The following is a 57,067-nucleotide window of genomic DNA, read 5'->3' as shown; positions in this document are numbered from 1 at the left end:
GTCGCGCTTGCGGTTCCAGAACACGTCGGGCTCCTCGGACGAGCGGGTTGGCGGGCCCATCGTCCCCCGCCCGGGGCGCGTCAGGCAACTCATTTCGCCGCCGGCACCGCTCCGCGGGCGCATCCGGGACCGCTCCGCGGACGCGCCGGCGCCCGCCTCCGACGGCCGGCGCCCCCGCCACCGGCGCGCGCCGCGCCGTGAGAGCGCGCACGTCCCGCGGGCGCGGTTTGCGCCCGGGGCCGTCATGACCGTCAATGACCCCATGACTGACATCCTCCCGGCACTCCCCGACCCCGCCCCCGCCCCGGTCATCACCGTGATCGAGCCCGAGGCCTTCGCGCCGCTGGGGCGCCTGGGGCAGTGGCTCTTCGCCGAGGGCGCCTCGCTGCGCGTGGTGCGCCCCTGGGCGGGGGAGGCGATCCCGGGCCCCGCCGGCGCCGGCGACGGCCTGGTGGTCCTGGGCGGGGCCATGAGCGCGCACGACGACGCCCGCCACCCGTGGCTGGCCGACGTGCGCTCCCTGCTGCGCGGGGCCGTCGAGCAGCGCCTGCCCGCCGTCGCCATCTGCCTGGGCGCCCAGGTCGCGGCCGAGGCCCTGGGCGGCGCCACCGCCTGCCCCTCCCCGCACGGCGGCGAGGGCGGCGTCGTCGACCTGGAGCTGACGCGGGCCGCCCGCGAGGACCCGGTCTTCTCCGAGATCGTCGACGAGGCGGTGCGGGCGGCCGTGCGCGCCGGCGTGCCCACCCGGGGCGGGACGCGCCTGCCGGTCATCGTCTCCCACGACGACGTCGTCGTCCGCCTGCCCGAGGGGGCCGTCCTGCTCGCCTCCTCCGCCGGGGCCCCGGTCCAGGCCTGGCGGGCCGGCGGGCTCCTGGCCCTCCAGCACCACCCCGAGTCCACCCCGGCCCGCATCGAGTACTGGCGGGCGCGGTCCGCCGCCCGCGCCATGGGCGTCGTGCGCGGCGAGGAGGAGGCCGAGGCCCTGCCCGCCTCCGCCCTGCCCGCCGGGGCCGTGGCGGAGGGGCGGCGCGCGCGGGCCGAGGCGGAGCGGGCCGAACCGGTCATCCAGGCCTTCGGCCGCGCCCTGGCGCGCGTCCTGGTCCGCCGCGCCCGCGCCCGCCGGGCCGGCGCGGAGCTGCTCGCACGGTTCTGAGCGGGCGGAGCGGGCCGGGGCGCGCCAGGCCCGGTCAACGGCCCGGACGGGGCCGGCGCGCGCCGTCGGCATCGGACCGGGCAGGGCCGTCGTCGACCCCGCGGCTCCTCGGCCTACACCGCCTCGGCGTCGACGATGTCGTAGGCGTAGCCCTGCTCGGCCAGGAAGCGCTGGCGGTGCGCCGCGAACTCCTGGTCGACCGTGTCGCGGACCACGACCGTGTAGAAGTGCGCCTGGCGCCCGTCCTCCTTGGGCCGCACGATCCGGCCCAGGCGCTGGGCCTCCTCCTGCCGGGACCCGAAGGTCCCCGACACCTGAACGGCCACGCTCGCCCCGGGCAGGTCGATGGAGAAGTTCGCCACCTTGGAGACCACGAGGGTGCGGATCTCGCCGGAGCGGAAGGCGCCGTAGAGGCGCCGGCGCTCGCGCACCGTCGTCGCCCCCGTGATGAGCGGGGCGCCCAGGTGCTCGGCGATCTCGGTGAGCTGATCGACGTACTGGCCGATGACCAGCGCCGATTCGCCCTCGTGGCGGGCCAGCAGCCGGTCCACGATCCCGACCTTGGCCGGGGCGCAGGCGGCCAGGCGGTAGCGGTCGGGCGCCTCCGCCGTCGCGTAGGCCATCCGCTGCCCGGCGTCGAGGCTCAGGCGCACCTCCGTGCAGATCGCCGGGGCGATCCAGCCCTGGTTCTCCAGGTCCTTCCAGGGGGCGTCGTAGCGCTTGGGGCCGATGAGGGAGAAGACCTCGTCCTCCCGGCCGTCCTCGCGCACGAGGGTGGCGGTCAGGCCCAGGCGGCGGCGCGCCTGCAGGTCCGCGGTCATGCGGAAGACGGGGGCGGGCAGGAGGTGGACCTCGTCGTAGACGATGAGCCCCCAGTCGTGGGAGTCCAGCAGATCCAGGTGCGGGTGGACGCCCTTGCGCCTGGTGGTGAGCACCTGGTAGGTGGCGATGGTCACGGGACGGACCTCCTTGCGCGACCCCGAGTACTCGCCGATCTCGTCCGCGGTCAGGGTGGTGAAGCGCATGAGCTCCTCCTTCCACTGGCGGGCGGCGACGGCGTTGGCGACCAGGACGAGCGCCGTCGTCGAGCTCCTCGCCATGACCGCCGCCCCCACCAGGGTCTTGCCGGCCCCGCAGGGCAGGACGACGACGCCGGACCCGCCCGCCCAGAAGCCCTCCACCGCCTCGCGCTGGTAGGGGCGCAGCGCGAAGGCCCCGGGCCGGTGCGCCCGGGCCCCGGCCGGGTCCTCGCGCAGGGCGATGGGGTGGGCCTCGCCGTCGACGTAGCCGGCCAGGTCCTCCGCCGGCCAGCCCAGCTTGATGAGGACCTGCTTGAGGTGACCGCGCTCGGAGGGGTGGACGACGACGTCGGCGGCCGACAGGCGCGCGCCCAGCAGGCCCCTGGTGCGCCGGGAGCGCATGACCTCCTCCAGGACCGGCGCGTCCGCGGCGTGCAGGACCAGGCCGTGGGCCGGGTCGGCGACCAGCTGGAGGCGGCCGTAGCGGCCCATGGTCTCGGCGATCTCGGTGAGCAGCGCGTGGGGCACCGGGAAGCGCGAGTGGGTGATGAGGGTGTGGACCACGGTCTCGGCGTCCAGCCCGGCGGCCCGGGCGTTCCACAGGGCCAGCGGGGTGATCCGGTAGGTGTGGACGTGCTCCGGGGCCCGCTCCAGCTCGGCGAAGGGGGCGATGGCGCGGCGGGCCTCATCGGCGCCGGGGCGGGCGACCTCCAGGAGGACCGACTTGTCGGACTGGACGATGAGTGGGCCGTCGGGCGCGGGGGGCGGTGCGGGGGACCGGTGGGCGTCAGCTGGCATGGCCGCCAGTATCGCACCGCCCCTCCCCCGGAACGCCGGGACCGGCGGAGAAAGCCGCGCGGGACCGGCGCGGGTCCCCTTGCCAGGACCGCTCCGCCCGCCATAGGCTCGGCCGACGACGATACCGGGTCCCGTGATCGCCGACGATCACCGATCGATCCGCCCGCCCGCATCCTGGCAGGTCATCCATGCACATTCTCATCGCTCTCCTCCCCTCCCTCCTGTGGGGGACGATGGCGCTGCTCAACGCCGCCTTCCCCACGGACCCGCGCCGCCAGAACACCTTCGTCATCGCCGGCGGCGGCGCGGCGAGCCTGCTGACCTCCCCGCTGGCCGGGGCCGCCTGGTCGCCGCGCTCCCTGGTGTGGGGCTCGCTCAGCGGCCTGCTGTGGAGCATCGGCATCGTACTCGTCATCAAGGGTTTCCAGACCTGGGGCGCCTCCCGCACCATGCCGCTGACCACCGCCCTCCAGCTCGCCCTCAACGGGCTCATCGGCGTCGTGCTGCTCGGGGAGTGGCGGGCGCCGGGGGCGATGGGGCTGGGACTGGGCGCGATCGTGCTCGTCATCGCCGGCGGCGCGGCGGGCGCGTGGCAGGAGGGCGACGGCGCCGGCCCCGGCCCGGGAGCGCGCCGGATCGGCGCCCTGGCGACCGTCTGCTCGGCGGTGTTCCTGGCCGTCTACCCCGGCATGCTGCGCCTGGCGCGCGTCTCCTCGGCTGACGCGGTGGGCCCGATGGGCATCGGCCTGCTCGTCGGCGCCGTCGTCGCCTCCCGCGTGCTGCCGCGCAACGGCCCCCTGCGAGGAGGGGGCATGGTCCCGGCGCTGCTGTCCGGCGTCGTGTGGGCGCTGGGGAACATCGCCCTGCTGCGCTCGACGTCGATCGTGGGCGTGGCGGCCGGCTTCACCTTCAGCCAGCTGGGGTTCGTCATCGCCACCCTCGGGTCCATCTTCCTGCTCAAGGAGCCCAGGACCCGCAGGGAGATCGCCGTCGTCCTCGCCGGGATCGCGGCCGCGCTGGCCGGCGTCGTCCTCATGGGGATGGCCTCGGCCCGGTGAGCGATACCTCGCGTCGGGGGCGGTTCCGGCGCCCCGTCCCCGCTTCGCCCCGATAGCGCATCTCGCATGGTGGGACGGCGTCTCGCATGCCGTGACGCGCCCCGGCTCGCGAGATCGTCACTTGACCCGCGAGCACGTCACTCTGGCAGACGTGCTCGCGGGTCAAGTGACGTGCTCGGCGGTCACCCGACGATCTCGCGGACCACGGCGCCCGACGCCGCCGCGCCCCGGACGCCGAGACGTGCATTTTGCACTCGAGGCGGTCGCCGTCCGGCCCGGGGCGCCCCTCCCGGGGCCCGCGGCGGCGCCGTTTGTCCAAATCTGTTGCAAAGGCCCCCATCGCACCGGAGAGCCGGAGGAGAATCGTTGATATTCCGCGCTTCTTCTCGCGGACGATCCCGCCGCGAGGCGCCTTTGCAACAGATTTGGACAACTGCCCGGCCCGGACCGCCTCAGGAGCCCCACCCGTACCACCCCGCCAAGGGGCCCGCCCCGGGCACCCGGCCGCCGTGGCGAGCGCGCAGGCGGGAGGCGCGCGTTCGACTGGAAACCTGCGCGCTCGTGGATGTCGGCCTGCGCACCCGCGTCGACGCTCTGCCCTCCTTTGGAAACCTGCGCGCTCGTGGAGGCCGGGGGTTCGCCCGGCGTCCCTGTCGCGCCTCGTGATGCGCCAGTGGCCTCCGAAGACGACCCAGGACTCCCGAGTTATCCGCAGGACGTGCATTATCCGCCGGCCTCGCGCGACTCTTCCGCCGGTTCCGGTGAGGAGCGGCGGGGCAGGAGGAGCGGCGGGGCGCGAGGATCGGGTCAGGACTGGACGCCCTTGAGCGCCAGCACCCGCAGCGCCGACTCGTCCACCCGCGCCGCGAAGGCCGGATCGGTGCGGGCCCGGTCGACCAGCCCCTGGGCCATCTCCTCCACGACCCCCGGGTCCCCGGAAGCCAGGACGATGTCGCAGCCCGCCCGCACCGCGAGCACGGCCCGCTCGGCCGGGCCCCAGGTGCTCACCTGGGCGGCCGCGGAGACGTCGTCGGTGATGACGACCCCGGTGAAGCCGAGGTCCCCGCGCAGCATGTCCGTGACGACGACGGAGGAGAAGACCGCCGGGGAGCCGGCGTCGATGAGGGTGTAGACCGCGGAGGAGACCATGACGACGCGGGCGCCGTCGGCGATGAGACGGGAGAAGACCTCCACGGCGGCGTCGCCGGTGCGCGCGGTGACCGAGTCCGTCACGGAGGCCGAGGTGTCCGTGTTGCCGGCCACCCGGCCCAGGCCGGGGAAGTGCTTGAAGGTCGCCACGACGCCGGCGGACTCCATGCCGCGGGCGAAGGCGCCGGCCCGCTCGATCACGGTCTCCTTGTCGTTGCCGTACTGGCGCCCCCAGGCCCCGATGGGCTCGTTGGAGTCGGGGTCGGCGATGTCGACGAGGTCGGCCACGGGCGCGAGGTTCATGGTGACCCCCGCCTGCGCCAACTCGCCGCCCCAGCCCGCGGCCGCCGTCTCCAGGTCGGCCGCCGACTGCTCCGACTGCTTGAGCGCCGAGGGGATGGTGGAGAAGCCCTGGCCCCGGAGGACCTGCACATCCCCGCCCTCCTGGTCGGTGGACACCAGCAGCGGGGCGCCCCCGGTGGACTCGGGGCCGACGAGCCCGGTCAGGGAGTCCACGACGGCGCGCGTGGCCGCGGTGCCGCCCTGGGAGCGCCCCGACAGGAAGACGCCGCCCAGGTGCAGGGAGGTGATGGCCCTGCGCGCACTGGCCGGGGCCTCGGCGGCGTCGACGCCCATCATGAGGAGCTGGCCGACCCTCTGCTCCAGGCTCCAGCCGGCCAGGGGGCCCGTCGCCGGGGCCGTCGGGGCCGTCGGGGTCGTTGCGGCCGCCGAGGCCGGGGAGGACGACGTCGGGCCGGTCGCGGGCGGGGCGGCGGACGCGGCGCCCGCTTCGGCGGAGGGCGCGGAGTCGCCCGGGGCCGGACGACTCGAACTGCAGGCGGCCAGGCCGGTGACGAGGGCCCCGACGAGCAGCGGGCGCCGGGCCAGGGCGCGCCCGCGCAGGGGCTTCGGAGCGCTCATGAGACCGAGGCCTCCAGCTCCGGGAGCAGGCTGGGCCGGTCCGGACGGATCTGGTTGCGGTAGGGGGATGCGGTCAGGACGCGGCCCAGGGCGCCGCGGTCGTCGTTGCGCCTCGCCCACTCCATCTCGTCGGGATGGATGGGGGTCAGGGCGATGAGCCGGACCGCCTCGGGGTCGCCGAACATCTCGATGCGGTCCTCGCGCACGCCCGACGCCGCGCCCAGCAGCAGGCACAGCATCCCCTCGTCATCGGCCCAGTCCTCCAGCGCCTCGACGGGACGGGTGCGCAGGGTGAGGCAGTCGTAGAAGTCGAAGGTCGGCCGGTAGTTCTGACCCGCGAAGTGGGAGACGATCGACATGATCAGGGCGAGCTCCCAGCTCTGACGGATCTCCTCCATGCCGGCGCCGGCCAGGCGGGGGGAGTCGAGGTAGTACTCCAGCCCCTCCCCGGTGTCGCCGCCGTCCTCGTCCCAGCCGTCCGGGTCCCACGGCGAGGACATGCCGCTGGTGGCGATGATGGTGGAGTCGGGCAGGAAGACGGGGCAGAAGTTCTCGGCGTGGCCGGGCCAGGGGGAGAGCGCGCCGTTGGTCGGCCCGAAGAAGGCCGCGTCCGTGGTCGTCCCGAAGCGGCTCCAGTAGGCCTGGCGGCAGGCGTCCCCGTACTCCCAGGCCTCGGCGTTCTTGAATTGTGCGAGGTCGATGGTCATGCGTTCTCCTTGATCCGGTGACGGAATGGTAAACGGACGGCGGGCGGGGGCACTCGCAGACGGAACGTGAGTTACGGCGCGGGCGCTCGCGGGGCGCCGACGGCGCGGGCGGGCGGGGCGCGGACAGCGCCGGCCCCGCGCCTCACTCGGCGGCGATCGCCTCCAGGACGGGCAGGCGGGTCGCGCGCGCCGCCGGCCACAGCGCGGCCAGCACCCCGACGACGACGGACACGCCCAGCACGGCGCCGAGCCGGGCCCACGGGATGACGAGCTCGGTCAGGCCCCGGTCGGCCAGGAGGGCGCGCAGGGCCCCGGCCAGGAGCACGCCCGCGCCCGCGCCCAGGACGGTGCCGTAGACGGCGGTGAGGACCGACTCGCAGACGATCTGCCCGGCGAGCTGGGCCCGCCCCAGGCCCACGGCCCGCATGAGCCCGATCTCGCGGACCCGTTCGGACACGGACAGGACGAGGGTGTTGACGATGCCCAGGATCGCGATGACGATCGACAGCCCCAGCAGGCCGTAGAGGACGGCGAGCATCCGGTCGGCCTGCGAGCCGACCTGGTCGGAGAGCTCGTCGGGGTCGAAGACCTTGAAGACGTAGGCGGGGGCCAGGATCTGCCGGATGGAGGCGCGCACCGCCCCCGGGTCGGCGCCCTCGTCCAGGGTGATGAACAGTCCGTTGGGGGAGGCGAGCACCTGCTCGGGGTCGGTGGGCGCCGCCGTGGTGAGGGAGCCGGTGGCGGCCGCGACCTCGGGGGTGACGTAGAGGGCGCCGACCACGCCCGTGGTGTCGGCGACGGCGCTGACCGTGGCGGTCACCGAGCCGGCGGGGCCGGTGATGGTGACCCGGTCGCCCAGCGCCAGCCCGGAGGAGGCGAAGGCGGCCACGTGGGTGGCGTCGAGGCCGTCGAGGGAGCCCGCGGTGACGTTGGGGTCGTAGGCGGCCGCGTAGGCCCGGGGGTCGACGGCGACGACGTAGCCGGTGGAGGTCTTCCCGTCCGGCCCGGTCACCGAGGCGAGGTTGGCGGCGTAGGCCGCCGTCGAGGCGACGCCGTCGAGCCGCCCGATGGCGGCGGTCATCTGCGGGGGGATGGGGATGAGGCGGGTCGAGAACGTCGCCTGGCGCACGTAGAGGTCGGCGTGCATGGAGTCGTTGACGATGGAGGACACCGAGGCCCGCATGGAGGCGGTGATGGTCGCCCCCGCGCACACCAGCGCCATGCCGATGACCAGGGCGGCGGAGGTGGCCGCGGTGCGCCTGGGGGAGGCGGCGAGCAGGCGCACGGCGAGTCGCCCGCCCGGGCGGATCAGGCGCACCGGCGCGCCGAGCGCGGTGATGACCGGGCGCGAGACGGCGGGGGAGACCAGGAGCAGGCCCAGCAGGAGCGCGCCGGCGCCGGCCCCCAGGACGGCGCCGCGCCAGGGCAGGTCCGCGTCGTGCCAGGCGGCCAGGATCCCGGCCAGGCCGGGGCCGAGCAGGGCCGCGCCCGCGCCGGTGCGCGCCCGCAGGGGCCTCTCCTTCGCGCCGGAGGCGTCGCGCATCGCCTCGACCGGCGGGGTGAGGGCGGCGTCGCGGGAGGGCAGGAGGGCGCCGACGACGGTGACGAGCACGCCCACGCCGATCGACACGGCCACGACCCGCCGGGTCATGGGCGCCCCGCCGTCGGGCAGGGGCATGCCGCAGGCCCCCAGGCCCGCCACGAGCCCGCGGATCAGGCACGCCCCGGCCAGGACGCCCAGGACCGAGCCGAGGATCCCGATGACCAGGGCCTGGAGGAGCACGGTGGCGAACACCGACGTCGGCGAGGCGCCGATGGCGCGCAGGAGGGCGAACTCCCTCTGGCGCCGGCGCACGCTCATGGCGAAGGTGTTCATAATGATGAAGGAGCCCACGAACATGGCCAGGACCACGAAGACCAGCAGGAGGGTCTCGACGTAGCCCAGGATCCTCTCGACGTACTCGTTCTGCTCGTCGATGAGCTCGGCGCGGGTGAGCAGGCGCACGTCGCCGGGCAGCAGGGCGGCGATGTCGCCGCGCACCGCCTGCGCGTCGGCGCCGTCGGCCAGGCGCACGGCGATGGAGGTGACCTTGCCGTCCGGGGCGGCGAGCTCCATGAGCCAGTCGGGGTCCAGGCCGATGATCGTGGCCCCCGCCATGGAGGCGCCGTAGGTGAATTCGCCGACGACGCTCACCTCCACGGGCTCGCCGTTCACCACGATGTGCGTGCTCTGGCCGATCCTCAGACCGGAGCGGGCCAGGGCGTCGGACTCCAGGGCGATCTGGTCGCGGCCGCACGGGGGCGAACCCGCGACCAGGGTCTGGCCGCGGTCGTCGGCGTAGAGCGGCAGGGCCAGGGAGGGGGCGCCCATGGCGGTGACGGGGGCGGAGTCGGCGCCCACGAGGGTGGCGTTGACCGAGCTGGACGGGCGGGCCGCGGCGACGCCGTCGACGTCGGAGACGGGCCCGGCCAGGGAGGCGTCGATCTTGTTCGTCGGCGCGCGGACGGCGGAGTCGCCGCTGCCGGCCCGCTCGCCGATGATGTAGAGGTCGGCCGTCAGGGTCGAGGAGGTCAGGGCGGAGAAGGCGTCCGAGAGCACACCCCGCAGGGCGAGGGTCCCCGAGAGGAAGGCGACGCCCAGGACGACCGCCAGGGCGGTGAGGAGGAACTGCCCCAGGTGGGTGCGCACCGAGCGCAGGGCGACCCGGATCATCGGCGCCCCCGCCCCCGGGGGCCGGGGCCGGCGGGTCCGCCGGGTCCGCCGGGGGCGCCGGCCCGTTCGTCGTCCTCGGCGGCGAGGTCGCGCAGCGCGTCGAGGACGCGGTCCGGGTCCGGCCGGTCCATCTCGGCGACGACGCGCCCGTCGCGCAGGAACAGGACGATGTCCGCCCGGGCGGCGGCCTCCGCCTCGTGGGTGACCATGACGATGCTCTGGCCGAATTCGTCGACGCTGGAGCGCAGGATGTCCAGCACCCGGCGGGTGGACCGGGAGTCGAGGTTGCCGGTGGGCTCGTCGGCGAAGACGACGGCGGGCCGCCCGACCAGGGCGCGGGCGCAGGCCACGCGCTGGGCCTGCCCGCCGGACAACTCGGCGGGGCGGTGGTTCAGGCGGTCGCGCAGGCCGACGGCGTCGATGACCCGGTCGAAGTGGTCGCGGTCGACCCTCCTGCGGGCGATGTCCAGGGGCAGGGTGATGTTCTCCTCCGCGCTCAGGGAGGGCACCAGGTTGAAGGCCTGGAAGACGAAGCCGATGTTCTCGCGGCGCAGCCGGGTGAGGCGGCGCCGGCTCATGGACGAGATCTCCACCCCGTCGAGCGTGATCGTCCCGGAGGTGGGCGACTCCAGGCCCGCCAGGCAGTGCATGAGGGTGGACTTGCCCGAGCCGGAGGGGCCCATGACGGCGGTGAAGCGCCCGCGCGCGAGGTGCACGTCGACGGCGTCGAGCGCGGTGACGGCGCTCTCGCCCCGGCCGAAGACCTTGGTCAGGGCGCGGGCGGTGACCACCGGGTCGTCGACGGGGCCGTGCGCCGCCAGTCCCCCCGGTTCGCGGCGGCCCGATCCGCGGCGGCCCGGGCTCGCGTCCCCCCGCGGCGGCGCCTGCTCGCCGCCGCTGTCGTGTGCGTGTGCCGGCATGGCCGAAGTCTGTCACGAGACTCGCCCGCGCCGCACCGGGGCCGCCGGGCGGCCGGGGGAACCGGAAGTCGCCGAGCGGCCCGGGGCGCGCCGCCGTTCGGCTAGGCTGGGTGCGTCGTCGGCGCTCCCGGCCCGTCGGCCCCCGCACCCGTCCGTCCCAGAACTCAAGAGGCGTCATGTCCCAGCTTCAGCAACTCAAGCAGCAGGTCACCGACATCGGCCGGTCCGCCAGGCGGACGGCGCAGGGGCTGGCGCAGTTCGACCGGTCCTTCTCCCAGCAGGCCGCGCAGGTCGAGGCGGTCATCGGCGGGTCCGCGCAGAACAAGGACCGGGAGATGGTGGCCGCGATCGAGGACGCCAAGCGCAAGGTCCACGCCGCCGCGGCCTCGTTGGCGCGCGTCACGCGGACGGCCGACCAGTACTCCGCCTCCCTGTGACGGGCGCTTCGACGTGGACTCCGTGCAACTGGAGCGGTTCGCGGACGAGGCCGCCGCTGAGGCGAGGGCGCTGATGTCGCAGATCCAGGCCATGGAGCGCCTGGCCGCCGGCGCCGCGAAGCTCTCGACGGCGACGTCCCAGGTGGTCGGCGCCAGCGCCTCCGGCGTCGACGTGCGGCTGCAGGGCAATCTGACCGGCTTCAGCACGGCGCTGGGCCGGGCCACGAGCAGCGGGCACGACGCCGTCGCGCGCACGCAGGCGCTGGCGCGCCGATTGCACGCCCTCGCTCAGGAGGAGGCCGACCGGGAGCGGGAGGCCGCGCGCAGGCAGCAGGCGACCCGATGAGCTCCAGGCTGCAGCAGCTCGCCCGGGCCGTGACCGTCCTCGGCGACCAGAGCCGGGGGCCCGCCAGGACGGTGGACGCGGTCAGTGCGCGGATCGACGGCGCGGCCGGCGTCATCTCGGCGATGCCCGATGTGCCGGAGCGCGGTCAGGCGCTGTCGGCCCTCCTCGCGTGCCGCCGGGAACTCGCCCGGGCGGGCCGGGAGCTGAGCGCCTTCGCCCCGGAGGCCCGCGGCTTCGCGTCCCGCCTCATCGGCGGGGCCGGGGGCGGCCCGGCGGAAACGGCGTAGCGTCCCCGCCCGGCCACCGGCCCGGCGCCCCGCCCCTCCTCAGCCGAACTGGCCCGGGGAGGACCCGGGGCCGTACGGGTGGCCGTCGGGGCCCTGGACCACGACGCGGCGGCCCGGGGCCCCGCCCGGTCCCGGGGCGACGGCCTCGGTGCGCCCCGCGGGCAGGGCGCGCGACTGCCCCCAGGCGCGGATGTCGGCGACGTCGTCGGGATTCGAGCGGGAGAACGGGACCACGGTGCGGAAGTGGTCGTAGATCGTGGTCTCGTCGGGGAGGGCCCGCGACTGCCGGTTGTACATGACCTCGGCGATCTCGTTGACGACGGCGTCGATATCGGAGCCGGCGAAGCCCTCGGTCAGGGGCACCAGATCGTTCATGAGGTCGAAGGCGGGCTCCGAATGCGTGTACTTGCGGAAGCACAGGCGGATGATCTCCTCGCGCTCCTCCGGGGTCGGCAGGTCCACGAAGAACACGGCGTCGAAGCGGCCCTTGCGCAGCAGCTCGGGCGGCAGAGTGGACACGTCGTTGGAGGTGGCCACGAGGAACACCTTGGAGGTGGACTCCTGCATCCAGAAGAGGAACTGCCCGATGAGGCGGCGCGTCACCGAGTTGTCGCTGGAATTGGAGGCGAGCCCCTTCTCGATCTCGTCGATCCACAGGATGCACGGGGCGGCCCGGTCGGCGGTCGCCAGCGCATCGCGCAGACGGGACTCGGACTCCCCGACGTACATGCCCATGACCGCGGCCATGTCGAGCCGATAGAGCGGCAGCTCCCACTGCTGGGCGATGGCCTTGGCGGACAGGGACTTGCCGCACCCCGGCACGCCGCACAGGAGGACGCCCTTGGGCGGCTTGACGCCCCACCCGGTCAGGTCCCCCGTCATGAGGCGCTGCTTGCCCGCCAACCACTCCTTGAGGTTCTCCAGCCCGCCCACCTGGTAGTCGTCCTGGAGGCGGACCCGTTCGAGGCCGGCGAGATCGCCGAAGATCCGGTCCTTGAACTGGGACAGCTCGGCGAGGTCCTCGTTGCGGACCTCCTCCTTGGCGATGAGGGTCGCCACGACGTTGATCGCCTCGCCCTCCGTCACCCCGGACAGGATCTCGGCGGCGCGGCGGACCTCGGCGTCCTGCCACTCGATGAAGATGTTCGACCCGCGGTAGGGGCTGATCGTCGAGGAGATGGTCTCGTGGAGCTCGTCGACGGTGGGCACGTCCAGGGTCGTGGTCATGCCGAGCCGGCTCAGCCCGGACCACACGGGCCGGTCCGTGATGAGGATGATGGCGCCGTTGTTCCTCTCCGCGAGCCGGATGAGCTGGGAGAGGTGACGGGACGTCGCGGTATCGCCCTCGAGGTCGTCGAGGTCGGAGAAGACGAAGTTGACGTTCGCCCGGGCGCGGAAGGTCTGCTGGGCCTGGTCGAGGGCGGCAACGAGGGAGTAGTCGTCGGTGACCGCCGAGCCGGTGAGGACCTCGCGCAGCCCCTCGGTGCGCGTGTAGGAGAAGAACGGCATCTGCCGGAACTCGGCCGCGAGCTGGGAGACGATCTCCGAGGCCCGCATGGGCTCCACGGTCCTGACGATGATGACCGGCACCCTGGCTTTGAGGAATCTGCGCACCTCATCGGTCGTCTGGCGGTAGTCCATCACTTCCTCCTTCTGGTCATGCGCCTGAACAGTCCCGGACCCCTGCGCTCGCGGGGCGGCGGGGGCTCGTCGGTCCGGGTCGCCGGCGTCCCGCCGACGGGCCCCGGGGCCGAGGCCCGGTCGGCCAGCCCGATGATCGCCGAGCCGTCCACGTAGCCCGTGTCGAAGACCCGCATGAGCGAGTTCTCGCGCACGACCCGGACGAGGCGGTCGTCTCCGGTCGGGTCCGAGACGACGCGACCCGCCCGGGTGCTCGACACCGCCTCCTCCAGCTGGTGCTGCAGGGACTCCACGTCCTTGCGCATCGAGGTCATGAGGTTCTCGCGCAGCTCCTGCGGAAGCGAGGGGTGGGTGGACAGGCGCAGCCGCGGCAGCAGCAGGCGCCGCGCGTCGACGAGGGCCGACTCGATGGTGTGGACGTCCCCCGAGGCCAGGGCGTGCTCCCACGACCTGGCGAAGGACTCGTTCCAGCCGTCCATCATGGTGCTGACGGCGGTCACGAGGTGATCCACCAGCCTGCTGAAGGTCCGCGGGCTGAAGCTCTCGGCGGTCAGCGGCGGCAGCCCGTCCAGACTGGTCGACGGGGCACGGCTCCACGTCCGCAGCGTGGTGGCCCAGGTCTTGTACACGCTCGAGCCCGTCGTCGCGGCTCCCGGCAATGACGTGCTCATGATGCGGTGCTCGGCGCGGGACGACGGCGCACGATCGTCTCATTGGGCGGCAGCGGGCTCCACGCGGGCAGGTTCCCCGCAATGGGCCGGTCGCTGGACAGCTTCGGCGCGCCCGTCGTGTCCCTGGTGCGGACCAGGAGATCCTTGCGGTCGACGACGGTTCCCCGACCGGGCGGGGCGGGGGAGAAGGAGGGCGTCCTGCGGGGACGACGGCGGACGATGGTCGGCGGCGGGGATCCCGGGGCCTGCGCCATGGGCCTCGCGGGCGCGGCCGGAACCGGCGCCGCGGCGGGCGGGGGGACGGGCGGCATGGCCGCCGGGGCCTGCGCGGAAGGAGCGCTGGGCGGCGGAACCGGCACCGCGGCGGGCGGGGGGACCGGCGGCATGGCCGGTGCGGCCGCCGGAGCCTGCGCGGAAGGGGCGCTGGGCGGCGGAACCGGTGCCGCGGCGGGCGGGGGGACGGGCGGCATGGCCGCCGGGGCCTGCGCGGAAGGGGCGCTGGGCGGCGGAACCGGTGCCGCGGCGGGCGGAGGCGGCACCGGCGGCATGGCCGGAGCCGCGGGCGGCGGCGGAACGGGCGGCATGGCCGGTGCGGCCGCCGTGGCCGCGGGAACCTGCTCGGGGACGATCACCCCGTTCCCGGCGGCGGCCCTCTCGTCCTTGACGGCGTCGGCACTGGCGCCCGACTGGGCGGCGTCGGTCATGGTCACTTCTCCTCGCTGGTGGTGCTGCCCACCGGCCACACGTCGATGACACGGAGGAGCTCTGCCTCATCGGCGTCGTGCTCCTCGTAGAAGAACTCGAGGTCGTCGAACTCCGCGCGGGCGTCGACGAGCATCTGGAACGACTCGTTATAGGCCCTCTCCTTCGCCTGAATGACATTGGCCACCTCGGCGTCGGCGGTTTTCTTCTTCTGGCTGATGACGTAGTACGCGATCCCGCCGGCCGCCAGGGCGACGAGAACGCCCAGCGCCTTGAGCAGCGCGAAGCCGAGGAGGGAGACGACCGCCGCGATGAAGATGGGCAGGACCATCTGCTGGTTCTTGAAGGACACCTGCGCGATTCTCGCGGCGCAGGTCTGGTCCCACGCCGATCGCAGCCGGGCCGCCATCGTCTCCTCGTCCTCGGAGGTGCTGGTCGACAGCCCGACGAAGCCCAGGGAGGACGCCAGGCCGTGGTGGTCGGAGCCCAGGTTCAACGGCACGTTGTCGACGTGGAGCCTGCGGTAATTCCTGGTGTAGACGGTGACGGCGGTGCGGAAGTCCTCCCGTCCCGCGCCGATGGCGACCTGCTGGGTGCGCACGGACACGCCGAGGCTGTCCGGGGCGATGGCGGCATTGGTCTGGAGCGTGACGGCGTCGGTGCGCTCGCCCAGGATCGCAATGAGCTGATCGGCCTTGGCGCGGGCGCGGTCGGCGTCCCCGTCGGAGTCGATGATCGCCTCCTGGTAGGTCACCTCGCGGCGCAGCGGGAGCTCCTCGTCGTCGTACTCGGTCACGAGCTGGATGAGGAGGTCGTCCAGGAGGGAGGAGATCATGCCCGCGGAGGTGAAGTCGGAGTCCTTGACCGCCTCGTACTTCTCCGCGCAGCGCCCCAGCGCGGTGGCCGCCTCCGTCTGCGCCTTGACCGCGGCGAAGGAGGCGGGCGGGGTGAGCCGGCGCAGCATCTGCGCCTCCTGGTTGTCGAGCACCTCGCGGGCGACGGTGAGCTCCTGGACCCACTTGTTGACCTGCTCCTTGACCAGGTCCTGACTGGTGCGCAGCTCCTTGGTCCAGGTGTGGAGCTGGGTGCGGACCAGGTCCGTGCCCGGGGGGCCGAACTGCCCCTGGGAGGCCGCCTCGAGGATGACGGCGAACTCCCGGGTGAGATTGTGCGGATCGCAGGAGGCGAAGTAGTGGCGCAGCCACCGCACGGACTCGGCGTCCCGGTGCTCGCGCCGCAGGACGAGGGCGAAGAACAGGGCCGTCTTGGCCTGATTGCGCCCGTAGGCCTCGGCGACGGACCGCTTGGCCACGTCCTCGTCGTCGCGCGACCACGCGGCCAGCGCCACCAGCGCCGGCGCGAGCCAGTACCGGGGGGTCTGGATCATGAGCTCTTCGCTGACCTGGCCGGCGGTGGACTCCGAGACGTTGCCGATGTCGAAGGCCTGAAGCAGCCCGATGCTGGAGCGGCGCACCACCTTGTAGTGCCCGTACTCGCGCTCCAGGTCGGCCTTGAGGGTGCCCAGCTTGGTCTCGGCGCGCTGCACGGCGGCGGTCCGCCGCGCCTGCTGGACGTACTCGGCGAACTGCCGCTGCAGCTCGGCCAATTGGTCCTGGGTCGACCGGAGCGTGCCGGAGACCTCCGTGACCATGGAGCTGACCTGGTCGACGTCGCTCCTCGTCGCCATGGCGCTCTGGATCTCGTCGAGTTGACGCGTGATCGGCGCCAGGTTCAAGGTTCCTGAAGACATTGTGATCCTTTCAGGGCAAGGACGAATGAAGATCGTCCGGCGGATGGTGGGAGGGGCGGGACGGGGCCAGGAGTCAGCCGGTCCCGTCCTCCCGCACGGGCACGAGCTCGCCGTCGGAGTAGACCTCGATGTAGGCGTAGGCGGGCGAGCGGGCGAGGGCGCGGGCCTGCCGGTAGGGCTCGGGGACGGGGTCGGAGGGCGTGTAGTGCTCGATGATGGCGCCGTCGATGCTCATCCTGTGGTCGATGTAGGGCTCGCCGAGGTAGCACCTCGCGAAGAGCCCGACGAGGATCCCGCCCATGCGGTCGGCGTAGGCCCGCTCGATCCAGGCGATGAGCTCGGCCCGGTAGGCGGTGTCCTGAGTCATGTCGAGGTTGCGGACGGCCTCCATGATCTGCGCCGAGCGGGGCAGCGATCGGCGGGACCGCTCGTAGGGAGTGATCGTGGCGGGCGCGAGCGACTGGGCGGGCACCGTCTGGGAGGAGGGCACCGTGTTGGCGGCGGGGCCCTGCCGCGCCACGGCTGCGCTGCTCAGGACACGACGTCGTTGGTGCTGCACGGGAACCGACCTCGGTTGTAGGGATCTGGGGGCGCCGGCGAGCCTGCGCTCACAGGGCGTACACGATGATGGCACACGCGATGACGGCCAGAACGACGATCGCGAGTACCAATTGTTGTACTTTTCCGAAGCGCGGCGACGGGGCGGAGGGCTCCGGAGCCGCGGGGGCGGGCTCGACCGGCGCGGCCGGGGCCGGCGGGGCCGGTGCGGCGGGCACGGGCTCGACCGGCGCGGGCCGCTCGGCCGCGGCGGAGTCGATGCGCGCCCACTCCTGCTGCACCGTGCGCAGGTCCGCCTCCACCCGGCTCAACTCGCGGCCCGTGTCGGCCGCGCCGGCGGGGGCGTCCGGCACCGGGGCGTCGGCGTCGATGCCGACGTCGTGGGCGTGGGCGAGTGAGCGGGCGGTCCGCTCCGCCTGGGCGGCCCGCCGCTCCAGGCGCTCCCACTCCTGCTCCCGCGAGCGCCGCCGGCTCGCCGCCTCGCGCAGCTCGCCGCGGCCGTAGTCGGCGGCGCCGGCCAGCTCCCGCTCGGTGCGCTCGCCCAGGGAGCACAGGGCCTCCACGGCGGCGAGGTAGTCCGCGCCGGCGGTGGTGCGCGCGTCGTTCACCATGTCTCCTCCAGAACGTCGTCGTCGGGGATCTCGAAGGGGACCAGGACCCGGAGCCCGGCGTCGTCGGTGTGGTCGAGCAGGCCGATGCGCGGCCCGCGGCCGAAGGGCTTGGTGTGCGGCCCCGCCAGGTCCCGCAGGTCGACCAGCCCGAGCTTGAGCAGGACCAGGGCGCGGACCCCCGGCAGGTTGTAGGAGCCCAGGTCCCGTTCCATCGCCCGCCGGGAGCTCCACCAGCCGACGGCGAAGACGCCCTGGAGCGCCCCGCGCTCGAAGACCCGCTGCAGGACCTGCGCCGGGGTGGTCTGCGCGGGGCCCGCGGACAGCAGGTCGGAGAAGCCGAGGTCGTCGTCCGCCGGCTCCGCGCCGGGCGCGGGAGCCGCGTCGTCCGGGAGCGGGCGGTCCATTCCGACGACGCGCTGGAGCCCGACCCCGACGAGGAGCATCGGGTGCTCGGCGCCGTCGTCGAGCGCGGCGGTCACGTCCCGCACCAGGAAGGCGGCGACCTCCTCGCGGGGCACGACGCGCGCGGCGCGGCCGGACCGGCTCCGCGCCCCGACCACGCGGGCCAGCCCGGGCGGGAGCTCCTTCATGCCGTTGAGGACGACCAGTTCGCAGGCGGGGTCCATGGTCCGCAGCGCCGTCAGGGTCATCGAACTCAGCGCCCCGTCGGCCAGGTCGTCCCCGGAGCCCACGAGCACAACCCCCTGGTCGACGTCCGCGTCCAGGGTCAGGGACACCGGGGTCTGGGTCACCCTCACCGGACGGCCCAGCCACATGGCGGGCCCCTCGCCGTCGTCGGCGCGGTCGGGCCCGTGCTCCGGCCACGCGGCGCGGTTCGCGCCGATGAAGACCATCGGGGGGTCGGTGTGGCCGAGGTCGAACAGCCGCCGCTGCAGCTCGTCGAGGGTCTGGGGCTCGGCCCAGGCGGCGACGCCGCGGACGTTCGCGGCGGCGGGGTCCAGGCCGTAGTTGCGGTTGAGGATGACCTCGCCCCGGTAGGTCAGCTCGGCGGCCGCGCGGTTGTGCGGGGAGAGGATCGCCTCGGACTCCTGGGCGGTGTTCTTCAGCGACATGCGCAGGGGGAACTGGGCGAAGATCGAGTCCCCCTTGGCCCGCAGCCCCGAGATGCCGGAGATGGTCTGGGAGGCGAGCAGGAGGTGGATGCCGTAGGCCCGGCCCTGCTTCGCAATGGCCTCGAGGAGGGCCACCGCCTGGTCGACCAGATCGTCGTCGCCCTCGAACAGGGCGTGGAACTCGTCGATGATGACCAGCATGCGCGGCACGGCCAGGCCGGTCGCCCGGCGGTAGGCCCCGATGGAGGGGGCGCCGGCCTCCTTGAACAGCCGGGACCTGCGCTCGAGCTCCTCGGTGACGTGCCGCAGGACGGCGACGCCGAACTCCTGGTCCGACTCCAGGGAGAGGACCTTGACGTGGGGGAGCCAGCCCCGCCCCTCGGCGTCGGGGGCGAAGCGGTGGAACTCCAGGCCCTGCTTGTAGTCGAGCAGCAGCATGCTCAGCTCGTCGGGCGAGTAGCGGGCGGCCAGGGAGTAGATGATGTCGAGCAGGAGGTTGGACTTGCCCTGGCCGACGGCGCCGCCGATGAGCACGTTGGGGTGCGGGGGGTTCTCGCTGCGCAGCGACAGCGTGAGCGGGTCGCGCCCGGCCCGGCCGATGGCGGCGTCCAGGGACTCGATCGACGACCCGCTCCACGGGGAGCCCAGGTCCTCCCCGATGAGGTCGGCCAGCGGGATGACGGGGCCGGTGGTCTTCGTCGCCGCCTGCCGGGCGGCGCGGACCGCGGCGTCGAGCACCGCCAGGGACGGCGGGTCGTCGGGCTCCACGACGGCGCCCGCGGGCAGGTTCGGCACGGCCCATGTTCCGGCGTCGTGGCGCAGGACCAGGGTTCCGCGCCGGGCGCCGGGCGCCCCGCCCAGCGCGGGGTCGTGCTGGATCATGAGGTGGATCCCGGTGCCGGGGCTCATGTCGGCGACCCGGTCGAGGAGGCGGCCGAGCTGCTCGTCGACGCCGTAGGGGTGGTCGAGGACGACGACGACGGTCAGCGACCCGGTGGGCTCGCCGTCGCGCCGCCACAGGTCGAGCAGGTCGCGCGCGCCGCCCACGGCGATGCGCTCGGCGTTGGAGGCGGCGTCCGCCATGGCGGTGCGCACGGCGTCGGCGAAGGAGCCCGCCTCGGAGAAGGGCGGCGGGAAGGCGGAGCCGACCGTCTCGCGCAGCGGCGCGAAGGCCCCGAGGACGCCGGTGACGCGGGGGTCGAAGACGAGCAGGCGCAGGTGGGGCAGCGGGATCTGCGTCACGAGCCGCGCCAGGGTGGCGAGCACCAGGTCCTGGGCACGGCGGGTGGAGCCCTCCACCCGCCAGTGCGACGCGCAGATCAGCGGGGCGAGGGCGGGGGCGCCCCCGAGCTCGTCGGGGGCGCGGAACGCGCCGATCCGCGTCCAGCGGGACGGGCGCCCGACGGCGTCGGCGTCGATCGTTCTCAAGTCGGAGCCCGCCGCGCCCGGGGCGAGCTCGCTCACGGTCCGCTCGAGTGCGGCCCGGGCCTCGGCGCGCTCCCGCTCGGCGCCGGCGACGGCGCGCTCCCGGCGCAGGCGGCGCTGCTCCTCGATCCCCTCGTGCAGCGCCGCGGCGGCCGCGTCCAGGTCGGCCAGGTCGCTCTTGCGGGCGGCGCCGATCCGCTCCCGGATGGCGGTGGCCCGGGAGAGGATCCGGGCGGTCTGCGCGGTGGCCTGCTCCCTGAGCCGGTGCAGCTGGGCCGGGTCCATGGAGGGCGCGGCCGGTGCCGGGGCCGTCGGCGCCGGGGGCGCGACCGGTGAGGCGGGCCCGGTGGGGCGGGCGGGCCCGGTGGTCGGCTCGGGCATCGGGGCGTGCGAGACCTCCGTGCCGGACACGATGATGCGGCGTCGGGGTGAACCTGGACTCATGGTGACCTATTCGGTGGGACGGGACGGCCGTGGGATGCTTAAGCGCGTGAATCCGCGGGATGCGGACCCGCGCGCCAGGCAGCATAGCACCCGGGCGGCTCGCTCCCGGCCGAGTCCGTGCAGGCGGACGTCGTCGATGCTGGAAGCGGCGGGCGACCTCGTGGATGACGCGGCGCGCCGTCGTACGGGCCCGGGAGCGCGGGCGGCCCGTCGGCGTCGCAGTCCTGCGGGCCGGGGTCCCGGCGGAGGGTCGGGCGATGCCGCGGGCCACAGCCATCGCAGTCCTGCGGGCCGGGGTCCCGGCCGGGAGACGGGCCGCCGGGCCCCGTGCTTGACTCGCCGCCTCGCCCGCACCGATAATCATCGTGGAAGTTCCGCGGATCCGCCCGGGGCGGGTCCGGCGGTCGGAGGCCCCTACGGAGAAAAACAGTCCCGATATGGATCCCACGCAGCTCACAGAAATAGTGGGGCAGGCCGATGCGCGGCTCGCCTCCACGACGCCGGATCAGGAGATTCAGGCGGCGCTCGCGCAGAACCGCCCCGATCTCTGGGCGGCGCTCGCCTCCAACCCGATGCTCTACCCGGAACTGGTCAATTGGCTGTACCAGCTGCAGGACGACGCCGTCCTGGCCGTTTTGAACGGCCAGCAGCACCCGTCGGGGACGGACGGGGCGGCGCAGGCGCCGGCCGCCTGGGCGTGGGTGGCCGACGGCACCCCGCCGCAGGGCGTCGCCGTCGCGGAGCGATCCTCCCGCTGGTCGCCGGTGCCCCTGATCGCGGCCGCCGTCATCATCCTGCTCGTCATCGGCGGGATCGGCACGTGGCGTCTGGGGCTCTTCGGCGGGGATGACGATCGCACGCCGTCGACCGCCGCGGGCGGGCACGGCTCCGACCGCGCGTCGTCGGCCTCGCACAAGAAGGACCGCGAGAAGAACAAGGACGGGGACAAGGACGACAAGGACTCCGCGAAGGACCGGGAGACCGACCGCGACGAGCCGACGCCGGCCGAGGAGGAGCCGGACCGCGACTCGCCGCCGGCCCCGGTGGAGTCGAGCGAGCCGGACTCCGGTTCCGGTTCCGGGGCGAGCGGCTCGAACGGGGCGGGCTCGGCCGACTACGTCACGCCCTGCGCGCGGGCGCCGCAGTTCGCGGTGCGCTCCGTCAGCGACCAGGGCGGCGAACTCGAGGTCACGACCGAGGTCACCCCCTCCTGCTCCGAGGGGGATGTGCTGACGGGCGCCGCGAATTCCATCGCGCTCTACGCGCCGTCGTCGACCACGGGCTCGGGGGCCGCCGACATGGTCGTCGCCTACGCCGATTTCGACTTCTCGGGTTCCCCCGTCGTCATCCCCTCGGGCGGCAGGACGCTCGTCCTGCGGTTCGCCGCCGGATACTTCTTCCGCTCCGCGAGCGACATCAGCGCCGGCTCCACCACGATCTCCGGTGACATCGACCGCAGCGGCGCGTCGACCGCGGTGGTGGTCGGCAGCGACGCGAGCACGACGGCGATCGTGGCCTCCGGCACCGGCGACGGGCAGGTGGCGGAGGCCGACGCCGCCGGCAACCTCCGCTGGCAGGCCGACCACGACCGGCCGACCGTCGTGAGCAGCGTCTCCGGGTACTGGGTCCCCCAGGTGTCCTCGAAGCGGCCGGGCCTGTACGCCGAGGGCATGACCTGGGGCAGCCCCGACATCGTGCAGGAGTTCTTCTCGCTGCGCCAGCAGTTCCCGCAGGCTCTTCTGCTCTTCAGCGACGACTGGCCCGTCTTCGACGCCGGAGGCAGCTGGTGGGTGACCATTGTGGGGATCCCCTTCACCACGGCGGAGGAGGCCAACGCCTGGTGCGACTCCCAGGGCCTGGACGGCGAGCACTGCTTCGCCAAGTACATCGACACCAACGGCTCGTCCGAGGGGACGACCAGGAACCGCTGAGCGGCGCCGGCGCCTCCGAGCGCCGGCAATGAATGCTGCGCCCCTTCCCGTCATGCGGCGGGAAGGGGCGCGGTGGTCTCCTCACCGGGGAACGACGGGGGATGCGCCCGGTGGCGAGTACCAGGGCGATGAACCGGGCCGGGAGCCGCCGCGCGAGCCCCGCGTCCGAGGAGGCCCCGGTCGCCGCCCCCACCGGCGACGACGCCGGGCGGCGAGCCCCGCGTCCGAGGGGCCACCTGTTCGCCGACGCCTTGACGTGAGATGCGCATGACTGTCATACTCATGTGCGCCGCCGTACTACGGTGCGGAGTGGAAGTCAGCGCCGGTGCACCCGTGTCGTCATGTGGGCCCGGCGCTTGCGCTACCTACGGGGGTCGATTTTCTCCACCAGTACACGATCAGCGATCATCCGCCATCCGGTGTCCTGGCCGGCAGCATAATCACCCAGGGCTCCGACAACCTGATCCGGCACCCACAGTCGCTTATCATCACGTCCGAACTTATGAGTCAGACGGAACTCTTGTGTCAGCACCCGAGACCGTCGGGCCACATCGATTGTGTTCTCATCCTTATTATCCTGGGAACGCTGTCGGCGCTCAAGAACGAGTGCGTGCACGTTGAACTTATCCTCGAGGTGCACGGCCAAGCAGAAGAGCGCCTGTTGTCTTGCACGCTCCTCTCCGCCGTCGAGAATAAGAGGAGACGCCACGACAACGAGATGAGATGCATCATAGCCGCTTATGGTTCTACAAACGGCCAACTTCGTCTGAGGCAGGTGATCACGCCAGTGAAGTTTACCAGCATGCCTCACATACACAGACAGTGCATCGGCAAGATCCGGCTGCTCATCGTCGGCGATATACACGCCAAGTAAATACATCGGCTCCGGCACCCCGGTACGACGAATACTCTCATCCCCATAAGCGATACGGCTCATCCTCGCCGCCTTCCGCCCGGCTCCGGCGTCGGATCACAGCATGCACGACACGCAGCCCTCCACCTCGGTGCCGGTGAGCGCGGCCTGGCGCAGGCGGATGTAGTAGAGGGTCTTGATGCCCTTGCGCCAGGCGTAGATCTGGGCCCGGTTGACGTCGCGGGTGGTGGCGGTGTCGGGGAAGAAGAGGGTCAGGCTCAGCCCCTGGTCCACGTGCTGGGTGGCCGCGGCGTAGGTGTCGATGATCTTCTCCGGGCCGATCTCGTAGGCGTCCTGGTAGTACTCCAGGTTGTCGTTCGTCATATAGGGCGCCGGGTAGTAGACGCGCCCGATCTTGCCCTCCTTGCGGATCTCGATCTTGGCCACGATCGGATGGATCGAGGAGGTGGAGCCGTTGATGTAGGAGATCGAGCCGGTGGGCGGGACCGCCTGGAGATTGCGGTTGTAGATGCCGTCGCGCCGGATGGCCCCGGCCAGCTCCGCCCAGTCGGCACGCGTGGGCACGTGCACGCTGGAGGCGTCGAAGATCTCGCGCACGCGCTCGGTGACGGGCACGAAATCCCGACTCGTGTACTTGTCGAAGAACTCGCCGCCGGCATAGGCAGAGTCCTCGAATCCCACGAAGGACTCGCCCCGCTCGACCGCCAGCTCGTGCGAGGCGGTCAGGGCCTGGTACAGCACGCAGGCGAAGTAGACGTTGGTGAAGTCCAGGGCCTCCTCGCTGCCGTAGAGGATCCGCTCGCGCGCCAGGAAACCGTGCAGATTCATCTGCCCCAGCCCGATGGCGTGGGACTCGCGGTTGCCGCGGTCGATGGAGGGCACGGACGGCAGACGCGTCTGGTCGGACACGGCGGTCAGCCCCCGCACCGCCGTGCGAATGGTGCGGGCGAAGTCCGGGGAGTCCATCGTCCTGGCGATATTGAGGCTGCCCAGATTGCAGGAGATGTCCTTGCCCACGTGCGCGTAGGACAGGTCCTCGTTGAGCCGGCTGGGCTCGGAGACCTGGAGGATCTCCGAGCACAGGTTGGACATGACCACCTTCCCCTTGATGGGGTTGGCCCGGTTGACCGTGTCCTCGAAGACGACGTAGGGGTAACCGGACTCGAACTGGATCTCGGCGAGGGTCTGGAAGAACTGGCGGGCATTGATCCTGGTCTTCTTGATGCGCTCGTCGTCGACCATCTCGCGGTACTTCCCCGTCACGTCGATGTCCGCGAACGGAACCCCGTGGACGCGCTCGACGTCGTAGGGGCTGAACAGGCACATGTCCTCATTGTTCTTGGCCAGCTCGAAGGTGATGTCGGGGATGACGACGCCCAGCGAGAGGGTCTTGATGCGGATCTTCTCGTCCGCGTTCTCGCGCTTGGTGTCCAGGAACCGCATGATGTCGGGGTGGTGGGCGTGCAGGTACACGGCGCCGGCGCCCTGACGGGCCCCCAGCTGGTTGGCGTAGGAGAAGGAGTCCTCCAGCAGCTTCATGACGGGGATGACGCCGCTGGACTGGTTCTCAATGCGCTTGATCGGCGCCCCCATCTCGCGCAGGTTGCTCAGCAGCAGGGCCACGCCGCCGCCGCGCTTGGACAGCTGGAGGGCGGAGTTGATGCCGCGGGCGATCGACTCCATATTGTCCTCGATACGCACCAGGAAGCAGGAGACGGGCTCGCCGCGCTGCGCCTTCCCCTCGTTGAGGAAGGTGGGTGTGGCGGGCTGGAATCGGCCGGTCATCATCTCCTCGATGAGGTCCAGGGCCAGCGCCTCGTCGCCGTCGGCCAGGGCCAGGGCCACCATGGCGACCCGGTCCTCGAACCGCTCCAGGTATCGCCCGCCGTCGAAGGTCTTGAGCGTGTAGGAGGTGTAGTACTTGAACGCCCCCAGGAAGGTCTCGAAACGGAAGTCGTGGGCGTGGGCGGCCTCGAACGCGGAGGCGATGAATTCCGGGGAGTAGCGGTCCAGGACCCGTTTCTCGTAATATCCCTCGGCGACCAGGTGATCCAGCTTCTCCCCCAGGTCGCGGAAGCGGACGGTATTCGGGTTCACGTGCTGGAGGAAGTACTGGCGGGCCGCCTCGCGGTCGGCGTCGAATTGGATCGCGCCGTTCGCGTCGTAGAGGTTGAGCCGGGCGTTGAGGGCGTGATAATCGAGGTCCGGGGCCGCGGTCGCCCCGGAGCCGGCGCCCGACGGCGTCTGCGTCAGCGTGTCTGCCAAAACCTGTCCAATCCTTCTTCGACGCGCGCGACGTCGGTGGGGGTGCCGAGCAGCTCGTAGCGGTAGAGGAGGGGCACCTTGAGCTTGGCGGCGATGATATCGCCGGCGATTCCGTAGGCCTCGCCGAAATTGGTGTTCCCCGAGGAGATGACGCCCCGGCACAGGGAGCGGTTGTGCGGGTCGTTGAGGAACTTGATGACCTGCTTGGGGACGGCGCCCCTGATGCTGCCGCCGCCGTAGGTCGGCACGATGAGGACGTACTCCTCGTCCACCCTCAGGGGCCCCTCGCCGGGGCGCAGCGGGATCCGGGCGCTGCGGCGGCTGAGCCTGCCGACGAACCGGTGCGTGTTCTGCGAGGCGGAGGAGAAGTAGACGAGCAGCGGGCCGTCGGGCGCCGGCGTCGTCGCGGGGGGCGTCACGGGGCCGTCCGCCCCGCTTCAGATCGCGATGGCCTCGACGGCGAGCGCGGCCGCCTTGATCTTGTCCGGGCGGAAGCCGGACCAGTGGTCGGCGCCGACCATGACGACCGGGGCCTGCGCGTAGCCCAGGGACTTGACCCGCGCCAGGGCCTCGGCGTCCGCCGAGATGTCCACCGTGCTGTAGGACAGGCCGGCCCTGTCCAGGGCGCGGTAGGTGGCGCTGCACTGGACGCAGTTGGGCTTGCTGTAGACGGTGATCGCCATGTCGGTCTCCCCGATCGTGTACGGATGGTCTGTCCCGCGCCCCGGCCGGGCGCCCCGCGGCGGGCTCGCACCGGTGGCCGGAGCACGGATGTGTGTGATGGAGGGCATCGCCTCACCAACGGGCGACAACACTACCCCTAGGGGTCGGAGCGCGCCAGCACCACAAGATGATGTGTTCGACCCCCCGCTGTGCACGAATCGCCCCTCCCTGTGGACGACTCGCCCGGAGCCTGTGGACGACTCCCGCCGGGGACCGGCGGCGGCCGGGCGGACCGGGTCGGCGACACGCCGTCGGATCCGCGCGAACACGGCCCCGCACCCGCCGACGCGCACCCGCCCCGACAATCCACAGCCCCGCCGCCGACCCGACGGCCCGTTGTCCCCAGCCTGGGGACAACTCCCTGAAAATTCCCCTCTCACAACTTGATCACGTCGGCGTGTCCCCCGACGCGCCCCGGGGCGCCGGGTCCGTGCTACGGTCGCCGTACAGACGCGAGTCCAAGGAGGTCTCATGGACGCGGCCCGACGGCGGAAGAAGATCCTCGAGCGCCTGGGCGCCGCCTCCGCCCCCATCCCGGCCGCGGCCCTCGGGGCGGAGCTGGGCGTCTCGCGGCAGATCGTCGTCGGCGACGTCGCCCTCCTGCGCGCCGCCGGGCACCCGGTGCGCGCCACCAACCGCGGCTACCTGCTCAGCCGGCCCACCGCCCGCCCGCGCCGCTCCTTCCCCGTCCAGCACACCCGCGACGAGATCGCCGCCGAGCTGGAGGCGATCCTCCAGGAGGGCGGCACGGTGCTGGACACCTCGATCGAGCACCGGCTCTACGGGCAGATCACCGTCGACCTCATTCTGCGCGACCGCGCCGACCTCGCCCAGTTCCTGGCCAGGCTCCCCGAGTCCTCCTCCCTGGCCGAGCTGACCAACGGCTGGCACACCCACACCGTCGAGGCGGACAGCGAGGAGGTCCTCGACGCCGTCGGACGCCGCCTGGACGAGCTGGGCTTCCTGCGCGAGGAGTACTGAGGGGACGACGGCCCCGCCCGTCCGCGAGCGCCCGACGCCGGCGCGCCCCCATCCGGCCCGGCCCCCGAGTCGCCGCGGGCGGGGCCCGGCCCGGTCTCCACAAGACATGCGCCGGACCCACCCCCCTCACAGGCCCCTCATGGGCCCGGCCCCTTGACTCAAGGCCGTCAGCAAGGCCTCACCCAAGGAGCACGCCCATGAGTCCGACCACCCTCGCCTATATCGGGACCGATCTGGCGGCCCTCGCCCTTCTCGTCGGCGCCCTCTACCTGCCGCGCCACGGCCGCAGGGATCTCACGGCCGCCTACATCGGAGTCAACATCGGCGTCCTGGCCGTCACGCTCCTGCTGTCCACCGCGAGCGTCGGCGCCGGACTGGGGCTGGGCCTGTTCGGCGTCCTGTCCATCATCCGCCTGCGCTCCACCGAGATCTCCCAGGGCGAGATCGCCTACTTCTTCGCCTCCCTGGCCCTGGGCCTGCTCGGCGGCATCCAGACGGCCCCGCTGGCCCTGGTCGCCGCCCTCATGGCCCTGGTCGTGGCCTCCCTGTGGATCGGCGACAGCCCCCGCCTGGCCGCCCGCAACCGCCACCAGGTCATCCAGCTCGACCGCGCCATCGCCGACGAGGCCGCCCTGACCGCCCACCTGGAGGAGCTGCTGGGCGCCCGCGTGCGCGCCCTGGAGGTCCACAGGCTCGACCTGGTCAACGACACCACCCTCGTCGACGTGCGCTACCGGCTGCTCGCGCGCCGCGCCCCGCTGGCGCAGGACGCCGCCCGCGACGACCTCCCCTTCGTCGCCTCCCCCGCGGACAACTGGGCGCCGCTGAACCGTCCGACGGCGGCGCGCCACGCCGGCGCCGCGAGCCGCTGAGCCCATCCGGCCGCATCCGCGCAGGAGAACAGCCATTATGATCACTCGCCCCGCCGGCCTGGACACGCGCCGCCTGGCCCCCACCGGACTCGCCGAGCTCAACGCGGCCGCGGGCCTGCTCGTCCGGATCGACCGCAAGTATCTCGTGCCCCTGACCGCAGCCCAGGGACTCGTCGACGCCCTGGCCGGCGCCGCCCGCGTCCTGCAGATCGAGGGCCGCCGCGGCTTCAGCTACGCCTCCACCTACTTCGACACCCCCGACCTGGACTCCTACATGCTCGCCGCCCGCAAGCGCCGGCGCCGCTTCAAGATCCGCACCCGCAGCTACCTCGACTCCGGCTCCTGCTTCCTGGAGGTCAAGACCCGCGGGCCGCGCGGGGCCACCGTCAAGCGCCGCGTCCAGTGCCCGCCGCTCGACGCCGGCCGCCTCACCGCGTCGGGCCGCGACTTCATCGCCTCCCGCCTGGCCGACGACGTCGCCCCGCCGGAGCGGGCGCGGCGCCTGGCCCAGGCCCTGGAGCCCGTCCTGATCACCCGCTACGAGCGCACCACCCTCCACCTGCCGGAGGAGTCCGCTCGCCTGACCCTCGACACCCGCCTGGCCTGGATCGGCCTGCCGCCCCGCGGCGCGCCCGCCGTCGGACGGACCGGGAGCGCCGACGGACGGGGCGGGCGGGCCGGGGACTCCGGGGATGCCGACGGGCGGGCCGGGGGCGCCGGCGCCGGAGGCCGCCACGTCCCGGTGCGCGCGGCGGGTGCGCTGGCCGTCGTCGAGACGAAGACCCCGGCCGCGCCCTCGGCGGCCGACCGGTGGCTGTGGGCCGCCGGGCACCGGCCCGCCGCCGTCTCGAAGTACGCCACGGGGATGGCGCTGCTCCACCCGGAGCTGCCCGCCAACAAGTGGCACCGCATCCTCACCCGCGAGCTCGCCGCCGCCTGAGCCGGCGGCTGTGCGAACCGGCCCGGGCGCCGTCGTCATCACCGCACCGCCCGGGCGCCTCACCGTCCACCCGCAACCAATCCGGCCCCGCGCGGGCCCCGACACAAGGAGACCTCATGACCACGCCCCCCGCGCACCCGACCGACCCGTCGGGCGCACGCCGCCGCCGATTCCGCTTCCGGGCCGCCGGCGCCCTGGCCGCCCTGGCCGCCAGCGCCCTCGTCGCCGCCTGCTCCACCACCGGGGCGGCCTCCGCCTCCGCCGATTCGAGTTCGCAGGCCTCGTCCGCAACGACGTGGACCACCATCTCCTCCTCCGTGCGCCAGGCCTCGACCGGCGCCACCGCCGCCCAGATCCTGGCCGCCAACGCCGACACCTCCGGGGCCGTCGGCGCCGCGAGCCAGACCGAGGCCTCCGGCGGCTGGGACGAGTCGGGCGCCACCGCCGTCGCCCTGAACGGCGACTCGGCGACGGCGTCGGGTCGCAGCGCCGCCGCCGTGAGCGTGGACGGCTCCACGATCACCATCACCGCGGGCGGCACCTACGTGGTCTCCGGCGCCCTGACCGACGGCGAGATCGTCGTCGCCGCCGACGATGCCGACGTGCACCTGGTCCTCAACGGCGCCTCCATCACGAACGCCGACGGGCCCGCCATCGACGTCCGGGACGCCGGCAGCGCCGTGCTCGTCCTGGCCAGGGGCAGCGACAACGCCCTGGCCGACGGCGCCGCCTACGCCGACACGGGCGAGGACGCGCCCACCGCCGCCCTGTTCTCCTCCGACACCCTCACCCTCACCGGCACCGGCTCGCTGACCGTGACCGGCGCCCACGAGGACGGCATCTCGTCGAAGAACGGCCTGGCCGTCACCGGGAGCCCGACGATCACGGTGAATGCGGCCGACGACGGGCTGCGCGGCAAGGACTGGCTGCTGATCGACGGCGGGACGCTCACCGTCACCGCCGGGGGCGACGGGCTCAAGTCCAGCGAGGACGACGACGAGACGAAGGGCTTCGTGGCGCTGGGCGGGGCCGCCGTCTCCGTCACCGCCGGCGACGACGGCGTCGCGGCCACCACGGACGTCACGGTCGAGGACACGGACCTGACCATTGCGGCGGGCGGCGGCCAGGCCAACGCGACCGTCCAGACGCAGCCGGGGCCGGGCCAGGCCGGTGCGGGCCAGGGGCAGGCGCCCCCCGACCAGGCCGGCTCCGGCCAGGCTGGCTCCGGTCAGGGCGGCGCGAGCGGGCAGTCCCCGGCCGACTCCGCCTCGTCGTCGGACGACACCACCGCCAAGCCCAAGGGCATCGACGCCGGGGTCAGCTACACGCAGGACTCCGGGACGGTGAGGATCGACGCCGCGGACGAGGGCGTGCAGGCGGCCTTCGTCAACGTCGGCGGCGGGGTGCTGACCGTGGACAGCGGCGACGACGCCATCAACGCCTCCAACGGCGACCACACGATCGAGGGCTACGAGTCGGCCGATTCCGAGTCCGACGACGGCTCCGTGCTCACCATCAGCGGCGGCCAGGTCCAGCTCGACTACGCCGGCTCCGACGGCATCGACTCCAACGGCTCGGCCTTCGTCACCGGCGGCCAGGTGCTCATCGGCGGCCAGGCCGGGGCGATGGACGGCGCGGTGGACGCCAACGGCGAGTCGACGCTCGTGGGGGTGACGGGCTCGCCGGGCGTGGCGGAGGGCGACACGGTCACCGTGACCTCCGCCGATGGGACGAGCTGGCAGCTGGCCTCCACCGTGAGCACCGACTACACCACCGTGCTGGGGCTGACCGAGGGGACGCAGTACACGGTGTCGACGACGTCGGGCGGCTCGGCCACCAATACGGCGTCGGCGCTGAGCTCGGGCGTGGGCGGCGCGGGCGGCGGGCCCGGCCCGGGCGGACCGGGCGGCGCGGGCCAGGCGCCCGGCGGCCAGGGCGGGCCCGGCCAGGCCCCCGACGGGACCCGGGCGACCGGCGCCGCCTCCGGCCAGTGACCCCGCCGCGGCCCGGAGCATCGGCCCGGGCGCGTCGGCGGCACGGAAAAGGTGGACGGCGCGTGACTTTCAGGTGTGCGGCGGCTCCTGCGCTTATGAGGAATGGCGTCATTGCGCCACTTCGGGACGGGAGGGGCGCGGGGCGAAGGGTGAAAGATCCGCGCCGGCCACCTTTTCGCGGGCGAGTCCGGGTGAACCGCCCTTGGCGCGGCGGTGGTTCCCGCGGAACTCGCCCGGGGGACCGGGAAGGTTATTCGGCAGGCTCATGGCGGCGTTCTCCTTGGACCACTTATGTGCAGTTGGACCACGGTGGTCCAACCGTCGTTCCGGGGGCGGAGTGCGCATCTCGGCGTCCGGGGCGCGGCGGCGTCGGGTGCCGCGGTCCGCGAGATCGTCGGGTGACCGCCGAGCACGTCACTTAACCCGCGAGCACGTCACTCTGGCAGACGTGCTCGCGGGTTAAGTGACGATCTCGCGGGTTAAGTGACGTGCTCGCGGGTTGGGTGACGATCTCGCGAGCCGGCCGCGTCACGACATGCGAGACGCCGTCCCACCATGCGGGATGCGCTATCGAGGCGAAGCGGGGAGACGCACTCGAATGCCTCAGCAACAACCCTCCGGACGAGAAGGACCCGCCCGAGCAGACCGCCACCGCAACCTTCACGCCCCACGCCTTCAAAGCCACCCCCCGAATAACCTTCCGGCCATCCCCGCGCCGTCCTGCTCGTTTACTACGCCTCTTTCCCTCTGCTACGCCTCCTCACCCTCCGCTACGCGCCCTTTCCCCGTACAGTGAAGGGTCAAGGGGCGTAGCAGAGGGAAAGAGGCGTAGCGGACGCCCGCCCGCCCGTTTCAGCGCCGGCGACGGGGGCCGCCCCCCGCCCTGGACTCGTCCCGGCCGGGGGAGCACGATGACGCCATGTCCTCCCCAGACGACCGCCCGGGACCCGGGCAGAGTCCGACTCCGAGCGCCCGCGCGCCCCAGGCCCCCGATCCGGAGCCCTCCGACAGTCCGGGGCCGGGGGCCGGGGCCGCGCCCGGCTCCGGAGCATCCGGCCCCACCGCACCCGCGTCCAGACCCGGAGCGCTCGGCGGGGCCGCGCCCGGGACCGACCCCGCCGCGCCCTCGCCGCGCCCCCGACAACCGCGGCCGCCCCGCTCGGGCGCCGAGCTCGCGCACCTCGTCCTCGTCAGCATTCTGCTGGGCACGGCGCTCATGGGGCCGATTCAGACGCTCGCCCAGATGCTGCCGAGCCAGCCGTCCCCCGTCCCGCTCATACTCAACAGCATCGTTCTCAACAGGTCGATCTGGCTGCCCGTCGGCGCCCTCATGCTCGCGCTCCGGCGCCGCCCGACGACCCTGAGCACGGCGCTCGCCCTCGTCATGCTCCTCGACGACGCCAGATACGCGCCGTTCCTCGGCACCGTCACGCCGCCCACCGGCAACCTGGCGCCATTCGTCCCCGTCTACCTGAGCCTGGCCCTGGCCGTCGCTGGCGCCGCCGCCGGCGCCCTCGCCAACCGGTCCCTGGACGGGCGGCCGATCCCGGTGACCCTGGCCGGCGGGGTGTGCGCGGGGGTGCTGACCCGATCCGCGATCGACCTCGCCCACCGGCTCTACCAGATGCTCGACGCCGACGCCGCGCTCCTGCTGAGCGCCCGGCAGTGGGACAACGCCACGTTCCTGGGCCTCATCGACGTGCCCCCCGGCCTCATCCCGCTGCTCACGGCGGTCGCCGCAGTCGCGGCGGCGGTCGGGCTGACGGGGTTCTGGTCGGCGCGCGGCGCGCGCTCGCGGATCAGGCTGCTCGCCGGCTCCCTGGCCGCCGCGGTCGTCACGATCGTCCTCGCGGGGCTGCTCCCGACCTCGTCGGCGGCCCTCAACGACTCCGGGTTCGGATTCTCGCCGCTGACGGCGCTGACGCCCGCCGCGCCGGTGCTGCTGCTCATGTCCGGGCTCGTCGCGCTGCCCGCCTGCGGGCGCTGGTTCGAGCAGCGGCGCTGAGCGGGGCGGGGGCGAGCAGCCAGGCGGTGGCGTCGGAGGGCAGGACGTTGACAGTGCGGCCGACCGCCCCGCCGTCGGCGCTCGACTCGACCAGGCCCAGCGGCGCGCTGGCCAGCAGCACCTCGCCGTCGGGCAGCTCGACGTCGGCGTCGAAGGCCGTCCAGCACTGCACCCGCCCGCGCGCGAAGGCCAGCACGTGCTCGTCGCGCCGCACCCACTCCAGCGGCTCGGCGTTCGCCGCGCCCCAGAACCGGCGCCGCAGCCGCAGCCCGTCGCGGTACAGGCGCAGCGTCGAGGCCGCATCGGCCTCCTCGGCCTCGACGGCGCGCCCGCCCCAGCCCGCCGGCTGGGGCAGGTGCGGCTCGGCGCCGCCGTCGGGCCCGAACCCGAAGGAGCTGCCCGACGCCGTCCACGGCAGCGGCACGCGGCAGCCGTCGCGGCCCTTCTCCTCCTCCCGCATGCGCCGGGCGATCGGGTCCTGGAGGCGGTCCTCGGGGATGTCGGGGACCTCGGGCAGGCCGAGCTCGTCGCCCTGGTAGAGGTACACGGACCCGGGCAGGGCCATGACGATCATGGCCGCGGCCCGCGCCCGCCGCTCGCCCAGGGCGGCGTCGACCGCGGGGGCGGCGCCGTCGGCGCTGATCCACCGGCGCGCCATGCGCTGGGCGACGGCGGCGGGGTAGTCGGGGTCGGGCTCGCCCGGCGGCGGGACGTCGTCGGCCAGGTCGAAGCCGTAGCGGGTGGCCGCGCGCGGGGAGTCGTGGCAGCCCAGGACCCAGGTGGTCGAGCCGCAGGCGGCCTCGTCGGCCAGGCCCGCGTCGATGGCCCAGCCGAAGGAGTGGGCGCTCCAGTCGGCGTCCTGCATCTGGAAGTTGAAGGCCTGGCCCAGGCTGGCGGCGTAGGCGGGGCGGCGCGAGGCGGTGACGCCGGCCTCGGCCACCGCGAAGCGCGGCGGGTCGTAGGAGTCCAGGAGGGCGCGCCACCGGCGGTAGACGGCGTGGACCCCGTCGCGGTCGAACAGTGGGTGGGATCCGTCCTCGGGCAGCGGCCACCACGGGATCTGCGCGGCCGGCCGGTAGGGGGCGGACAGGTCCTTGACCATGCCGGCGGCCACGTCGATGCGGAAGCCGTCCGCGCCGCGGTCGCACCAGAAGCGCAGGGTGGTCAGGAAGTCCTCGTGGACGGCCGGGTTGTCCCAGTTGAGGTCGGGCTGCTGGGGGGTGAAGACGTGCAGGTACCACTGCCGGGGGCGGGGCGCGCCCGGGCCGGTCAGGGGCTCGCCGTCGGGGCCGACGTCGTCGACGGGCTCCCAGGCGGAGCCGCCGAACATGGAGCGCCAGTCGTTGGGGGGCTCGGCCCCGTCCGGGCCCGCGCCGTCGCGGAAGTGGTAGAGGGCCCGCTCGGGGGCGTCGGGGCCGCCGGCCAGGGCGGCGCGGAACCATTCGTGGCGGTCGGAGGAGTGGTTGGGGACGAGGTCGACCATGACGCGGATGCCGGCGGCGTGCAGGGCGGCGACCATGCGGTCGAAGTCGGTCAGGGTGCCGATCTCGGGGGCGACGTCGCGGTAGTCGTCGACGTCGTAGCCGCCGTCGGCCAGGGCGGAGGGGTAGAAGGGGGAGAGCCAGACGGCGTCCACGCCCAGGGCCGCCAGGTAGGGGACGCGGGAGGTGATGCCGGCCAGGTCGCCGATGCCGTTGCCGTCGCGGTCGGCGAAGGAGCGCGGATAGATCTGGTAGACGACGGCGTCCTTCCACCACGGCCGCTCGGGGACGCCGGCGCGGCGGGAGGGCGCGGCGGCGGTCGGGGCCGGAACGGGTGCGACGGAATCGGCGGGGGCGCCGGGCCGGGAGCTGGGAGTCACGGGCGCATCCTGCCAGATCCGTCACATCAGTGCCCACCGCAGAGCCCTCCCGCCCCTTCACCGAAACCGGCGGAAACGACACGCGGAACCGGCGGATGATGCACATCCGGCGACTCGGACCGGCTGCGGGAGCGGATTACACATTGGAGAGCGGCGCCCGCGCGAGCGGATTCCGGGTTTTCCGCATGATTCCGGGAATCTTTCTAGAACGTCGGTTTTTAGTAGATAGGCTCCCATGTGCAGAAGGGACCGCTCTGCACATGGGAGGATTTCACCGGCGTTGAGCGTCGAGATGTTTCCGCATGATTCCGCGGATTCTCTGACAGCCTGCTCCGGTCGAATGTGCAGCACCGCCCGGGCCCGCCCATTCCCGGTGGCGAGGAACCGACTCCGGACCCTGCGGTGACGACTCGGTGGGCCGCGCCGTCGGCGACAAGAGCGTCCTCGCCTCTGTCGCCGACGAGCAGCCAACTCCGGAGCCGCGCGGAACGTCCGAGCGCGCCCGGAGGAGACGCCCTGCGCGCGGCAAGGTCCGGGACCGCGCAGACCGCCCGTGACCATGCAATCCGGCCAACGCCCGGCGTCTCATCAACGCGATCACCCGCTCCGAGGCCGGACTCGACACCTACCACGATCTCATCGAGGATGACTGACATGGGGATCGCCTGGGACAACGATGCTTGGGAGGAGCACCTGCGATGGCAGGCCCAGGACCGCAGGATCCTCAAGCGCATCAACCGACTCCTCCCCGCGCCCGGCGGCGCCCCGCCGGACAGCGCCCAGGACTCGCCGCGCAGTCCCGTGCTCAGGACTCGCCGCGCAGCCTGCTGAGCGTGTCCTCCAGGTGCGCCCCGATCCACCCGGCCACCGGCGGCGGCATGCGGTCCGCCGCGCCGTCGGCCCAAAGGCCGTGGAAGCGCTCGCAGGTCTCATCGACGACGTCGAGGACGTCCTCATCCCCCACGCCCAGCCGATCGCGCAGCCGCGCGAAGTGCCCGCGGCCGACGTCGGCGAGCCGGGTCGCGCCGAGGAAGGGCAGGCCGAGCAAGGGGTTGCCGGGGTCGGGCAGGTGCACGGCCGTGCACACGAGGTCGTAGGCGGGCGAGAGCCGGGCCCGCCTGCGGTCGGGGTAGATGAGCGACCAGTTCTTCAGGTGGGCGTCCCCGTTGCCGACGAGCAGGTTGAAGGCGGTGCGCCGCACCGCCTCCCGCAGGGAGTCGCGGTCCCGGCCCCGGTGCGCCAGGCCGGCCACCGTCTCCACGTTGGAGCGGTACTTCCCCTCCCCGGCCCCGAAGCGCCCGAGCACCTGGGCGAAGTCCTCGATGTGGACGCGCCCGCCGGGCGAGCGGTCGAAGCGCCGGACGGCGTAGGCGCGGGTCTCCTCCGACGCCCAGGCTCCGGGGCCGAGGTCGTCGATGTCGTCCCGGGACCACAGCCGCGCCTCGGGCACGTCGATCCCGACCGACCCCGCGAGCCGCATGACGGCGAGCTCGTTGGCGGGCAGATCCGGGTACGACCGGTCGGGAGTCTTGAGGATCCAGTCCCCGTCCCGCCCGCGGGCGGGGACGACGAGCCGGTCGCCCCGACGGCTCATGGAGAACTTCAGCGTCATGCCCGCCAAGGCGAATCCCAGCCGTCCGGGGGCGACCGCCCGCCCCGCCGAGCGCGGATGCGCGCACGGCCCCCCCGGCGCAGCCCGCCGCCCCCGCCCCGCCGGTCACGACCTTCACCGCACCGGGAAGGTCCCGGCCGGCCCGGAGCAGCAGGTCGATCTCACGACCGCCCCCGCCCCGCGCCTCAACGACCATGTCTCGCAGACGCCCCTCGGGCAGGAGGTTGGAGAACCAGGCGGGCACCCGGTTCACGGCATGCGGCCGCCTGCGCGGATGGCCCTCGAACCACTCGCCGAGGACCGCGCGGCGGGGACGGCCCCAGTAGTCGCGGTCGAAGACGAACTTGGTGAAATCACCACGGCGCCGGATCGAGCCGATGCGCTCGTCGTGCAGGAGAACCTCATGGACCGCCTCGATCACGATGCGCGCCTCCCGCCGATCTCAACCGCGAGCACCTCAACCGCGAGCCCTCCGGCGAACAGTACTGAGGTGCGGACCCGCCGTCATCATCCCCCTCGCCGGGCACCGGCCGGTCCGGCCCCGCTGCGGGGTCCGGGCCAGCGCCCATCATCCCCCGCCGGGCGCCGGCCGCCCAGGAAGACCGCCGCCCGCGCCCCGCCCCCGCCGCCCCGCGCTCAGCACTCCACGACGTTGACGGCCAGCCCTCCCAGGGACGTCTCCTTGTACTTGGAGAGCATGTCCTCGCCGGTCTGGCGCATGGTCTCGATGACCGTGTCGAGGCTGACGGCGTGGCGCCCCTCCCCCCACAGCGCCATGCGGGCGGCGTTGATCGCCTTGACGGCCCCCACCGCGTTGCGCTCGATGCAGGGGATCTGCACGAGCCCGCCCACTGGGTCGCAGGTGAGCCCCAGGTTGTGCTCCATGGCGATCTCCGCGGCGTTCTCCACCTGCGCGGGCGTCCCGCCCAGGGCCTCGGCCAATCCGGCCGCCGCCATCGACGACGCTGATCCCACCTCCCCCTGGCAGCCCACCTCGGCCCCGGCGATGGAGGCGTTGGTCTTGATGAGGCCGCCGACGGCGGTGGCGGCCAGCAGGAAGCGGCGCGCGCCGTCGTCGTCGGCCCCCGGGATGAAGCGCTCGTAGTAGGCCAGGACCGCCGGCACGATACCGGCCGCCCCGTTGGTGGGGGCGGTGACCACGCGCCGCCCGGCGGCGTTCTCCTCGCTGACCGCGAGCGCGAACAGGTTCACCCAGTCCATGCCGCGCAGGGGGTCGGCCATGGTGAGGGCGGCGGCGGGCCCGGCGGACCGGGCCAGCAGCCGCTCGTGCAGGGCTCTGGCGCGCCGGCGCACCCCGAGCCCGCCGGGCAGGACGCCGTCCGCGACCATGCCGGCCTCGATGCAGGCGCTCATGGCCCCGCGCAGCCGGTCCAGGTGGGCGATCACCTCCTCGCGCGGCCGGGCGGAGGCCTCGTTGGCCATGACGACGTCGGAGACGGCCAGACCCTCGCGCCGGCAGATCTCCAGCAGCTCGGCGGAGGAGGAGAAGGGGTGGGGGGCGGGGGCGGCGCGGGCCCGGGCGGCGTCGGGCGCGGCCAGGGCCCGGATGGAGGGGGCGCCGGGCTCCCCGGCGTCCTCCATGACGAAGCCCCCGCCCACGGAGTAGAAGGTGCGGCGCAGCGCCTCGCCGCCGCCGGCGCGGTGGGCGGTCAGCGTCATGCCGTTGACGTGGTAGGGCAGGACGCGGCCGGGCAGGAAGCGGATGTCGGCGGCGGGGCTGAAGGGGACGGGGCCGACGCCGTGGACCTCCAGGACGCCGGCGGTCTCGACGGCCTCCATGTGGTCCCGGCAGATCCCGGCGGGAACGGTCTCGGGCTCGTACCCGGCCAGGCCCATGACGACGGCGCGGTCGGTGGCGTGTCCGCGCCCGGTGGCGCCGAGCGAGCCGTAGAGCTCGACTCTCACGCGGGCGACGGGACCGGCGCACCGGGCGGCGCCGGCGGTGCGCCAGTCGACCCCGGTCGCACCCGCTTCCGCCCCGACTCCCGCGCCGGCGGCGCGTCCGCCCGGACCGGCGGCCCCGACCGACCCGACCCGCGGGACAGTCCCGTCGGCGAGGGCCTCGGCGAGTTCGACGGCGAAGGCGCGCCCGGCGCGCATGGGGCCGACCGTGTGGGAGGAGGAGGGTCCGATGCCGATGCGCAGCAGGTCGAAGACGCTGAGCGGCCGGGCGGCGGAGGCGGCGGCGATCTGCCCGGCCAGGAGAGCGGCGGGTGCGTCGGCGGGGTCGGCCGGAGTCGCGGGCCGCGCGACGGGGGTGTCCGGGGCCGCGGGCCGCGCGGCGGTGTCGCGGTCCAGGGCGTCGGCGGGGGCGCCGGCGAGCGTTCTGGCGGTCATGGCCGAATCATGCCGCGCCGATCCCGCCTCCGCGCACCGCCCGCACACCGCGGAGTCTGAGCCCGCGGGACTGCGAGCCAGTCGATCGCTTATGTAGTAACATAACTATATTCAGTCTTGTGAGGAGCGCGACGATGACTACTATCACCATGTCGAGCCGCGAGTTCAACCAGAACGTTTCGCTGGCTAAACGGGTCTCCAGCCGCGGACCCGTCCTCATCACCGACCGCGGCGTTCCATCGCATGTGCTGTTGTCGATCAAGGACTACCGCAGACTGACCACCGGTTCCAAGACCCTGGTCGAGGCCCTCTCGCTGCCCGGCCTGTCTGAGATCGACTTCGACGTAGAGCCGGCGCACGATCTGCCCCGAGCCGCAGAGTTGAACTGATGCTGCTGGATACCAATGTCGTCTCCGAACTGCGCAAAGTGGGAGATGGTAGAGCCGACCCCCGCGTCGTGGCCTTCTTTTCGGAAATTGACCAGGCAGACCTCTATCTGTCCGCAATCACGCTCATGGAACTGGAATTAGGTGTGACGCGAATCGAGCGGCGCGACTTTTTACAGGGAGAGCTTCTGCGCACCTGGATGAGCCGCCACGTCATCCCCTCCTTCCACGATAGAATCCTACCCGTGGATGACGCCGTGGCGATGTGCTGCGCACATCTGCACGTACCCGATCCGCGCCCCGAACGCGATGCCCTCATCGCTGCCACCGCCATCGCGCACGGGTTGACAGTGGTGACGCGCAATATCGCAGACTTCACCCCCATGGGGGTTCCGACAATCAATCCCTGGGAGCATCCGCACAGCACCTAAGAAGGTTATTCAGCGGGCGGTGGTGCGGGCACAGGTCGCGGGGCACTGGCGGACTCATGGCGACACCCCTCCGCTTGGGCCACTTATGCCCCGTTGGAACTGGCTCACGGAATGTGGCCCAACGGAATTTCAGCGACCCAATGAGCCTTTCTCACCGGAATGGTCATGGGCTTTCGAGTCGGGGTTCCTGATGAGAAGTGCTTCGGCGCCCACCGAGTCCGACCCTCTGAGCATCCCCGCCTACTGGGGGAATTGCGACCCCCACTGACCCCGGGGCCGTGGGTCGGCTGAGCATCCCCGCCTACTGGGGGAATTGCGTCGGCTCTCATTAACGGTCGCGATGAGGATGTGCGTGTCTCCGCCCCCGGGGGATCGGGAACGCGGCCCGGGACCCGGTGCGTCCCCGCCCCGGAGGATCCGGGCGCCAGCCCCGGGGGAGTCGAATTGGTGATGTCACCTGGGCTCGCATTGTGCGAGGCGGGCTCGCAAGAATCGAGCGCAGGCGGATTGTGTCGCGCTGGGCTCGCACGGCGCGAGGCGGGATGGACTGCGTCGCGCTGGGCTCGCATTACGCAATCCGGGAACTGGCCCGCGCCGGACTCAGCACGCACCGCCTCGGACCCGACGACCCGCGCCAGCCAGATCCCCGCCCCATCCCGTCTCGGCCGGCTCCGCGAGAACGTGTCTTGACTCGCGAGATCGTCACCCGACCCGCGAGAACGTCTGCCGGGGATACGATCTCGCGGGTCGGGTGACGATCTCGCGACCCGGGCGGCGCGCCCGGTGCGGCGGCGCGGACGAGGGTCGCGGCGGGGTCCGTCCTGGCCGCCAGCAAGACCAACGCGAACGAGCTCATCGACACCGGCCCGGGAGCCCGCACGGGCGCGGCGACGAGACTTCGGCCTTGACAACGCGCACCCGATTTACGTCATCACGACCAAGCCCCCGAAGGTTATTCAGCGGGCTCATGGTGGCGCTCTCCTGTTCAGATCATTCATGTGCGGTTGGACCACGGTGGTCCGACCCTCGTTCTCGAGGGTGAAACGCGTGTCTCGGCGTCCGGGGCGCGGCGGCGCCGGGCGCCGCGGTCCGCGAGATCGTCGGGTAATCGCCGAGCACGTCACTTAACCCGCGAGCACGTCTGCCAGAGGTACGTGCTCACGGGTTGAGGTACGATCTCGCGGGTTGAGTGACGATCTCGCGAGCCGGGGCGCGTCACGGCATGCGAGACGCCGTCCCACCATGCGAGATGCGCTATCGGGGCGAAGCGGGGACGGGGCGCCGGAACCGCCCCCGACGCCTCCCGGGCCGCCCCCGGCACCCGACCCGCCGATCCCGACGCGCCCGACTCCCCCAACGCGCCTGGAGACGACCCGAGCGGGCCATCACGGCCGACCCCCGCACCCCACCGCCCTCAATGCCCACTCTCGTCACACCCGGGAGACGCACTCGGGAGACGCACTCGGGAGACGCACTCGGGAGACGCACTCGGACGCCCTCGCAACAACCCTCCGGACGAGGAGGACCCGCCCGAGCGGACCGTCACCACAACCTTCACGCTCCACGTCTTCAAAACCACCCCCGAATAATCTTCCCCGCCGCCACGACCAGAACCCCGCCGACTTTCGGGCAGCGCAGGCCGATCCCGGGACGGGCCGGGGCCGGTGCGGGTCGGACCCGGCTTGCGTAATGCGAGCCCAGCGCGACGCAGTCCATCCCGCCTCGCGCCGTGCGAGCCCAGCGCGACACAATCCGCCTGCGCTCGATTCTTGCGAGCCCGCCTCGCACAATGCGAGCCCAGGTGACATCACCAATTCGACTCCCCCGGGGCTGGCGCCCGGATCCTCCGGGGCGGGGACGCGCCGGGTCCCGGGCCGCGTTCCGGACTCCCCGGAGCAGGTGCCCGGGCCCGCGGGAGCCGCGGGTGCGGCCGGGCTGAGGGCCGTGGCCGTGCGGGCACGACACGATCGAGGAGGTCCTTGTCCTTGGCGAGCCGGGCCGTGGCCGTCCACGCGCCGCCGCCCGCATCGCGCGCGCCGGGCCCGCGCGCCGGCCATGGCGCTAGGCTCGACGCGATGAGACCCTCAGCCCGCACCGCCATCCGCGCCGCCGTCCCCGTCATCGTCCCTGCCGCCGTCGTCCTCGTGGGCGCCGCCACGCTCATCGCCTACTCGGTCAACCAGTGGCGCTCCATGCAGGTGCCCAGCTGGGACCTGGCCATCTTCTCCGAGCTCGCCAAGGATTACGCCCACTTCCAGGCGCCGATCGTGCCGATCAAGGGGGAGGGCTTCAACCTGCTGGGCGACCACTTCCACCCGATCCTCGTCCTCCTGGGCCCCGTCTGGCGCCTCTTCCCCACCCCGCTGGCCCTGCTCGTCGTCCAGGACGTCCTCCTGGCGGTCTCGGCCTGGCCGATCACCCGCCTGGCCATGCGCACCCTCACCTCCTGGGCGGGCGGCGCCCTGGGCCTGTTCTACGTCCTGTCCTGGGGCTTCCAGGGGGCGGTGTCGGCCCAGTTCCACGAGATCGCCTTCGCCGTGCCCATGCTGGCCTGGGCCTCGGCCGCCTTCGTGGAGCGGCGCTGGCGGGCCTGCGCCCTGTGGTGCGCGCCGCTGGTGCTGGTCAAGGAGGACCTGGGGCTGACCATACTCATGGCGGGCCTGGCCATCGCACTGCGCGGCCTGCAGGAGCGGCGCGAGGACCGGGCCGCCCCGACGACGCTCCTGGGCCTGGGCCTGACGCTGTACGGCCTGTTCGTCTTCCTCATCACGGTCCTGCTCATCCTGCCGGCGCTCTCCCCGTCGGGCGCCTGGGAGTACGGCATCGGCGGCAACGCCGGGGACGGCACCGCCACCGCCCAGTCCGCCGGCCTGCTCGCCCGCCTGTTCTCCCCGCAGATCAAGCTCATCACGCTGGGGGTGCTGGCGTGCACCGCCGGCCTCATCGGCCTGGCCTCCCCGTGGATGGCGCTGGTGCTGCCCACCCTGGCCTGGCGCTTCTTGTCCGCCAAGGAGTTCTACTGGGACTGGGCGAACTGGCACTACAACGCCATCCTCATGCCCATCGCCGTCGGCGCGCTGCTCGACGTGCTCACCCGTCTGAGAACCGACCGGGAGGGCAAGACGCTCACATGGCCGGACACCCCGGTCCTCGCCCGCGGGATCGCCATCATCGGCGTCGCCGTGCCCCTCGTCCTGGCGGTGAGGACGGCCGACGACCTGCCGCTGCTCAGGACCTCGGAGCCGATCTGGCGCACCGGCGCCTCGCGCGCCGCCGCCGCCCAGCAGGTCATCGACACCGTCGAGGCGGGCACCACCGTGAAGACCGACCTCGGGCTGCTCGCCTACCTCGTGCCCAAGACGACCGTCTACTGGGTGGGCACCTCCTCGGCGGACACCGACTACGTCATCATCGACTCCTACTTCTGGGGCGGCAACCCGCCCCGCGACGCCGCCGCCTGGGCCACCGGGCAGTCCGAGACGGGCGCCGTCTACGAGCTCGTCCTGGACACCGGCGGCTACCAGGTGGCCAAGCGTGTCCGCTGAGCGGGGACCGTCGCGGACGACGGCGCTGGCGGCCATCGGCGCCGGCGGCGTCGTCGGCACCCTCCTGCGGGCCGGGGCGGGGGCGCTGCGGCCCGAGGCCGCGGGGCGCCTGCCGGCGACCACCCTCGCCGTCAACCTCGTCGGCGCCCTGGTCCTGGGGCTGCTCCTGGGACTGTTCGCCCGGCGGGAGGCGGCCGCCGGGCGCCCCCGCGTGCTGCGCCTGGCCCTGGGCACGGGCGTCATGGGCGCGCTGACCACCCACTCGACCCTCATGGTCCAGGCCGCCCGCCTGCTGCGGGGCGGTCACACCGCCGCGGGGGCCGGCTACCTGCTCGTCTCGGCGACGGCCGGCATTGCGCTGGCGGCCCTGGGCCTGGCCGTCGGGGCCCGGCTGGACCGCGCCGGGCGGACGCCGTGAGCCCGGCGGCCTGGGCCGTCATGGCCCTGGCGGGCGGGGCGGGCGCCGTCTGCCGCTACCTGGTGGACGGGCGGGTCACGGCCGCCGTCGCCCGACGCCGCTCCCGCCGGGCCGCCGCGGGCGGCCGCTCGCCCCTGGGGGCGATGCCGGTGGGGACGATCGTCGTCAACCTCACGGCCTGCTTCGCCCTGGGGCTCCTCACCGGCTGGGCGGGGCGGGCGCCGGCGTGGGCGCCGGGCGTGCTCGGGACCGGCTTCCTCGGCGGATACTCCACCTTCTCCACCGCCTGCGTGGAGACGGCGCGCCTGCTCCTGGACGACGCCGGGACCGGGCCGGTCGCGGCCCTCGTGCACCTGGTGGCCATGACGGCGGGCACGCTGGCGGCCGCGGCCGCCGGGCTGTGGATCGGCGGGGCGCCGGTGTGACGGGCCGGCGCGCCCGACGGCGGGGAGCCTCGCGGGGACGGCGCGTGCGGGCCGCGCCCGACGGCGCCGCTCGCCCCCGACGGCGCCGATCCCGTACCGCGACGGGCCGCGCCGTCGGGCCTCAGCGCGATGCGGCGCGGCGCGAGCGCGCCCACCAGGCGGCGCCGAGGGCCGCCAGCCACAGCGGCGAGACCCTCACGGCCAGCCACGTCTCCCGCTCCAGCGTCAGCGTCCAGGTCACGAAGGCGAAGAAGGCCAGGGACCCCCACGCCGCCGCCCAGCCGCCGGGCAAGCGGAAGGCGCTGGCCGCGTGCAGCTCGGGGCGCAGGACGCGGAAGCGCATGTACGACACGACGATGACGCACCACACGAGGATGAACAGGACGCTGGCCACCGTCGTCACGGCGACGAAGGCCGTCATGATCGAGTCGGACACGTACATCAGCGGGATCGAGGTCAGCAGGGCCGCGCAGGTCACCAGCAGCGCCGGGCCGGGCACGCTGCGCGCCGTCAGGGCGCGGAAGGCCCGTGGGGCGTGTCCGGCCCACGACAGCCCGTACAGCATCCTGGACGTGGAGTAGATGCCGGAGTTGGCGCTGGAGGCCGCCGCCGTGAGCACCACGAAGTTGACCGCGCCCGCGGCCGCGCCCAGCCCGGCCAGCGAGAACATGGCCACGAACGGGCTCGCCTCCGGCGACACCCCCCGCCACGGCGTGACCGCCATGATGGCCGCCAGCGCCCCCAGGTAGAAGATGACGATGCGCACCGGGATCGCGTTGATCGCCCTGGGCAGGGTGACCTCGGGGTCGCGGGCCTCCGCGGCGGTGGTGCCGATGAGCTCGGTGCCCACGAAGGAGAACACGGCGATCTGGAAGGCCTCGGCGAACCCGTGGAAGCCCCTGGGGAACAGGCCCCCGTCGCGCCACAGGTTCGCCGGGTCCGCCCGCGCGCCGCCCGGCGAGGTGAACCCGATCGCCACCAGCGCGACGCCCACGACCACCAGGGCGATAATGGCCACGATCTTGATGATGGAGAACCAGAACTCGATCTCGCCGAAGGCCCGCACGGTGGTGAGGTTGAGCCCCAGCAGCACCGCCACGGTGATCACCGGCGCCACCCACAGCGGCAGGCCCGGCCACCAGAAGCGGGCGTAGCCGGTGATGGCGACGACCTCGGCGACGGCCGTCACCAGCCAGCACACGTAGTAGGTCCAGCCGACGAAGAACCCGGCCCAGGGGCCGATGAGGTCGTGGGCGACGTCGGCGAAGGACTTGTAGTCCAGGTCGGACAGGAGGACCTCGCCCAGGGCCCGCATGACGAGGAACAGGACGCCGCCGATGACCGCGTAGACCAGGAGCACCCCGGGGCCGGCCGCCGAGATGGCCTTGCCGGAGCCCATGAAGAGCCCGGTGCCGATGGCCCCTCCGATGGCGATGAGCTGGACGTGCCGGTTGGTGAGACGGCGCTGCAATTGGTGGTCCTGAGCGATCTGCTCGGCCATGGGCCCTCCTCGGGGTGGACGGACGCCGGGCAGCCTACTCGCAGGTCCGGGTCGCGGCCCGCCGGGGCGGGACCGCCGCCGGCGCGGGGCCCGCGGGCGGAGGCCCCGGGCCCCGTCGCGGCCCGCCGCTGCCCGCCGGCGCGGTCAAGGTCCCGGCCGGGGTTCCGATCCCCATGTCGCAGCCGCCCCGAACGTGGAAGACTGGGGCATGGCGCTGACGGACCGAACTTGAGAGGCGGACATGACCCCCTTCCTGTGGTGCGCGGTGGCGGGCTGCGGAGTCCTTCTGCTCTCCATCGTCCTGGACGGGCTGTTCGACGGCCTGGGCCTGGACGACATCGGCTTCGACGGGGCCCTGCCGGTCCTGTCCACCGCGGTCGGCGTCTTCGGCGCCGCGGGCGCCGCGGTGCAGGCCATGGCCGGCGAGCACGTGGCCGCGGCCGTCCTCATCGGCGTGCCGGTGGCGGCGGGACTGGCGGCCGGCACCGGGACCCGGGCGGTGTGGGTGCGGTTCCGCCGCGCCATGCCGCGCAACGCCGTGCCGATGACTCCGGGGGAGCTCGTCGGCTCGCGGGTTCGGGTCCTGTGGTGGAAGGACGGGCGCGGCGAGGTCGTCGCCCTGGCCCGCGGCCACCAGGCGACCCTGCCGGCCCGCTCCGAGGAGCCGCTGCGCACCGGGGCCGACGCCGTCGTCCTGGAGGCCGACGAGGGCACCCTCGTGGTCACCTCGCTGCTCCTCGAGTCCTGATCCCCTGCCCATCACCTTCGTCTACCCCTAGGAGAACGGATGCTCTACGCGATCATCGCCGCCGTCGTGCTGGTGGTGCTCATCTTCCTGTACATGCTCTCCCGAGTGGTCGTCGTGCCCTCGAACCTGACCGGCCTGGTCGCCGGATCCACCCGCAACGGCGAGATCAAGATCATCCGGCCCGGCGGGCGCGACTTCGTGCTGCCCATCATCCAGTCGATCCAGTACCTGCCCTTCACGCAGAACACGATCGGCTTCCAGGTCACCGCCGAGGACGAGAACAAGATCAACGTCAACGTCTCGGCCGTGGCCGCCGTCAAGGTCGGCGACTCCGACGAGCAGGTGCGCGCCGCCGCCAAGCGCTTCCTGGGCAAGCCCAACACGGACCAGGCGATCGCCGACTCCGCCCGCAACGCCCTCATCGGATCGCTGCGCTCGATCATCGGCCACATGACCATCACGGACCTCATCTCGGACCGCGACGCCCTCCAGCAGAACGTCTTCGACGACGCCAAGTCCGTCATGGCGAACATGGGCCTGGAGATCGACGTCCTCCAGATCTCCGAGATCACCGACGCCGGCGGCTACATCGAATCCCTGGGCGTGCCCGAGCAGCAGCGCGTGGAGAAGGACGCCCGCATCGCCCGCGCCCACGCCGAGCGCGAGGCCAAGGACGCCGAGGTCACCTCGCGCCAGCAGATCGCCGAGCGCGAGCGCGACCTGGCCCTGCGCCAGGCCCAGCTCAAGGCGGAGACGGACCGGGCCCAGGCCGAGGCCGACTCCTCCGGCCCGCTGGCCCGCGCCGCCAAGGAGCGGGAGATCGCCATCATCGAGCAGGAGGCCGCCCAGGCCAAGGCCGCCCTGACCGAGCGCGAGCTCGACTCCACGGTGCGCAAGCCCGCCGACGCCGCCCGCTACCAGCGCGAGCAGGAGGCCGAGGCCGCCAAGGTCGAGGCCATCCGCCGGGCGGAGGCCGAGGCCGAGCGCACGCGCCTGGACGCCCAGGCCCAGGCCCAGGCGACCGTCGCCCGCGCCGAGGCCGAGGCCCGCGCCACCGCTGCCCGCGCCAAGGCGGAGGCCGAGGCGATCGCCGCCCGCGGTCAGGCGGAGGCCGCCGCGATCCAGGCCGCCGGCGAGGCCGAGGCCAGGGCCATGAGCGACAAGGCGGACGCCCTGGCCAAGTACGGCGAGGCCGCCACCCAGCAGATGGTGCTGGACAAGGCCCCGGAGATCGCCCGCGCCCTGGCCGAGCCGCTGGGAAGCGTCAAGGACATGTCGATCATCTCCACCGACGGCGCCTCCGCGCTGCCCAAGGCGGTGGCCGGCAACGTCGAGCAGCTCGACGCCGTCATGCGCTCCCTGACCGGCACGGGACTGACCGAGATGCTCAGCCAGTTCATGAACGCCAAGGGCGGCAAGTCGCGGAGCTGAACGGGGTCCGACGGCGGCGGGCGCGGGCCGAGTCGCGCCGCGCCGCCGCCGTCGGACCGGCGCGTCCGCCCCGGGGCGGACCCGCGCCGTCCGACCGGGGGCGGGCCTGCGCCGTCCGACCGGGGGCGGGCCCGCGCCGCGCCCGGCGCCGCATACTCCTCGTGTGCCGCACGACCCGCCGTCGTGCGGCACACGACTGCGCGGCGGCGCCGGTTTCTGAGACACTGCGGTCATGACGAGTCCGCTCTCCAGTCCGAAACCCCAGTACCCGCAGGCGCCCCGGGGCCTTCAGAGCCCGCAGCCCCCGAACGGCTCGCGCTCGCGGATGGTTCTGCTGCTGGCGGGACTCATCGTGGTCGTCGTCGTTGCGGCGGTCGTCTTCGCGGCGCTCCTGTACACCCGCGGCTCGCGGACCGCGAGCGGGCCCGCGACGACGTCGGGCGCGCCCGGCCCCACCCCGACGGTCGAGCCGACATCCGCGGCCTCCGTCACCGATCCGACGACCCTGACGGCCATGCACGGCGAGGTCACCCGAGACCCGAACGACCCCCGCGCCAAGGGCGACGTCAACGCGCCCGTCGTCATGGTCATCTACTCCGACTTCGCCTGCCCCTTCTGCACGAAGTTCGCCCAGGAGGTCGAGCCCCGGCTGGACGACCTCATCGAGAACGGCACCCTGCGCATCGAGTGGCGCGACCTGGCCCAGGTCACCCAGACCTCGCCGCTGGCGGCCCAGGCGGGCATCGCCGCGGGCAAGCAGGGCAAGTTCTGGGAGTTCCACGACGCCGTCTACGGGGCCGCCGACCCGCAGGGCCACCCCGAGTACACCGAGGACTCGCTCGTCGACTTCGCCGAGAAGGCCGGAGTGCCCGACCTGGAGCGCTTCCGGGCGGACATGACCGATGCGGCCACCGTGAAGGCCGTGACCGACGCCAATCAGCACGCCTACAGCCTGGGCATCAAGGGGACCCCGTTCTCCATTGTGAACGACGCCTACATCGGCGGTTACAGGTCCGCCGACTACGTGCGCGCCACCGTCCTGGAGCAGGCGGCCCTGGCCAAGTAGCGCCCCGCCGCCGCTCCCCTTTCCGCCGGTCTCGCGAAGGGGAGGGGGCGCAGTGGTTCAGTTCTCGGCTCGCCCGAGCCGCCAGTAGCCCATGAAGGCCACTGAACGGCGGTCGACGCCTCGCTCGGCCACAAGATGACGGCGCAGAGCGCGCACCGCCGCGGCCTCCCCGGCCAACCAGGCGTACAGGCTCGTGCGCCTGAGCGCGGCCCCGCCCCGGGCGGTGCGCGGCACCTCCCACAGCAGGTCGTGGTCGACGTCGATCTCCTCGACCTCCTGCGCCGTCCCCACCGGGCACAGCTCGCCCGCGGCGCGGCGCACGCCCTCCACGAGGGCCTCGCCGTGCGCCCTCCCCTCCCGCCCCGTCACCCGCACCTCGAAACCGGGATGGTCCGGCAGATAGGCGGCGTCGGCACGAGTGGGCATCTCGACGACGGCGATACCGCGGGCCGTGGTCGGGAGGTCCTGAAGAATTCGGGCTATGGCGGGCGCCGCCGTCTCATCGCCGCCCAGAAGGAAGCGCTCGGTGACGGCCGGCGGGACGAAGTCGACGCCGCCGGAGAGGGCCGCCCCGGGCGGTCGGCCCCGCAGCCAGGACCGGCGCGGCCCCAGGAGCACCGCCCGGCTGCCGACGGCGGCGTCGCGGATCCACCGCGAGGCGGGCCCCAGCGGCTCGTGCACCACCATGTCGACGTCGACCCGCGTCGGGCCGCCGGCGCCGGCACCGGCCCCGGCGGTATCGACGGCGCCGGTAGTGCCAGCGGGTCGGACGCGGCGGGTGGTGTAGGTGCGGATCGGATTTCGCCGCTCCTCCGGCAGCACCCGCCATCGCTCGTACCAGTCCTCGCCGTCGGGCAGATGCTCGTAGCCGCCCGACGGGGCGGGCAGGATGAGCTTGATGCGCTGGTCCCGGCCCGGGTCGGCGAAGTCGTCCAGGCCGGGACCGACGAAGGTGAAGCGCCGCATCGAGGGGGTCAGGTCCGCGATGGCGACGACGTCGACGTGGAAGAAGCCGAAGCGCCCGGCTCCCGCCGCCCGGTTCGCCGCCCGGCTTCCCCGGCCCTCCCGGGGCGTTCCCCGGCTCACTCCCCGGTCTCCCCGGCTCACCGCCCAGCCTCCCCGGGGCGCTCCCCGCCCTCGGTGCGCTCCCCGACCGGCCGCCGCCCGGCCTCCCCGGCATGGTGGCGGCCCACGGGCACCACCAGCGGCGTGCCGGAGACGGGATCGGTGATGACATCGGCGTCCAGGCCGAAGACCTCCTTCACGAGGGCGGCGTCGACCACCTCGCCGGGGGCGCCGACGGCGGCGACGCGCCCGTCCTTCATGGCGATCATGTGGTCGGCGTAGCGGGCCGCCAGGTTGATGTCGTGGAGCACCATGACGATCGTCGCGCCCCGGCCCCGGTTGAGGTCGGTGAGCAGGTCGAGGACCTCCACCTGGTGGGCCAGATCGAGGAAGGTCGTCGGCTCGTCCAGCAGGAGGACGTCGGTGCGCTGGGCCAGGGCCATGGCGATCCACACGCGCTGGCGCTGACCGCCGGACAGCTCGTCGACGCTGCGATCGGCCAGGGCGGCGGTGCGCGTGGCCACCAGCGCCTCCTCGACGATCTCGCGGTCGCGCGCCGTCCACAAGCGGAAGGCCCGCTGATGGGGATGGCGCCCGCGCCCCACCAGGTCGGCGACCGTGATGCCCTCCGGGGCGATGGGCTGCTGGGGGAGCAGGCCGAGCCGCCGGGCCAGCCGCCGGGTCGGGATGGAGCCCAGGGACTCGCCGTCGAGCAGAACCGATCCGCCGACCGGCATCAGGATCCGCGACATCGTCTTGAGCAGCGTCGACTTCCCGCAGGCGTTGGCGCCCACGATGACGGTGATCCGGGCGCTGGGGATCAGCAGGTCGACGCCGTCGACGACGACGCGCCCGCCGTAGCCCGAGCGCAGCGCCTCGGTGCTCAGGGTGCGGGGGACGGCGGGTGCGGGTGAGCTCATGCGGAGGCCCCCTGACGGTTGAGGCGGATCAGTTGGAGGACGAGGTAGGGCGCGCCGACGATCCCCGTGACGACCCCCACGGGCAGCGTCGTGGGGAACAGGTGCTGGCCCGCCAGGTCGCCGCCCAGGACGATGGCGGCGCCGGTCAGGGCGGCCGGCACCAGCAGCGTGCGGTCGGTCCGCCCGATCAGCCGTGCCGCGATCGGCCCGGCCAGAAAGGCCACGAAGGCGATCGGGCCGGTGACCGCGGTCGCGAAGGAGGCCAGCGCCACCATGGTGAGCAGGAGGGCCAGGCGAGTGCGCTGCACGGGCACGCCGAGTCCGACGGCGGCCTCCTCGCCCAGCGGCAGGACCCGCAGGTCCCTCCCCAGGCCCAGGAGGACGGCGCTCAGGACGAGCACGCTCCCGCCCAGCAGGGGCACCTGGTCCCAGCTCGCGCCCGACAGGGAGCCGCTGAGCCAGCGCATGGCGTCGACGACGTCATAGACGGAGGCCTTGAGCTGGAGGTAGGCGATGACGGAGGACAGCATGGAGGACACGCCGATGCCGATGAGGATGAGGCGCCCGCCCTGCGCGCTCCCGGAGCCGGACAGCAGGTGGATGACGGCCGCCGTGGCCAGGCCGAACCCGAGGGCGATGAGATTGACGCGCATCCCCGACCAGTCCAGGACGAGGATCGCGAAGACGGCCGCGGCCGAGGCGCCGGAGGTGATGCCGATGACGTCGGGGCTGGCGAGCTGGTTGCGGAGCATGGTCTGCGAGGTCGTGCCGGACATGCCGAAGGCGAGGCCCGCCAGCAGCCCCAGGATCGCGCGCGGCAGCGTGAGCTCGCCGATGACGAAGGAGGCCCCCGGCACCCGCCGCCCCAGCATGACCGCGACGGCCTGGTCGGGGGTGTACCAGTGCTCGCCGGTCAGGACGGTGGCCCACCACAGGGCGGCCACCAGGAGCACCAGGCAGGTGGTGACCATCAGGTAGCGGCGGGCGCGGCGCCGTCTGCCCGCGGTGGTGAAGCCCGGATCGGGGGAGACGGCGGCGGCGGGCGTGGGGCCCGGACTCGATGCGGGGCTCGTGCTCACAGTTCGCGCGCCTTCGCTCCCCGGACGATCGCGATGAGGACGGGCGCCCCCACGAAGGCGGTGACGATGCCGGCGCTCAGACCGCTCGGACGGGCGACGACCCGTCCGACGACGTCGGCCAGCGTCAGCAGCGCCGCCCCGCCGAGGGCGGACAGCACCAGCAGCCGCCGGTTGTCGGGGCCGGTGAGCATGCGCACCGCGTGGGGGACCATGAGCCCGACGAAGCCGATCGGGCCGACCAGCGCCGTCGTCGTCGCGCAGGCGATGACGCCGGCCGCGGAGGCCAGCAGGCGCGTGCGCATGACGTTGACGCCCAGCCCGGTCGCCATCTCGTCGCCCAGCGCCAGGGAGTTGAGCGGCCGCGCGACGACGACGGCGAGCACGCCGGCCGCGACGAGGAAGGGCGCCCCCGCCGCCAGCGACTCCCACGTGCCGCGGCCCACGGAGCCGACCTGCCAGACGCGGAAGTCGTTCAGGCCCTGGGCGCGCGGCAGCATGATCGCGCTGATGAGCGAGCTCATGGCGGCGCTGGTCGCCACTCCGGCCAGGGCGAGCTTGACGGGCGTGGCCCCGCCCGGCCCGGTCGAGCCGACGGCGTAGACGAAGACGGCGGTCACCCCCGCCCCGAGCATGGATATCCACAGGTACTCGAAGGTGGAGGAGATGTGGAGGAAGGCGATGGACGCCACGATCGCCAGGGAGGAGCCGGTGTTGATGCCCAGGATCCCCGGGTCGGCGATCGGGTTGCGGGTCACGGCCTGCATGAGCGCGCCGGAGACCGCCAGCGCGGCCCCCGCGGCGAGGGCGGCGGCGGTGCGGGGCAACCGCTCGGCGACCGCCGCGGCGCCCAGGTCGCCGCCCGACCCGGTCAGCCCGTGCAGGATCTCCTCCAGGCCCACGACCCTGGCGCCGAAGGCGATCGAGCACAGCGCGGCGACGACGACCAGCCCCGCCAGCAGGATCAGGACCGGGCCCGTTCCTCGGGCGGTGCTCGGGGCGCGTCGTCGGTCCCGGCCCGACGGCTGCCGGGCGGTGCTCGGGGCGCTCACTGGACCTTGCCGGCGGCGGCCGCGATGAGGTCCACGTAGTCCTTGATGCCCCACGGGATCGACAGCGGCCCGGGGTTGGTCGCGGCGGACAGCGGGGTGCCGTTGCCCACGAAGGCGACGGCGCCGTTCTTGATCGCCGGGATGGTGCCCAGCAGTGGGTGCGCCTGGATGCCGGCCAGCTCGGAGGCCTCGCCGTACATGACCATGAGCTCGACGTCGGAGACCTGGTCGGCGTTCTCGGAGGCGAACTCGAGGTAGAAGTTGTCCGGGTCGGCCTGGGAGGCCTTGGCCACGGAGTCGGGGATCGTCATCCCCAGGTCCTCCATGAAGGCGGTGCGCGGGTCGAGGGTCGTGTAGTAGCCGAAGGTGGACATGTCCGAGGGGACGGCGTAGAAGAAGGCGGCTTTCTTCCCGGCGATCTCGGGATGGGGGGCGACGGCGTCGGCCACCTGCTTCTCCAGGTCGGCGATAAGGGCGGCGGCCTCGTCGGCCTTGCCGATGGCGGTGGCGTCCATGGTGATCATGTCGCGCCAGGGGGTGCCCCACGCGACGGTCGGGTAGGCGATCGTGGGGGCGATCTTGCTCAGGGTGTCGTAGTCCTTCTGGGTCAGGCCGGAGCAGGCCGCGAGGATCACTTCGGGGGCGGTGTCGGATACGGCCGCGAAGTCGATGCTGTCGGTCTCGTCGAACAGGGCGGGCTGCGCGCCGCCGGCCGCGACGAGCTCGTCGACCTTCTTCTTGGTCCAGGCGAGCATGCCCGAGCCGTCGTCGACGCCCCAGGTCTGCTTGGCGAACCCGACGGGCAGGATGTCCATGGCGAGGGGGACGTCCTGGTTGGCCCAGGAGACGCTTGCGATGCGCGTGACACCGACAGGGACCTCGGTGGAGCCGAAGGCATGCTTGACGGTGATCGTCTCGCCGCCGCTCGGGCCGGAGGAGCCCGAGTCGGCTCTGCCGCAGGCGGCTGCGCTCAGGCCGAGGGCGGCCAGGGCGGGGGCGAGGAGAAAGATCTTGCGGGAGACGGTCCGGTGGACGGTCACGATGCGCTCTCTATCGTCGGCGGCAGGGCCCTGTCGACAATAGTGAAGGATTGCCTTGCCTAACAGGTCGGATGGTCGTGTCCTCGAGCACCTTTGCGGGTGATGCGGTGTTGTGAACGGTGGCAGTGACCCGCGAGACCGGCGCAAAGTGCGCACCCTGTGGATGACTCGGGACAGTCGACCTGCCCCGGCCCACCGCTCTTCCGCGAACGCGCAGGTTTCCAGTCGAACGCGCATCTCCCGTCTGCGCGTTCGACTGGAAACCTGCGCGTTCGCGGAATCTGGCGGCGAAGGGGGCGGGGTCAGGCCAGGGGCTCGCGGGCGCGGGAGGTCTGCGCCTCGTCGGGCAGCTTGTGGTGCCAGGGCGCGCTGTCGCTCATGAAGGAGATGGGGTGTCCCTTGTGGGAGTGGGCGACGATGAAGGTCGGCCCGCCGGGCTCGACCGGCGCAGCCCCGAAGGCGTCGAGGAGCGCCTCGTGGTCGTGGGCGTCGACGTCGACGACGTGGGCGCCGAAGGCCCGGACTTTGCCGTCCAGGGGACAGGTCGTTGGCGTCCTCGGTGGTGGCGCCCTGCTGGATGTGGTTGCGGTCGGCGACCACGATGAGGTTGTCGAGCTCGAACTGGGCGGCGGCCATGAGGGCCTCCCAGTTCGAGCCCTCCTGGAGCTCGCCGTCGCCGGTCAGGACGAGGACCCGCCGCGGGGAGCCGTCGATCTTGGCGGCCAGGGCGTCGCCGACGGCGATGGGCAGGCCGTGCCCGAGCGGGCCGGTGCTGGCCTCCACCCCGGGCACCCTGGTGCGGACAGGGTGGCCGTTGAGGCGGGAATCGGGCTGGACGAAGGTGTCCAACTCGGCCGCCCCCAGCAGGCCAGCCGCGGCGAAGGGGGTGTACAGGGCGTTGGCGGCGTGCCCCTTGGAACAGGATGACCCGGTCGGGGTGGGTGTCAGCCGTGGGAGGATTGGGTGAAGTGATTGCGCCGGCGCTCTTCCGCGGCTCGACCGCGACTGGTAGTGTGACGTGCGTCCGGTCCCTGCGGGAGGAATGTCCTGTGTTGCGGTTCCCCGCTCTGCCGTCGTCGTCTGGATTATCGTGGCGCGGCGTGCGGCGGCGTGTCCGCTCCGGGGTCGGCGTGTCGGCGGTGCCGGCGCTGGTCCGCGAGGTCCGGCGGTCTGCTCGAGTAGCGGGTCGTCGCCCTCACCGGTGAGCGCGCCGCTGTATGCGCCCGGCGCGGAGGCGGCGACCTCGACGGCGGGCGCGGTGGCTGATGCCTCCGCGCCCGCTGCCGAAGTCGCCGGGTGCGTGAGCACGGGACCGGCGGCGCCCCGGGCGTCCTGACCACCGCGGAGCTCGCCCGCGGGCGAGCTCCGGGCCGTCAGCCGACCCGGTCGAGCCCCGGGCGTCAACCGACCCGGCCGCGAATGGTGGATTCGAGGGCGCCGGCGGGGCACAATGGGAGCGCGTGCGGGGCTCGGCTCCGGTTGCGGTTCTCTTCGTCCAAGGTCCATCCGCTCCGGACACGGACCCCGCACGCGCCGTCGTCGGGGTCCCGGACGGCGCCGACGGACGGGTCTCCGCCGGGGACGGGGCGGGTTCGGACCCGATCGTCCGCGGTCGTGCCGGTCGCGCCGTCCCCCGCGCGCCCCTCCTCGGGGGAGCCGGGTGCGGCCCGGGACCCGGCGCGCCGTCCGCGAGTCCCCCCCGGGGGAGTCGTTTTGGTGATGTCACCTGGGCTCGCATTGCGCGAGGTGGGCTCGCGAGAATCGAGCTCAGGCGGATTGTGTCGCGCTGGGCTCGCACGGCGCGAGATGGGATGGACTGCGTCGCGCTGAGCTCGCATTGCGCAAGCCGGGCCCGGCCCGCGCCGGGTTCGGCCCCGCGCCGCCGGGTACGCGCCGGTACGGAGTCGGCTGCGCCTCCGCCGCATCCTCGCTCTGCGTGGGTCTTACGGGGTCTGCGCGGGGGTCGGGGTGCTCTCGGGCGGGGCGGGGGCGAGGGGGACGTCCCGGCCGGGGATGGGCCGGCCGTTGCAGGCCCAGGGGGTCATGGACACCGCCAGATTGATGATGCCGGCCTTCACGTCGCCGTTCAGGGGCGTCTGGTTGGAGAACGCGAGCAGTACGAAGGAGTCCCCGCAGGTGATCAGGGCGCTGGGGCCTCCTTCTTCGTCCGGGATGCGGAATTCTCCGGTGGCGCCCTCGACCCCCGGCACGTCGAAGGCCTCGGAGCGTCTGCCATGGGGCAGCCGTGAGAGCTGCCAGGGGTGGTAGCCATGGAGTTCCCGGCCGAATTGGGAGTAGAACACCAATGTGCCCCAGGCGTTGTCGGTGTACATCTTCCCTCTGCACTCCAGATGTCTGATGGAGCCGTCCTGCGGGTCGGTGCTCGTGTCCGGGAACAGGATCACGTAGCCGATTATCGCCTGCACCGAGGCCTCGGGCACGCCCGGGCAGGTGAAGGTGGCGGTGGCGGGATCCACGGAGGCGGGGGCGGCGGCGATGGGCACGAGCCGAGGGCCCTCGGCCGGGACCGCGCAACCCGTCAGCGCCACCGCCACAGCCATTGTGGCGGCGCCCGCCGCCGTCCGCCGACGAACTCCGCCGTGTCGGGGGGTGAGGTCAGTTTTTTTCTTGGCCGGACCTCGGATCGTAAACACTGCCATATCCTTCCTCGTAACCTTTTCTTGCGTTTTCGCCGAAGCCCTGCAGTCCACTGCGCCCGTCGTCGGAGGGCAGGACGCCCGCCAGATAAACAAGACCCTTCTGCCGACCGGAGATCAACGGGGGTTCTCGTGAACGATCCGCTCACCCGACTCATCGGGGCAATAGGTTCTCGTCATGAATTCGCCCCTCGCTATCACGGGAATAACTTCCTTCCGAGTCCAAAGCACCCCGCTCACTGGGTGCGTCTCTTAGTGTGGTGGCAATTCCCGCGGGGCTTCCGCCCGGGGTCGTCGGCACGGGCGGCGGGCATCGTGGGAGCCCTGTTCCTCAGCCAGATTCACAAGGAGTGCACCCACGATGCCCGCCACGAACCAGTCTGCCGTGTCCACGCTGATCCGGGAAGTCCTTGCCGACCCGGATCTGGCTCACGATGACGTCTTCCGCCGCCTGCTCCAGGCCGGGCTGCAGGATCTGGTCGACGCCGAGGCCGCCGCCGTGATCGG

Annotated in this window: 47 protein-coding genes and 3 pseudogenes (1 of these 50 cut by a window edge); 21 read left to right on the top strand and 29 right to left on the bottom strand. The window is 73.2% G+C overall.

From position 1 onward, the window contains the following. A protein-coding gene (locus tag G446_RS16285) for a hypothetical protein (RefSeq protein ID WP_051285701.1) crosses the window boundary here: on the bottom strand, positions 1–24 show its 5' end (the start). It extends 1,341 nt beyond the left edge of the window; 24 of the gene's 1,365 nt are visible here — the first part of the coding sequence; the start codon lies at positions 22–24; the stop codon falls past the left edge of the window. A 238-nt stretch (positions 25–262) separates the two neighbouring features. Between G446_RS16285 and G446_RS16280 the strand changes: the two genes are divergently transcribed. Next, positions 263–1,153, top strand: a complete 891-nt coding sequence (locus tag G446_RS16280; RefSeq protein WP_245574606.1) for a type 1 glutamine amidotransferase — start codon at positions 263–265, stop codon at positions 1,151–1,153. Positions 1,154–1,266: 113 nt separating this feature from the next. On the opposite strand, the gene G446_RS0106080 is transcribed toward G446_RS16280, so the two are convergent. Further along, a complete protein-coding gene (locus G446_RS0106080; protein ID WP_034469377.1) occupies positions 1,267–2,970 on the bottom strand; it encodes a DNA repair helicase XPB in 1,704 nt (567 codons plus the stop codon). 188 nt (positions 2,971–3,158) lie between these two features. On the opposite strand from G446_RS0106080, the gene G446_RS0106075 reads away from it, so the two are divergent. Further along, positions 3,159–4,028 (top strand): GRP family sugar transporter, encoded by an 870-nt coding sequence (locus tag G446_RS0106075; protein ID WP_026409486.1) that lies wholly within the window; start codon positions 3,159–3,161, stop codon positions 4,026–4,028. Positions 4,029–4,835: 807 nt separating this feature from the next. Here the strand turns inward: G446_RS0106075 and G446_RS0106070 are convergent. From G446_RS0106070 to G446_RS16275, 4 genes are all read right to left on the bottom strand, one after another. After that, positions 4,836–6,098 carry a glycoside hydrolase family 3 N-terminal domain-containing protein gene (locus tag G446_RS0106070; protein WP_051285699.1) on the bottom strand — a complete coding sequence of 421 codons (1,263 nt, stop codon included), beginning with the start codon at positions 6,096–6,098 and terminating at the stop codon, positions 4,836–4,838. Next, positions 6,095–6,805, bottom strand: coding sequence for a suppressor of fused domain protein (locus G446_RS0106065; RefSeq protein WP_026409484.1), 711 nt, complete (start codon positions 6,803–6,805; stop codon positions 6,095–6,097). Before G446_RS0106065 ends, G446_RS0106070 begins: the two co-directional genes overlap by 4 nt. Before the next feature lie 142 nt (positions 6,806–6,947). Continuing rightward, positions 6,948–9,518 carry an ABC transporter permease gene (locus G446_RS0106060; RefSeq protein WP_026409483.1) on the bottom strand — a complete coding sequence of 857 codons (2,571 nt, stop codon included), beginning with the start codon at positions 9,516–9,518 and terminating at the stop codon, positions 6,948–6,950. Then, positions 9,515–10,438: an ABC transporter ATP-binding protein gene (locus G446_RS16275; RefSeq protein WP_084779033.1), complete on the bottom strand. Its 924-nt coding sequence runs from the start codon at positions 10,436–10,438 to the stop codon at positions 9,515–9,517. Before G446_RS16275 ends, G446_RS0106060 begins: the two co-directional genes overlap by 4 nt. Before the next feature lie 176 nt (positions 10,439–10,614). On the opposite strand from G446_RS16275, the gene G446_RS0106050 reads away from it, so the two are divergent. Genes G446_RS0106050 through G446_RS0106040 form a run of 3 tightly spaced genes read left to right on the top strand, consistent with a single transcriptional unit; the run spans position 10,615 to position 11,508 of the window. After that, positions 10,615–10,875, top strand: coding sequence for a hypothetical protein (locus tag G446_RS0106050; RefSeq protein ID WP_026409482.1), 261 nt, complete (start codon positions 10,615–10,617; stop codon positions 10,873–10,875). Positions 10,876–10,888: 13 nt separating this feature from the next. Next, entirely contained in the window at positions 10,889–11,221 is a 333-nt protein-coding gene (locus G446_RS0106045) for a hypothetical protein (protein WP_026409481.1), read from the top strand. Further along, a complete protein-coding gene (locus G446_RS0106040) occupies positions 11,218–11,508 on the top strand; it encodes a hypothetical protein (RefSeq protein WP_026409480.1) in 291 nt (96 codons plus the stop codon). The genes G446_RS0106045 and G446_RS0106040 overlap by 4 nt, the downstream gene beginning before the upstream one ends. 39 nt (positions 11,509–11,547) lie before the next feature. Here the strand turns inward: G446_RS0106040 and G446_RS16270 are convergent, their stop codons facing one another. The 7 genes from G446_RS16270 to G446_RS16260 form a co-directional block, all read right to left on the bottom strand. After that, on the bottom strand, positions 11,548–13,149 hold the full coding sequence (locus G446_RS16270) for an AAA family ATPase (RefSeq protein WP_211228259.1): 1,602 nt from the start codon (positions 13,147–13,149) through the stop codon (positions 11,548–11,550). Continuing rightward, positions 13,149–13,820 (bottom strand): hypothetical protein, encoded by a 672-nt coding sequence (locus G446_RS0106030; RefSeq protein WP_156916543.1) that lies wholly within the window; start codon positions 13,818–13,820, stop codon positions 13,149–13,151. The genes G446_RS16270 and G446_RS0106030 overlap by 1 nt, the downstream gene beginning before the upstream one ends. After that, complete coding sequence (locus G446_RS20590; protein ID WP_034469374.1) at positions 13,817–14,524, bottom strand: hypothetical protein; 708 nt, start codon at positions 14,522–14,524, stop codon at positions 13,817–13,819. The genes G446_RS0106030 and G446_RS20590 overlap by 4 nt, the downstream gene beginning before the upstream one ends. A 2-nt stretch (positions 14,525–14,526) precedes the next feature. Beyond that, the gene (locus G446_RS0106025) at positions 14,527–16,272 is read right to left on the bottom strand and encodes a hypothetical protein (protein ID WP_034469371.1); all 1,746 of its coding nucleotides are present in this window, start codon (positions 16,270–16,272) and stop codon (positions 14,527–14,529) included. Positions 16,273–16,345: 73 nt separating this feature from the next. After that, positions 16,346–16,792, bottom strand: coding sequence for a hypothetical protein (locus G446_RS0106020; protein ID WP_084779032.1), 447 nt, complete (start codon positions 16,790–16,792; stop codon positions 16,346–16,348). Between the two features lie 88 nt (positions 16,793–16,880). After that, on the bottom strand, positions 16,881–17,441 hold the full coding sequence (locus G446_RS0106015) for a hypothetical protein (RefSeq protein WP_156916542.1): 561 nt from the start codon (positions 17,439–17,441) through the stop codon (positions 16,881–16,883). Next, positions 17,435–20,383 (bottom strand): FtsK/SpoIIIE domain-containing protein, encoded by a 2,949-nt coding sequence (locus G446_RS16260; protein ID WP_156916541.1) that lies wholly within the window; start codon positions 20,381–20,383, stop codon positions 17,435–17,437. The genes G446_RS0106015 and G446_RS16260 overlap by 7 nt, the downstream gene beginning before the upstream one ends. A 437-nt stretch (positions 20,384–20,820) precedes the next feature. Here G446_RS16260 and G446_RS0106000 point away from each other — a divergent pair, with 437 nt between their 5' ends. Beyond that, positions 20,821–22,314, top strand: a complete 1,494-nt coding sequence (locus tag G446_RS0106000) for a variant leucine-rich repeat-containing protein (protein WP_156916540.1) — start codon at positions 20,821–20,823, stop codon at positions 22,312–22,314. A gap of 361 nt (positions 22,315–22,675) precedes the next feature. On the opposite strand, the gene G446_RS19845 is transcribed toward G446_RS0106000, so the two are convergent. Genes G446_RS19845 through nrdH form a run of 4 tightly spaced genes read right to left on the bottom strand, consistent with a single transcriptional unit; the run spans position 22,676 to position 26,136 of the window. Next, positions 22,676–23,251 carry a hypothetical protein gene (locus G446_RS19845; RefSeq protein WP_156916539.1) on the bottom strand — a complete coding sequence of 192 codons (576 nt, stop codon included), beginning with the start codon at positions 23,249–23,251 and terminating at the stop codon, positions 22,676–22,678. Between the two features lie 33 nt (positions 23,252–23,284). Beyond that, a complete protein-coding gene (gene nrdE / locus G446_RS0105985) occupies positions 23,285–25,453 on the bottom strand; it encodes a class 1b ribonucleoside-diphosphate reductase subunit alpha (RefSeq protein WP_026409473.1) in 2,169 nt (722 codons plus the stop codon). Then, the gene (gene nrdI, locus G446_RS0105980; RefSeq protein ID WP_051285696.1) at positions 25,438–25,872 is read right to left on the bottom strand and encodes a class Ib ribonucleoside-diphosphate reductase assembly flavoprotein NrdI; all 435 of its coding nucleotides are present in this window, start codon (positions 25,870–25,872) and stop codon (positions 25,438–25,440) included. Before nrdI ends, nrdE begins: the two co-directional genes overlap by 16 nt. A gap of 18 nt (positions 25,873–25,890) precedes the next feature. Beyond that, a complete protein-coding gene (nrdH, locus tag G446_RS0105975; protein WP_026409471.1) occupies positions 25,891–26,136 on the bottom strand; it encodes a glutaredoxin-like protein NrdH in 246 nt (81 codons plus the stop codon). A 511-nt stretch (positions 26,137–26,647) separates the two neighbouring features. Here nrdH and G446_RS0105970 point away from each other — a divergent pair. The 5 genes from G446_RS0105970 to G446_RS0105950 all read left to right on the top strand — a co-directional run bounded on the left by G446_RS0105970 (position 26,648) and on the right by G446_RS0105950 (position 32,968). Continuing rightward, a complete protein-coding gene (locus tag G446_RS0105970; protein WP_026409470.1) occupies positions 26,648–27,157 on the top strand; it encodes a transcription repressor NadR in 510 nt (169 codons plus the stop codon). Between the two features lie 197 nt (positions 27,158–27,354). Beyond that, positions 27,355–28,029 carry a DUF4956 domain-containing protein gene (locus tag G446_RS16255; RefSeq protein WP_084779031.1) on the top strand — a complete coding sequence of 225 codons (675 nt, stop codon included), beginning with the start codon at positions 27,355–27,357 and terminating at the stop codon, positions 28,027–28,029. 37 nt (positions 28,030–28,066) lie between these two features. Beyond that, positions 28,067–28,969, top strand: a complete 903-nt coding sequence (locus G446_RS0105960) for a polyphosphate polymerase domain-containing protein (protein ID WP_034469367.1) — start codon at positions 28,067–28,069, stop codon at positions 28,967–28,969. A 116-nt stretch (positions 28,970–29,085) separates the two neighbouring features. Then, positions 29,086–30,963, top strand: a complete 1,878-nt coding sequence (locus tag G446_RS16250) for a carbohydrate-binding domain-containing protein (protein WP_051285695.1) — start codon at positions 29,086–29,088, stop codon at positions 30,961–30,963. A 919-nt stretch (positions 30,964–31,882) separates the two neighbouring features. Then, positions 31,883–32,968 carry a hypothetical protein gene (locus G446_RS0105950; protein WP_026409468.1) on the top strand — a complete coding sequence of 362 codons (1,086 nt, stop codon included), beginning with the start codon at positions 31,883–31,885 and terminating at the stop codon, positions 32,966–32,968. Here the strand turns inward: G446_RS0105950 and G446_RS16245 are convergent. After that, positions 32,910–34,829 (bottom strand): glycoside hydrolase family 13 protein, encoded by a 1,920-nt coding sequence (locus G446_RS16245; protein ID WP_084779030.1) that lies wholly within the window; start codon positions 34,827–34,829, stop codon positions 32,910–32,912. The genes G446_RS0105950 and G446_RS16245 overlap by 59 nt on opposite strands. A gap of 645 nt (positions 34,830–35,474) precedes the next feature. On the opposite strand from G446_RS16245, the gene G446_RS19840 reads away from it, so the two are divergent. Then, positions 35,475–35,660 carry a type II toxin-antitoxin system RelE/ParE family toxin gene (locus G446_RS19840; RefSeq protein WP_245574605.1) on the top strand — a complete coding sequence of 62 codons (186 nt, stop codon included), beginning with the start codon at positions 35,475–35,477 and terminating at the stop codon, positions 35,658–35,660. On the opposite strand, the gene G446_RS16235 is transcribed toward G446_RS19840, so the two are convergent. The 3 genes and pseudogenes from G446_RS16235 to G446_RS0105930 form a co-directional block, all read right to left on the bottom strand. Continuing rightward, entirely contained in the window at positions 35,635–36,441 is an 807-nt protein-coding gene (locus G446_RS16235; protein WP_245574604.1) for a type II toxin-antitoxin system HipA family toxin, read from the bottom strand. The two genes, G446_RS19840 and G446_RS16235, sit on opposite strands and share 26 nt — an antisense overlap. A 169-nt stretch (positions 36,442–36,610) precedes the next feature. Further along, a pseudogene (locus G446_RS20900) lies at positions 36,611–36,862 on the bottom strand (HipA N-terminal domain-containing protein); the annotation flags it as partial. Between the two features lie 215 nt (positions 36,863–37,077). Further along, complete coding sequence (locus tag G446_RS0105930) at positions 37,078–38,799, bottom strand: L-serine ammonia-lyase (RefSeq protein WP_026409467.1); 1,722 nt, start codon at positions 38,797–38,799, stop codon at positions 37,078–37,080. Positions 38,800–38,933: 134 nt separating this feature from the next. Between G446_RS0105930 and G446_RS0105925 the strand changes: the two genes are divergently transcribed. From G446_RS0105925 to G446_RS0105905, 5 genes are all read left to right on the top strand, one after another. Continuing rightward, complete coding sequence (locus tag G446_RS0105925; RefSeq protein ID WP_026409466.1) at positions 38,934–39,188, top strand: type II toxin-antitoxin system Phd/YefM family antitoxin; 255 nt, start codon at positions 38,934–38,936, stop codon at positions 39,186–39,188. Next, complete coding sequence (locus tag G446_RS0105920; protein WP_211228258.1) at positions 39,188–39,616, top strand: type II toxin-antitoxin system VapC family toxin; 429 nt, start codon at positions 39,188–39,190, stop codon at positions 39,614–39,616. Before G446_RS0105925 ends, G446_RS0105920 begins: the two co-directional genes overlap by 1 nt. Positions 39,617–41,691: 2,075 nt before the next feature. Next, positions 41,692–43,161, top strand: coding sequence for a DUF2079 domain-containing protein (locus tag G446_RS0105915; protein WP_026409464.1), 1,470 nt, complete (start codon positions 41,692–41,694; stop codon positions 43,159–43,161). After that, a complete protein-coding gene (locus tag G446_RS16230) occupies positions 43,151–43,579 on the top strand; it encodes a fluoride efflux transporter FluC (RefSeq protein WP_034469366.1) in 429 nt (142 codons plus the stop codon). Before G446_RS0105915 ends, G446_RS16230 begins: the two co-directional genes overlap by 11 nt. After that, the gene (locus G446_RS0105905) at positions 43,576–44,004 is read left to right on the top strand and encodes a fluoride efflux transporter FluC (protein ID WP_026409463.1); all 429 of its coding nucleotides are present in this window, start codon (positions 43,576–43,578) and stop codon (positions 44,002–44,004) included. Before G446_RS16230 ends, G446_RS0105905 begins: the two co-directional genes overlap by 4 nt. Positions 44,005–44,125: 121 nt before the next feature. Here the strand turns inward: G446_RS0105905 and G446_RS0105900 are convergent, their stop codons facing one another. Next, positions 44,126–45,505, bottom strand: a complete 1,380-nt coding sequence (locus tag G446_RS0105900; protein ID WP_026409462.1) for an amino acid permease — start codon at positions 45,503–45,505, stop codon at positions 44,126–44,128. 241 nt (positions 45,506–45,746) lie between these two features. Here G446_RS0105900 and G446_RS0105895 point away from each other — a divergent pair, with 241 nt between their 5' ends. The 3 genes from G446_RS0105895 to G446_RS0105885 all read left to right on the top strand — a co-directional run bounded on the left by G446_RS0105895 (position 45,747) and on the right by G446_RS0105885 (position 48,750). Next, positions 45,747–46,253: a nodulation protein NfeD gene (locus tag G446_RS0105895; protein ID WP_026409461.1), complete on the top strand. Its 507-nt coding sequence runs from the start codon at positions 45,747–45,749 to the stop codon at positions 46,251–46,253. A 39-nt stretch (positions 46,254–46,292) separates the two neighbouring features. Beyond that, positions 46,293–47,684, top strand: a complete 1,392-nt coding sequence (locus tag G446_RS0105890) for a flotillin family protein (RefSeq protein WP_026409460.1) — start codon at positions 46,293–46,295, stop codon at positions 47,682–47,684. 232 nt (positions 47,685–47,916) lie between these two features. Further along, the gene (locus G446_RS0105885; RefSeq protein ID WP_026409459.1) at positions 47,917–48,750 is read left to right on the top strand and encodes a DsbA family protein; all 834 of its coding nucleotides are present in this window, start codon (positions 47,917–47,919) and stop codon (positions 48,748–48,750) included. A gap of 57 nt (positions 48,751–48,807) precedes the next feature. Here the strand turns inward: G446_RS0105885 and G446_RS0105880 are convergent, their stop codons facing one another. The 7 genes and pseudogenes from G446_RS0105880 to G446_RS0105850 form a co-directional block, all read right to left on the bottom strand. Then, positions 48,808–49,836, bottom strand: a complete 1,029-nt coding sequence (locus G446_RS0105880) for a siderophore-interacting protein (RefSeq protein WP_245574603.1) — start codon at positions 49,834–49,836, stop codon at positions 48,808–48,810. 17 nt (positions 49,837–49,853) lie between these two features. Continuing rightward, on the bottom strand, positions 49,854–50,735 hold the full coding sequence (locus G446_RS16225) for an ABC transporter ATP-binding protein (protein ID WP_034469361.1): 882 nt from the start codon (positions 50,733–50,735) through the stop codon (positions 49,854–49,856). After that, on the bottom strand, positions 50,732–51,814 hold the full coding sequence (locus G446_RS0105870) for a FecCD family ABC transporter permease (protein WP_026409457.1): 1,083 nt from the start codon (positions 51,812–51,814) through the stop codon (positions 50,732–50,734). Before G446_RS0105870 ends, G446_RS16225 begins: the two co-directional genes overlap by 4 nt. Continuing rightward, complete coding sequence (locus tag G446_RS0105865; protein ID WP_084779029.1) at positions 51,811–52,863, bottom strand: FecCD family ABC transporter permease; 1,053 nt, start codon at positions 52,861–52,863, stop codon at positions 51,811–51,813. Before G446_RS0105865 ends, G446_RS0105870 begins: the two co-directional genes overlap by 4 nt. Then, positions 52,860–53,903 (bottom strand): ABC transporter substrate-binding protein, encoded by a 1,044-nt coding sequence (locus G446_RS20895; RefSeq protein WP_051285694.1) that lies wholly within the window; start codon positions 53,901–53,903, stop codon positions 52,860–52,862. Before G446_RS20895 ends, G446_RS0105865 begins: the two co-directional genes overlap by 4 nt. Before the next feature lie 612 nt (positions 53,904–54,515). Then, a pseudogene (locus G446_RS21515) lies at positions 54,516–55,409 on the bottom strand (hypothetical protein); the annotation flags it as partial. A gap of 437 nt (positions 55,410–55,846) precedes the next feature. Beyond that, positions 55,847–56,452 (bottom strand): hypothetical protein, encoded by a 606-nt coding sequence (locus tag G446_RS0105850; RefSeq protein ID WP_156916536.1) that lies wholly within the window; start codon positions 56,450–56,452, stop codon positions 55,847–55,849. Positions 56,453–56,921: 469 nt separating this feature from the next. Here G446_RS0105850 and G446_RS19835 point away from each other — a divergent pair. Next, a pseudogene (locus G446_RS19835) lies at positions 56,922–57,067 on the top strand (IS256 family transposase); the annotation flags it as partial.

The organism is Actinomyces dentalis DSM 19115 (genome assembly GCF_000429225.1).
GTDB lineage: Bacteria > Actinomycetota > Actinomycetes > Actinomycetales > Actinomycetaceae > Actinomyces > Actinomyces dentalis.
Note: the sequence above shows the minus strand (reverse complement) of the source record. Positions and strands in the feature narration are given on the sequence as shown.

Excerpts from the sequence above, each read along its gene's own strand:
- G446_RS16280 (WP_245574606.1), top strand. The coding sequence starts at position 263 with ATGACTGACATCCTCCCGGCACTCCCCGACCCCGCCCCCGCCCCGGTC.
- G446_RS0106080 (WP_034469377.1), bottom strand. The coding sequence starts at position 2,970 with ATGCCAGCTGACGCCCACCGGTCCCCCGCACCGCCCCCCGCGCCCGAC.
- G446_RS0106075 (WP_026409486.1), top strand. The coding sequence starts at position 3,159 with ATGCACATTCTCATCGCTCTCCTCCCCTCCCTCCTGTGGGGGACGATG.
- G446_RS0106070 (WP_051285699.1), bottom strand. The coding sequence starts at position 6,098 with ATGAGCGCTCCGAAGCCCCTGCGCGGGCGCGCCCTGGCCCGGCGCCCG.
- G446_RS0106065 (WP_026409484.1), bottom strand. The coding sequence starts at position 6,805 with ATGACCATCGACCTCGCACAATTCAAGAACGCCGAGGCCTGGGAGTAC.
- G446_RS0106060 (WP_026409483.1), bottom strand. The coding sequence starts at position 9,518 with ATGATCCGGGTCGCCCTGCGCTCGGTGCGCACCCACCTGGGGCAGTTC.
- G446_RS16275 (WP_084779033.1), bottom strand. The coding sequence starts at position 10,438 with ATGCCGGCACACGCACACGACAGCGGCGGCGAGCAGGCGCCGCCGCGG.
- G446_RS0106050 (WP_026409482.1), top strand. The coding sequence starts at position 10,615 with ATGTCCCAGCTTCAGCAACTCAAGCAGCAGGTCACCGACATCGGCCGG.
- G446_RS0106040 (WP_026409480.1), top strand. The coding sequence starts at position 11,218 with ATGAGCTCCAGGCTGCAGCAGCTCGCCCGGGCCGTGACCGTCCTCGGC.
- G446_RS16270 (WP_211228259.1), bottom strand. The coding sequence starts at position 13,149 with ATGGACTACCGCCAGACGACCGATGAGGTGCGCAGATTCCTCAAAGCC.
- G446_RS0106030 (WP_156916543.1), bottom strand. The coding sequence starts at position 13,820 with ATGAGCACGTCATTGCCGGGAGCCGCGACGACGGGCTCGAGCGTGTAC.
- G446_RS20590 (WP_034469374.1), bottom strand. The coding sequence starts at position 14,524 with ATGACCGACGCCGCCCAGTCGGGCGCCAGTGCCGACGCCGTCAAGGAC.
- G446_RS0106025 (WP_034469371.1), bottom strand. The coding sequence starts at position 16,272 with ATGTCTTCAGGAACCTTGAACCTGGCGCCGATCACGCGTCAACTCGAC.
- G446_RS0106015 (WP_156916542.1), bottom strand. The coding sequence starts at position 17,441 with ATGGTGAACGACGCGCGCACCACCGCCGGCGCGGACTACCTCGCCGCC.
- G446_RS16260 (WP_156916541.1), bottom strand. The coding sequence starts at position 20,383 with ATGAGTCCAGGTTCACCCCGACGCCGCATCATCGTGTCCGGCACGGAG.
- G446_RS0106000 (WP_156916540.1), top strand. The coding sequence starts at position 20,821 with ATGGATCCCACGCAGCTCACAGAAATAGTGGGGCAGGCCGATGCGCGG.
- G446_RS19845 (WP_156916539.1), bottom strand. The coding sequence starts at position 23,251 with ATGAGCCGTATCGCTTATGGGGATGAGAGTATTCGTCGTACCGGGGTG.
- nrdH (WP_026409471.1), bottom strand. The coding sequence starts at position 26,136 with ATGGCGATCACCGTCTACAGCAAGCCCAACTGCGTCCAGTGCAGCGCC.
- G446_RS0105970 (WP_026409470.1), top strand. The coding sequence starts at position 26,648 with ATGGACGCGGCCCGACGGCGGAAGAAGATCCTCGAGCGCCTGGGCGCC.
- G446_RS16255 (WP_084779031.1), top strand. The coding sequence starts at position 27,355 with ATGAGTCCGACCACCCTCGCCTATATCGGGACCGATCTGGCGGCCCTC.
- G446_RS0105960 (WP_034469367.1), top strand. The coding sequence starts at position 28,067 with ATGATCACTCGCCCCGCCGGCCTGGACACGCGCCGCCTGGCCCCCACC.
- G446_RS16250 (WP_051285695.1), top strand. The coding sequence starts at position 29,086 with ATGACCACGCCCCCCGCGCACCCGACCGACCCGTCGGGCGCACGCCGC.
- G446_RS0105950 (WP_026409468.1), top strand. The coding sequence starts at position 31,883 with ATGTCCTCCCCAGACGACCGCCCGGGACCCGGGCAGAGTCCGACTCCG.
- G446_RS19840 (WP_245574605.1), top strand. The coding sequence starts at position 35,475 with ATGACTGACATGGGGATCGCCTGGGACAACGATGCTTGGGAGGAGCAC.
- G446_RS16235 (WP_245574604.1), bottom strand. The coding sequence starts at position 36,441 with ATGACGCTGAAGTTCTCCATGAGCCGTCGGGGCGACCGGCTCGTCGTC.
- G446_RS0105930 (WP_026409467.1), bottom strand. The coding sequence starts at position 38,799 with ATGACCGCCAGAACGCTCGCCGGCGCCCCCGCCGACGCCCTGGACCGC.
- G446_RS0105925 (WP_026409466.1), top strand. The coding sequence starts at position 38,934 with ATGACTACTATCACCATGTCGAGCCGCGAGTTCAACCAGAACGTTTCG.
- G446_RS0105920 (WP_211228258.1), top strand. The coding sequence starts at position 39,188 with ATGCTGCTGGATACCAATGTCGTCTCCGAACTGCGCAAAGTGGGAGAT.
- G446_RS0105915 (WP_026409464.1), top strand. The coding sequence starts at position 41,692 with ATGAGACCCTCAGCCCGCACCGCCATCCGCGCCGCCGTCCCCGTCATC.
- G446_RS0105900 (WP_026409462.1), bottom strand. The coding sequence starts at position 45,505 with ATGGCCGAGCAGATCGCTCAGGACCACCAATTGCAGCGCCGTCTCACC.
- G446_RS0105895 (WP_026409461.1), top strand. The coding sequence starts at position 45,747 with ATGACCCCCTTCCTGTGGTGCGCGGTGGCGGGCTGCGGAGTCCTTCTG.
- G446_RS0105890 (WP_026409460.1), top strand. The coding sequence starts at position 46,293 with ATGCTCTACGCGATCATCGCCGCCGTCGTGCTGGTGGTGCTCATCTTC.
- G446_RS0105885 (WP_026409459.1), top strand. The coding sequence starts at position 47,917 with ATGACGAGTCCGCTCTCCAGTCCGAAACCCCAGTACCCGCAGGCGCCC.
- G446_RS16225 (WP_034469361.1), bottom strand. The coding sequence starts at position 50,735 with ATGAGCTCACCCGCACCCGCCGTCCCCCGCACCCTGAGCACCGAGGCG.